This window comes from Pseudoalteromonas sp. UG3-2, assembly GCF_037120705.1.
In the GTDB taxonomy this organism is placed as follows: Bacteria; Pseudomonadota; Gammaproteobacteria; order Enterobacterales; family Alteromonadaceae; genus Pseudoalteromonas.
On record NZ_JAWLJU010000002.1, the window covers coordinates 1,326,444 to 1,384,114 of the forward strand.

General features: G+C 47.1%; 46 protein-coding genes and 1 tRNA gene (2 of these 47 cut by a window edge). 23 read left to right on the plus strand and 24 right to left on the minus strand.

Translation table 11 applies throughout. From position 1 onward, the window contains the following. The 10 genes from R3P39_RS09245 to R3P39_RS09290 all read right to left on the minus strand — a co-directional run. A protein-coding gene (locus R3P39_RS09245; RefSeq protein WP_336567064.1) for a hypothetical protein crosses the window boundary here: on the minus strand, nt 1-55 show its 5' end (the start). It extends 1,070 nt beyond the left edge of the window; 55 of the gene's 1,125 nt are visible here — the first part of the coding sequence; its start codon is at nt 53-55; its stop codon lies off the left edge, out of view. Next, nucleotides 36-926 (minus strand): lipoprotein NlpI, encoded by an 891-nt coding sequence (gene nlpI, locus R3P39_RS09250; RefSeq protein WP_336567065.1) that lies wholly within the window; start codon nt 924-926, stop codon nt 36-38. Before nlpI ends, R3P39_RS09245 begins: the two co-directional genes overlap by 20 nt. 156 nt (nt 927-1,082) lie before the next feature. Then, a complete protein-coding gene (gene pnp / locus R3P39_RS09255; protein ID WP_336567066.1) occupies nt 1,083-3,194 on the minus strand; it encodes a polyribonucleotide nucleotidyltransferase in 2,112 nt (703 codons plus the stop codon). A gap of 223 nt (nt 3,195-3,417) precedes the next feature. Then, nucleotides 3,418-3,687, minus strand: coding sequence for a 30S ribosomal protein S15 (gene rpsO / locus R3P39_RS09260; RefSeq protein WP_010370825.1), 270 nt, complete (start codon nt 3,685-3,687; stop codon nt 3,418-3,420). A gap of 110 nt (nt 3,688-3,797) precedes the next feature. Continuing rightward, complete coding sequence (gene truB / locus R3P39_RS09265) at nt 3,798-4,742, minus strand: tRNA pseudouridine(55) synthase TruB (RefSeq protein WP_336567071.1); 945 nt, start codon at nt 4,740-4,742, stop codon at nt 3,798-3,800. Continuing rightward, nucleotides 4,742-5,146, minus strand: coding sequence for a 30S ribosome-binding factor RbfA (rbfA, locus tag R3P39_RS09270; RefSeq protein WP_336567072.1), 405 nt, complete (start codon nt 5,144-5,146; stop codon nt 4,742-4,744). The genes truB and rbfA overlap by 1 nt, the downstream gene beginning before the upstream one ends. 82 nt (nt 5,147-5,228) lie before the next feature. Next, nucleotides 5,229-7,916: a translation initiation factor IF-2 gene (gene infB / locus R3P39_RS09275; RefSeq protein WP_336567073.1), complete on the minus strand. Its 2,688-nt coding sequence runs from the start codon at nt 7,914-7,916 to the stop codon at nt 5,229-5,231. 25 nt (nt 7,917-7,941) lie between these two features. Beyond that, nucleotides 7,942-9,441: a transcription termination factor NusA gene (gene nusA / locus R3P39_RS09280; RefSeq protein WP_336567075.1), complete on the minus strand. Its 1,500-nt coding sequence runs from the start codon at nt 9,439-9,441 to the stop codon at nt 7,942-7,944. Nucleotides 9,442-9,480: 39 nt separating this feature from the next. Further along, complete coding sequence (gene rimP / locus R3P39_RS09285; protein ID WP_336567077.1) at nt 9,481-9,936, minus strand: ribosome maturation factor RimP; 456 nt, start codon at nt 9,934-9,936, stop codon at nt 9,481-9,483. A 271-nt stretch (nt 9,937-10,207) separates the two neighbouring features. Beyond that, nucleotides 10,208-10,284, minus strand: a tRNA-Met gene (locus R3P39_RS09290). Nucleotides 10,285-10,766: 482 nt separating this feature from the next. On the opposite strand from R3P39_RS09290, the gene R3P39_RS09295 reads away from it, so the two are divergent. The 4 genes from R3P39_RS09295 to R3P39_RS09310 all read left to right on the plus strand — a co-directional run bounded on the left by R3P39_RS09295 (nt 10,767) and on the right by R3P39_RS09310 (nt 14,769). Beyond that, nucleotides 10,767-11,237 carry a hypothetical protein gene (locus R3P39_RS09295; protein ID WP_336567079.1) on the plus strand — a complete coding sequence of 157 codons (471 nt, stop codon included), beginning with the start codon at nt 10,767-10,769 and terminating at the stop codon, nt 11,235-11,237. Between the two features lie 82 nt (nt 11,238-11,319). Continuing rightward, the gene (locus R3P39_RS09300) at nt 11,320-11,832 is read left to right on the plus strand and encodes a hypothetical protein (RefSeq protein ID WP_336567080.1); all 513 of its coding nucleotides are present in this window, start codon (nt 11,320-11,322) and stop codon (nt 11,830-11,832) included. 63 nt (nt 11,833-11,895) lie between these two features. Continuing rightward, nucleotides 11,896-13,206, plus strand: coding sequence for a DASH family cryptochrome (locus R3P39_RS09305; RefSeq protein WP_336567081.1), 1,311 nt, complete (start codon nt 11,896-11,898; stop codon nt 13,204-13,206). A gap of 3 nt (nt 13,207-13,209) precedes the next feature. Continuing rightward, on the plus strand, nt 13,210-14,769 hold the full coding sequence (locus tag R3P39_RS09310) for a cryptochrome/photolyase family protein (protein WP_336567083.1): 1,560 nt from the start codon (nt 13,210-13,212) through the stop codon (nt 14,767-14,769). 18 nt (nt 14,770-14,787) lie between these two features. Here the strand turns inward: R3P39_RS09310 and R3P39_RS09315 are convergent, their stop codons facing one another. Further along, a complete protein-coding gene (locus tag R3P39_RS09315; protein WP_336567085.1) occupies nt 14,788-15,186 on the minus strand; it encodes a DUF3019 domain-containing protein in 399 nt (132 codons plus the stop codon). After that, nucleotides 15,176-15,994: a MipA/OmpV family protein gene (locus tag R3P39_RS09320; protein ID WP_336567088.1), complete on the minus strand. Its 819-nt coding sequence runs from the start codon at nt 15,992-15,994 to the stop codon at nt 15,176-15,178. The genes R3P39_RS09315 and R3P39_RS09320 overlap by 11 nt, the downstream gene beginning before the upstream one ends. 201 nt (nt 15,995-16,195) lie before the next feature. Between R3P39_RS09320 and R3P39_RS09325 the strand changes: the two genes are divergently transcribed. Genes R3P39_RS09325 through R3P39_RS09335 form a run of 3 tightly spaced genes read left to right on the plus strand, consistent with a single transcriptional unit; the run spans nt 16,196 to nt 18,899 of the window. Beyond that, the gene (locus R3P39_RS09325; RefSeq protein WP_336567090.1) at nt 16,196-17,206 is read left to right on the plus strand and encodes a phospholipase; all 1,011 of its coding nucleotides are present in this window, start codon (nt 16,196-16,198) and stop codon (nt 17,204-17,206) included. Next, nucleotides 17,206-18,381 carry a peptidylprolyl isomerase gene (locus R3P39_RS09330; RefSeq protein ID WP_336567091.1) on the plus strand — a complete coding sequence of 392 codons (1,176 nt, stop codon included), beginning with the start codon at nt 17,206-17,208 and terminating at the stop codon, nt 18,379-18,381. Before R3P39_RS09325 ends, R3P39_RS09330 begins: the two co-directional genes overlap by 1 nt. Beyond that, nucleotides 18,381-18,899 (plus strand): hypothetical protein, encoded by a 519-nt coding sequence (locus R3P39_RS09335; RefSeq protein WP_336567092.1) that lies wholly within the window; start codon nt 18,381-18,383, stop codon nt 18,897-18,899. Before R3P39_RS09330 ends, R3P39_RS09335 begins: the two co-directional genes overlap by 1 nt. Here the strand turns inward: R3P39_RS09335 and R3P39_RS09340 are convergent. Further along, nucleotides 18,896-19,564, minus strand: a complete 669-nt coding sequence (locus tag R3P39_RS09340) for a hypothetical protein (protein ID WP_336567093.1) — start codon at nt 19,562-19,564, stop codon at nt 18,896-18,898. The two genes, R3P39_RS09335 and R3P39_RS09340, sit on opposite strands and share 4 nt — an antisense overlap. A 163-nt stretch (nt 19,565-19,727) precedes the next feature. Next, nucleotides 19,728-20,912, minus strand: a complete 1,185-nt coding sequence (gene dapE / locus R3P39_RS09345; RefSeq protein WP_336569281.1) for a succinyl-diaminopimelate desuccinylase — start codon at nt 20,910-20,912, stop codon at nt 19,728-19,730. 251 nt (nt 20,913-21,163) lie between these two features. On the opposite strand from dapE, the gene R3P39_RS09350 reads away from it, so the two are divergent. Next, nucleotides 21,164-21,814: an OmpW/AlkL family protein gene (locus R3P39_RS09350; RefSeq protein ID WP_336567095.1), complete on the plus strand. Its 651-nt coding sequence runs from the start codon at nt 21,164-21,166 to the stop codon at nt 21,812-21,814. 78 nt (nt 21,815-21,892) lie between these two features. On the opposite strand, the gene R3P39_RS09355 is transcribed toward R3P39_RS09350, so the two are convergent. Further along, nucleotides 21,893-22,435, minus strand: coding sequence for an acyl-CoA thioesterase (locus R3P39_RS09355; protein ID WP_336567097.1), 543 nt, complete (start codon nt 22,433-22,435; stop codon nt 21,893-21,895). A gap of 166 nt (nt 22,436-22,601) precedes the next feature. On the opposite strand from R3P39_RS09355, the gene R3P39_RS09360 reads away from it, so the two are divergent. Continuing rightward, a complete protein-coding gene (locus R3P39_RS09360; protein ID WP_336567099.1) occupies nt 22,602-23,093 on the plus strand; it encodes a hypothetical protein in 492 nt (163 codons plus the stop codon). A 46-nt stretch (nt 23,094-23,139) separates the two neighbouring features. Here R3P39_RS09360 and tyrR read toward each other — a convergent pair whose 3' ends face one another. Next, the gene (tyrR, locus tag R3P39_RS09365) at nt 23,140-24,696 is read right to left on the minus strand and encodes a transcriptional regulator TyrR (RefSeq protein WP_336567100.1); all 1,557 of its coding nucleotides are present in this window, start codon (nt 24,694-24,696) and stop codon (nt 23,140-23,142) included. A gap of 357 nt (nt 24,697-25,053) precedes the next feature. Between tyrR and R3P39_RS09370 the strand changes: the two genes are divergently transcribed. From R3P39_RS09370 to R3P39_RS09395, 6 genes are read left to right on the plus strand one after another with little or no spacing between them, the layout of a single operon-like run. Further along, nucleotides 25,054-27,015, plus strand: a complete 1,962-nt coding sequence (locus R3P39_RS09370) for a hypothetical protein (RefSeq protein WP_336567101.1) — start codon at nt 25,054-25,056, stop codon at nt 27,013-27,015. Further along, entirely contained in the window at nt 27,016-30,123 is a 3,108-nt protein-coding gene (locus R3P39_RS09375; RefSeq protein WP_336567102.1) for a poly-gamma-glutamate biosynthesis protein PgsC/CapC, read from the plus strand. Further along, nucleotides 30,110-32,350 (plus strand): hypothetical protein, encoded by a 2,241-nt coding sequence (locus R3P39_RS09380; protein ID WP_336567103.1) that lies wholly within the window; start codon nt 30,110-30,112, stop codon nt 32,348-32,350. Before R3P39_RS09375 ends, R3P39_RS09380 begins: the two co-directional genes overlap by 14 nt. Continuing rightward, nucleotides 32,337-33,077, plus strand: a complete 741-nt coding sequence (locus R3P39_RS09385; protein ID WP_336567104.1) for a hypothetical protein — start codon at nt 32,337-32,339, stop codon at nt 33,075-33,077. The genes R3P39_RS09380 and R3P39_RS09385 overlap by 14 nt, the downstream gene beginning before the upstream one ends. Next, nucleotides 33,059-37,276 (plus strand): hypothetical protein, encoded by a 4,218-nt coding sequence (locus R3P39_RS09390; RefSeq protein WP_336567105.1) that lies wholly within the window; start codon nt 33,059-33,061, stop codon nt 37,274-37,276. The genes R3P39_RS09385 and R3P39_RS09390 overlap by 19 nt, the downstream gene beginning before the upstream one ends. Continuing rightward, nucleotides 37,266-41,333, plus strand: coding sequence for a poly-gamma-glutamate synthase PgsB (locus R3P39_RS09395; protein ID WP_336567107.1), 4,068 nt, complete (start codon nt 37,266-37,268; stop codon nt 41,331-41,333). Before R3P39_RS09390 ends, R3P39_RS09395 begins: the two co-directional genes overlap by 11 nt. A gap of 2 nt (nt 41,334-41,335) precedes the next feature. Here R3P39_RS09395 and R3P39_RS09400 read toward each other — a convergent pair whose 3' ends face one another. Next, the gene (locus tag R3P39_RS09400) at nt 41,336-41,518 is read right to left on the minus strand and encodes a hypothetical protein (protein ID WP_336567109.1); all 183 of its coding nucleotides are present in this window, start codon (nt 41,516-41,518) and stop codon (nt 41,336-41,338) included. A 181-nt stretch (nt 41,519-41,699) separates the two neighbouring features. Here R3P39_RS09400 and R3P39_RS09405 point away from each other — a divergent pair, with 181 nt between their 5' ends. After that, nucleotides 41,700-42,728, plus strand: coding sequence for an NAD(P)H-dependent flavin oxidoreductase (locus R3P39_RS09405; RefSeq protein ID WP_336567110.1), 1,029 nt, complete (start codon nt 41,700-41,702; stop codon nt 42,726-42,728). 186 nt (nt 42,729-42,914) lie between these two features. Beyond that, nucleotides 42,915-43,931 (plus strand): UDP-N-acetylglucosamine 2-epimerase, encoded by a 1,017-nt coding sequence (locus R3P39_RS09410; RefSeq protein ID WP_336567111.1) that lies wholly within the window; start codon nt 42,915-42,917, stop codon nt 43,929-43,931. A 36-nt stretch (nt 43,932-43,967) separates the two neighbouring features. On the opposite strand, the gene R3P39_RS09415 is transcribed toward R3P39_RS09410, so the two are convergent. The 4 genes from R3P39_RS09415 to R3P39_RS09430 form a co-directional block, all read right to left on the minus strand. Further along, a complete protein-coding gene (locus tag R3P39_RS09415; protein ID WP_336567113.1) occupies nt 43,968-44,441 on the minus strand; it encodes a VOC family protein in 474 nt (157 codons plus the stop codon). A 93-nt stretch (nt 44,442-44,534) separates the two neighbouring features. Then, nucleotides 44,535-45,449 (minus strand): endonuclease/exonuclease/phosphatase family protein, encoded by a 915-nt coding sequence (locus R3P39_RS09420; RefSeq protein ID WP_336567114.1) that lies wholly within the window; start codon nt 45,447-45,449, stop codon nt 44,535-44,537. Between the two features lie 88 nt (nt 45,450-45,537). After that, nucleotides 45,538-45,924, minus strand: a complete 387-nt coding sequence (locus tag R3P39_RS09425) for a MerC domain-containing protein (protein WP_336567115.1) — start codon at nt 45,922-45,924, stop codon at nt 45,538-45,540. A gap of 110 nt (nt 45,925-46,034) precedes the next feature. Next, on the minus strand, nt 46,035-47,177 hold the full coding sequence (locus R3P39_RS09430) for an EAL domain-containing protein (RefSeq protein WP_336567116.1): 1,143 nt from the start codon (nt 47,175-47,177) through the stop codon (nt 46,035-46,037). A 130-nt stretch (nt 47,178-47,307) separates the two neighbouring features. Here R3P39_RS09430 and R3P39_RS09435 point away from each other — a divergent pair, with 130 nt between their 5' ends. Both R3P39_RS09435 and R3P39_RS09440 read left to right on the plus strand, forming a co-directional pair. Continuing rightward, on the plus strand, nt 47,308-49,050 hold the full coding sequence (locus R3P39_RS09435) for a PAS domain S-box protein (RefSeq protein ID WP_336567117.1): 1,743 nt from the start codon (nt 47,308-47,310) through the stop codon (nt 49,048-49,050). A 69-nt stretch (nt 49,051-49,119) separates the two neighbouring features. After that, a complete protein-coding gene (locus tag R3P39_RS09440; RefSeq protein ID WP_336567118.1) occupies nt 49,120-50,430 on the plus strand; it encodes an ABC1 kinase family protein in 1,311 nt (436 codons plus the stop codon). On the opposite strand, the gene R3P39_RS09445 is transcribed toward R3P39_RS09440, so the two are convergent. Further along, nucleotides 50,427-50,957 carry a cytochrome b gene (locus R3P39_RS09445; protein ID WP_336567119.1) on the minus strand — a complete coding sequence of 177 codons (531 nt, stop codon included), beginning with the start codon at nt 50,955-50,957 and terminating at the stop codon, nt 50,427-50,429. The two genes, R3P39_RS09440 and R3P39_RS09445, sit on opposite strands and share 4 nt — an antisense overlap. Continuing rightward, nucleotides 50,947-51,906 (minus strand): catalase family peroxidase, encoded by a 960-nt coding sequence (locus R3P39_RS09450; protein WP_442962072.1) that lies wholly within the window; start codon nt 51,904-51,906, stop codon nt 50,947-50,949. Before R3P39_RS09450 ends, R3P39_RS09445 begins: the two co-directional genes overlap by 11 nt. Before the next feature lie 198 nt (nt 51,907-52,104). Between R3P39_RS09450 and R3P39_RS09455 the strand changes: the two genes are divergently transcribed. From R3P39_RS09455 to R3P39_RS09470, 4 genes are all read left to right on the plus strand, one after another. Next, nucleotides 52,105-53,478, plus strand: a complete 1,374-nt coding sequence (locus tag R3P39_RS09455) for a DEAD/DEAH box helicase (RefSeq protein ID WP_336567122.1) — start codon at nt 52,105-52,107, stop codon at nt 53,476-53,478. Nucleotides 53,479-53,503: 25 nt separating this feature from the next. Further along, complete coding sequence (gene dbpA / locus R3P39_RS09460; protein WP_336567123.1) at nt 53,504-54,892, plus strand: ATP-dependent RNA helicase DbpA; 1,389 nt, start codon at nt 53,504-53,506, stop codon at nt 54,890-54,892. Nucleotides 54,893-55,228: 336 nt separating this feature from the next. Next, nucleotides 55,229-55,399 (plus strand): hypothetical protein, encoded by a 171-nt coding sequence (locus R3P39_RS09465; RefSeq protein ID WP_336567125.1) that lies wholly within the window; start codon nt 55,229-55,231, stop codon nt 55,397-55,399. A gap of 157 nt (nt 55,400-55,556) precedes the next feature. Beyond that, entirely contained in the window at nt 55,557-55,736 is a 180-nt protein-coding gene (locus tag R3P39_RS09470) for a DUF6435 family protein (protein ID WP_336567126.1), read from the plus strand. A gap of 256 nt (nt 55,737-55,992) precedes the next feature. Here the strand turns inward: R3P39_RS09470 and R3P39_RS09475 are convergent, their stop codons facing one another. After that, nucleotides 55,993-57,671 carry the 3' portion of a winged helix-turn-helix domain-containing protein gene (locus R3P39_RS09475; protein WP_336567127.1) on the minus strand. It continues 238 nt past the right edge of the window, so only the last 1,679 of its 1,917 coding nucleotides appear in the window; the start codon falls outside the window, past its right edge — the gene reads right to left on this strand; it ends in the stop codon at nt 55,993-55,995.

Below are 57,671 nucleotides of genomic sequence, written 5' to 3' on the forward strand. Positions count from 1 at the left end.
TTAAAGCCAGCAACAACAAGAACACACAGAGTGCTTTAGTCTGCGTCGCGCTCATTATTCTGTTGAGTCAGTAAGTCTAACTCTAGCCGTGCGTACTTGTGCTCCACAAACTCAAACACATTGGTGGCTAAGGCTAATTTAAAATAACTTATTGCAGCATTGTCATCGCCTTGGGCTTGGTAGCGTTTGGCAATGTAGAAGTAAGCTTCGCAGAGTCGCTCTGCATACTCTTGTTGACTGCTAACGCCGCGCCCTATTTGATTTAAAAACTGGGTTTCACTGAGCTTACCTAAATAGTAGTCAATTAGCTGAGATGACCATTCATTAGGGTTTAACGCTAAACTATTTTTTTGTAGTTGTTTCTTTGCGGCTTCAGGGTCTAGCTTAGAATGCGCTAGGTATAACCACATAGCACGGTAGGCATCTTGTGGTGAGCGCGCTAGAAACACTTCAAAGTCCTTTACCGCTAAGCTTGGGCGTTTTCCATAATATAAGGCAATGCCACGATTTAGAAAGGCATATTCATGTTCATCATCAAGTTCCAATACAGCATCAAACATTTCGTAAGCACGGCCATAGTTTTGTTCTAACGTTTGGTGAATGCCAAGAAAGTTATAAACTTCGGCTAAATCGGGTTTGAGCTTTACGGCACGATTAAAATCAATGCGTGCTAGAGTAGAGAGCCCAGTTGAGTCATACAGCATGCCGCGATTATAAAATAGCTGTGCACGTTGGTCGTTATCAATATCGGGCTGCAACAATAGCTCACTGTATCGAGCAATAGCGATTTCATTGCGAAAATTTGCTTGCAGCGGAACCGCCAGCGGCACATTTAACACTTGCTTACTGCTTGTTTTAGGTTCGGTACTGTTACATCCCACCAGGCCTACAAACAACAATAACACCACAATTTTCGCTAACTTCATTTCCTTCCTCATACTACCAAGCTTAAGCATGTCTTAGTTACCATACGCTAGTCTGCGCAAAGTCGCCATCAAATGGGATAACTGAACTCCGGCATTTAAACATAAAAAAAGGGGCTATACAGCCCCTTTCTCGATGTTGTTAGTCTGTGGTGCTAATTATTCAGCACTCTCAGTCTTTTTTTCTTGAGCTTCTTTGATGCTCAAGCGAACACGGCCTTGGCGGTCCACTTCTAGTACTTTAACTTTTACTTCTTGACCTACAGATAGGTGATCCGACACGTTATTTACGCGCTCATCACTGATCTGTGAGATGTGAACTAGACCATCTTTACCAGGTAATACGTTTACAAAGGCACCGAAGTCAACGATACGGATAACCTTACCAGTGTAAAGTGTACCTACTTCCAGCTCAGCAGTAAGTGCTTCAATACGAGAAATCGCGTCTTTAGCGCTGTTACCATTGGTGGCAGCAATCTTAATTGTGCCGTCGTCTTCAATTTCAATGGTAGTGTCTGTTTCTTCAGTTAGCTGACGAATAGTAGCGCCACCTTTACCAATCACTTCCGCGATTTTCTTCGCAGGGATCTTCATGGTGTAAATACGTGGTGCGAACTCAGATAGCTCTTCAGAAGGTGAAGCAATTGCTTGGTCCATCACACCTAGAATGTGTAGACGAGCAGCTTTTGCCTGACGCAATGCGATTTGCATGATCTCTTTGGTGATACCTTCAATCTTGATATCCATCTGTAGTGCTGTTACGCCGTCAGCAGTACCCGCTACTTTAAAGTCCATATCACCAAGGTGGTCTTCGTCACCTAGGATGTCAGAAAGAACAACAAAGTCGTCGCCTTCCTTAACTAGACCCATTGCGATACCAGCCACTGAAGCTTTAACAGGTACACCTGCGTTCATTAGCGCAAGTGATGTACCACATACCGACGCCATTGAAGATGAACCGTTTGATTCTGTGATTTCTGATACCACACGTACAGAGTACGGGAATTCTGCCAGTGTTGGCATTACCGCAGCAATACCACGCTTAGCTAGGTTACCGTGACCAATTTCACGACGCTTAGGTGAGCCAACAAAACCTGTTTCACCGACACAGAACGGAGGGAAGTTGTAGTGCAACATAAAGTGGTGCTTATGAGTACCGGTTAGGTTATCCATCATTTGCGCATCACGTTCTGTACCTAGAGTCGCTGTTACTAGCGCCTGCGTCTCACCACGAGTAAAGATTGCAGAGCCGTGCGTACGCGGAAGTACACCGGTCATCACGTCAAGAGCACGAACCATGTCTGGTTCACGACCGTCAATGCGTTTTTCACCAGCGATGATGCGGCTACGAACAATTTTCTTTTCTAGTGAGCTAAACTCTTTGCCAACCACTTGGTCGTCAAGAGACTCTTCTTCACTAAGCTCAGCAGATAGCTTTTCAATAACCTCTGCTTTTGCTTCAGAAAGCGCTTCTTTACGTGCAACTTTGTCAGTGATTAGGTAAGCATCACCGATTTTTTGCTCAGCAATCGCCGCTACTTTTTCAGCAAGAGTCAGATCTTTTTCTGGTGCAGTCCAATCCCAAGCAGGCTTGCCTGCTTCAGCACTGAACTCTTCGATTGCTTTGATGATCGACTGAGATTGCTCATGACCATATACAACTGCGCCTAGCATTTCTTCTTCAGAAAGCACTTCTGCTTCAGATTCAACCATAAGTACTGCGTTTTCAGTACCCGCAACAACCAAGTCAAGCTTGCTGGTTTCAAGCTCTTTCAAGGTTGGGTTGATGACATACTGGCCATCCACATAACCAACGCGTGCTGCGCCGATTGGGCCATTAAATGGAATACCAGAAATAGCTAGTGCTGCTGAAGTACCAATTAGTGCAACGATGTCTGGTTGTACTTCTGGATCAACTGAAACAACCGTGGCAATCACCTGAACTTCGTTTACAAAGCCTTCAGGGAATAATGGACGGATTGGACGGTCAATCAGACGCGCTGTTAATGTTTCGCCATCTGAAGGACGACCTTCACGCTTTAAGAAGCCACCTGGGATACGACCCGCAGCATACATTTTTTCTATATAGTTAACCGTTAGCGGAAAGAAGTCTTGGCCAGGAGCCGCTTCTCTTTTGCCTACTACGGTTACTAGCACTGATGTATCACCAATGCTCGCTAGTACTGCGCCGTCAGCTTGACGTGCGATAGCACCTGTTTCTAGTGTCACTGTGTGTTGACCTAGTTGAAATTCTTTAATAATTGCTTGCACAATATTTTCCTTACTTAATTGTTTTCAACGCCAACAGGGACCAATTACAGTCTTAAATAAACTCAATCAATTTATTTAAGCACTACAATTGGTAAACCAATTGACGCTGGTTTAAACCTATTTTTAAACCGTTGTCAGTATACTGATAGAATAGCGACAAAAAAAGGGGCTAATTAGCCCCTTTTTTGCTGTTGGATAATTTTCCAACAAGAAATCAAAAATATTAGCGACGTAGGCCAAGCTCTTTGATTAGTGCAGCATAACGGTCAACGCTCTTGCCTTTAAGGTAGTCAAGAAGGTTACGGCGTTGGCTAACTTTACGTAGCAGACCACGACGTGAGTGGAAGTCTTGCTTGTGGTTAGCGAAGTGACCTTGTAGCTTGTTGATGTCAGCAGTTAGAAGTGCAACTTGTACTTCTGGTGAACCAGTATCACCTTCTGCGCGAGCGAACTTTGCTACGATTTCTGCTTTTTCTTGGTTGCTTAGTGACATAATAACTCCAAAATAAATTTAAGTAATGCTTCAGCCGATCACTAATTCAGCCAAAGCGGAAGCTGACGGATTATATCAGTATTCTCCACCACTGCATAGTACAATCGTGATTAGGATCCCGGCTGCGCCGACGATAATGCTCGTTTTGCTTTGAGAAGCCCCTGTGGGTTACGTTCACCAATACCCACAAACTGACCGGCCGCCACTACTTTCACAATGCCCTCAGGCAAGTTTTCCACGGCAACGGTTTGGCCATGCCCAAAAGCAACGCCTTGCTGCTGGTTGATCTCTACCACAGGCAAATCGACCAATGCCGTATCCATCGGTAACAATAAGCTGTCTAAATACGTCGACGGTGCTACTTCTTCGGTTTTGGCTTTATCAAGCAGCTGCTCAAGCTCTGCCAAGGTCACCATTTTATCACTGGGATAATGACCCACTTCGCTACGGTGCAACATAATAACGTGGGCACCACAGCCAAGCTTTTCGCCTAAGTCATCGACAATGGTACGAATGTAAGTGCCCTTTGATACGTGCACTGTCATTTGTATTTGCTGACTGGCCTCGTCGTATTCGTCTAAAGTAATGTTATAAACATTAATCTTGCGACATTTACGCGGTACTTCAATGCCCTCGCGGGCATACTTGTACAAAGGTTGCCCCTGATACTTTAACGCCGAGTACATTGACGGGTATTGATCGGACTCGCCTAAAAAGCTCGCCACTTCGCGCTCTAACTGGGCTTTACTAATATCCACAGGACGAGTCTCGACAATCTCACCATCGGAGTCCGACGTCGTCGTACGCTCCCCCAATTGTGCTCTAACCACATACGTTTTATCGGTATCAAGCAAAAACTGAGTAAACTTGGTCGCTTCACCAAAGCAAATGGGTAACATTCCCGTCGCCAGTGGATCTAAAGCTCCTGTGTGTCCTGCTTTTTGAGCAAAATAAATGCCTTTTGCCTGTTGCAGCGCCTTATTAGAAGAAATACCTTGCGGCTTATGTAACAATAAAATGCCGTCAACAGCACGGCCTTTACTACGCCGAGCCATTAGTCTTCCTCTTGGTCTTTGCCTTCGGACTCCGGGCCACGCTTAGCATTGTCTTCTTTAATCACAGAATCGACTAAGTTAGAAATGCGCATGCCTTCCATCAGTGAATTATCAATCACAAACTTAAGCTCTGGCATGATACGGGCGCGAATACGCTTACCCAGCAGCGAACGGATATATCCCGTTGCTTCATTTAAAATGGCCGCACTTTGTTTGGTTTTGTCTTCATCGCTGGTATTTAATACCGTGATAAACACCTTGGCATAAGACAGGTCACGAGATACCTCAACGGCAGAAACAGTCACCATGCCCAATCTTGGGTCTTTAATTTCGCGCTGTAAAATCACCGCAATTTCTTTTTGAATTTGCTGTGCTACACGATCTGTACGAGAAAATTCTCTCATTTTCACCACTTAAAAGTTAACAATCTATGAGATCACAAATGGGGGCTAGCGCCCCCATCTCAAGTATTTTAGTAACTTACAGTTAAAGCGAGCGCTCTACCTGAACCGTTTCAAATACTTCGATTTGGTCACCGACTTTAACGTCGTTGTAGTTCTTAACGCCAATACCACATTCCATGCCGCTACGAACATCTGCTACGTCGTCTTTAAAGCGACGTAGAGACTCAAGCTCGCCTTCGTAGATAACTACGTTATCACGAAGAACGCGGATAGGTGCGCTACGTTTAACTACGCCTTCAGTAACCATACAGCCGGCAATAGCACCAATTTTCGGTGACTTAAACACGTCACGTACTTCAGCAAGACCAATGATCTCTTGCTTAAATTCTGGAGCTAGCATGCCCGACATTGCCTGCTTCACTTCTTCAATCAAGCTGTAGATAACGCTGTAGTAACGTAGATCTAGGTTTTCAGCTTCGATTACCTTACGTGCAGAGGCGTCGGCACGGACGTTAAAGCCAACAATGATCGCATTTGATGCTGCTGCAAGCGTTGCATCCGTCTCAGTGATACCACCTACACCAGAGCCAACAATCTTCACTTTCACTTCTTCCGTTGACAGTTTAGTCAATGAATCAGCAATTGCTTCAATTGAGCCTTGTACGTCGGCTTTAAGTACAATGTTCACCTCAGAAACATCACCTTCGGTCATGTTAGAGAACATGTTTTCAAGCTTGGCTTTTTGCTGACGCGCTAGCTTCACTTCACGGTACTTACCTTGACGATAAAGTGCCACTTCACGCGCTTTACGCTCATCGCGAACGACAGTAGCTTCGTCACCAGCAGCTGGTACACCAGAAAGACCTAAGATCTCAACTGGAATTGACGGGCCTGCCGACTTCACATCTTTACCGTTCTCGTCTTTCATAGCACGAACACGGCCATACTCTAGGCCACACAGTACAATATCGCCTTGGTTTAGGGTACCTGACTGAACTAAGATTGATGCCACTGGACCACGGCCTTTATCAAGACGCGATTCAATAACCACACCCGATGCCATGCCTTCTTTTGATGCTTGCAATTCAAGTAGCTCAGACTGCATTAGAATGGCTTCTAGTAGCTCATCAATACCAAGACCGGTTTTCGCTGAAATGTGCACAAACTGAGTTTCACCACCCCACTCTTCTGGGATAACGTCTAGTTGTGCTAGCTCGTTTTTAACGCGGTCTGGGTCAATGCCCTCTTTATCCATTTTGTTTACCGCAATGATAAGCGGTACTTCTGCTGCTTTGGCGTGCTGCACAGCTTCTTTGGTCTGTGGCATTACACCATCGTCTGCTGCCACTACAAGTACCACGATATCTGTCGCCTTCGCACCACGTGCACGCATTGAGGTAAACGCTGCGTGTCCCGGAGTATCGAGGAAGGTGATCATGCTGCCACCGGTTTCAACGTGGTAAGCACCGATATGCTGGGTAATACCACCGGCTTCACCATCAGCAACCTTGGCTTTACGGATGTAATCCAGCGTTGATGTTTTACCGTGGTCAACGTGACCCATAACCGTAACAACTGGCGCACGCGGTTCAAGCGAGCCTTCGTCACTGCGGTCTTGAAGTACTTTTTCTTCTAGCTCATTTTCTTTCACTAGAACAACTTTGTGACCCATTTCTTCCGCAACTAGCTGGGCAGTTTCCTGATCGATAACTTGGTTAATGGTCACCATGTCACCCATCTTCATCATGGTTTTCACCACTTCTGCACCTTTAACAGCCATACGTGAAGCAAGCTCAGCTACGGTGATGGTCTCACTGATACGAACTTCTTGTTTCACTTCTGCGGCTGGCTTTTGGAAGCCATGCTGTAATGAGGTCGGGGCTTTAAGCTTGCCTTTTTTGCCTCTTTGTCTTCTGTTCGACTCTGCAGCATCGTCTCTACCAGACTTTTTCTTCTTCTTACGGCGAGCGCTTTTCTCTTCACGAGCATCTGACTCGTCTTCTGCTTCTCGGGCGTAAGTTGAAGTGGTTAAGTGGTGATCTGAGTTTTCCTCACGACGACGACGCTCTTCTTCTTCCGCTTTCCAGCGAGCTTCGTTTTCTTCGGCTAAACGACGAGCTTCAGCAGCTTGACGTTCGGCTTCTTCTTCGGCTTTTTTCAGTGCGGCTGCTTCTGCTTCTTGACGCAGGCGCTCTGCTTCTTTACGTTCTTTCTCTTGTTGCGCGCTATCCACTTCTTTACTCTGCTTATCATTGGCTTGGGCTGGGCGATCGGCATTTGCTTTTCGCTTCGCCTCTTCTTTAGCTTTGCGCTCGGCTTCCTCTTTGGCCTTGCGTTCAGCTTCTTCGCGCGCTTTGCGCTCAGCTTCTTCTTTGGCCTTTTGCTCTGCTTCTTGCTGAGCCTTCAACTCTGCTTCTTTGCGCGCAGCTTCCTCTGCAGCTAAGCGTTCTTGCTCTTTTTGCTGCTCGATTGCGCTCTTTTTAACGTAAGTGCGCTTCTTACGGACTTCTACAGATACCGACTTTGCTTTACCAGACGAGTTAACACTTAACGTGCTTTTACTCTTACGCTGTAGAGTCATGCGCTCAGGACCGGTTGACCCAGTGCCACCGTGTTGCTTGCTTAGGTGGTCAAGCAACTTAGCCTTTTCGGATTCAGTAACTTGGTCGCCCTCGGCTTTTGTGATCCCTGCATCTTTTAACTGCTGTAGTAATTTATCAACAGTTGTACCAATACTCTCGGCTAGTTTATTAATGCTCACTTCTGCCATACGTGATGTTACCTCCGTTAATAAATTACTCTTCGTTGAACCAACAAATGTTACGAGCAGCCATGATTAACTCGCCGGCTTGCTCTTCTGATAACTCTGAAATTTCCACTAAGTCATCAATCCCCTGCTCAGCAAGGTCTTCAAGTGTAACAATACCTTTGCTAGCGAAAACAAAAGCGTCGTGACGCTCAAGTCCTTCTAGTGCTAGTAGGTCTTCTGCAGGCTCTGCATTTTCTAGACTTTCTTCATCGCGAAGCGCTTTAGTAGTTAGTGCATCTTTGGCACGATTACGTAGCTCTTCAACAGTGTCTTCATCTAGACCATCAATTTCTAAAAACTCAGCAACGGGTACGTAGGCTACTTCTTCTAACGTTGAGAAGCCTTCGTTAATTAGTAATGTTGCAAAGTCATCGTCAATATCTAAGTGTTCGGTGAACAGATTGATCAGTTTGTCTGATTCTTCAGCGTTTTTACGCTCCATCTCTTCTACCGTCATCACATTTAGTTCCCAACCTGTAAGTTGGCTGGCTAAACGTACGTTTTGACCGTTACGACCAATGGCTTGCGCAAGGTTATCGGCCTCTACCGCAATTTCCATGGTGCGAGTGTCTTCATCCATTACGATTGAAGCCACTTCTGCCGGTGCCATGGCATTGATCACAAATTGCGCTGGGTTATCATCATACAACACGATATCAACACGCTCACCACCAAGTTCGGTAGAAACGGCTTGCACACGTGCACCACGCATACCCACGCACGCACCCACAGGGTCGATACGCTTATCGTTTGATTTCACCGCAATTTTAGCACGAGAACCTGGATCACGTGCAGCACCTTTAAGCTCAATCATCTCCTCGCCAATTTCAGGTACCTCAATGCGGAATAATTCCATCAACATATCTGGTTTTGAACGAGTTACAAAAAGCTGTGCACCACGTGCTTCAGGCTTCACTTCGTAAAGTAAACCACGTACACGGTCACCTGGACGGAAGCTTTCACGCGGTAGCATGTCTTCACGGTAAATAACCGCTTCAGCGTTGTTGCCTAAATCAATAACGATGGCATCACGCGTGGCCTTTTTAACCACACCCGTTACCAGCTCGCCTTGCTGATCTTTATAAGCATCAACCACTAATGCCCGCTCAGCTTCACGTACTTTTTGTACGATAACCTGTTTTGCCATTTGCGTTGTAATGCGATCAAACTTGATTGACTCAATTTGTTCTTCAACAAAGTCATCAAGTTGAATTTCTGGCTCGTCAACCTGTGCAGCTTCAATGGTGATTTCCGCGTAAGGGTTTTCTAAAGAGCCATCTTCTTGTGGTTCAACCACTCGCCAACGGCGGAAAGTATCGTACTCACCGGTTTTACGGTCGATTGAGACACGAACGTCAATTTCACCGTCATGCTTCTTTTTTGTTGCTGTCGCTAGTGCGAACTCTAATGCTTCAAAAATCTTTTCTCTTGGGACTGCTTTTTCATTGGAAACAGCTTCTGCCACCAACAATATTTCTTTTGCCATAGGTAATGCCTCGCTTGCCCTTGTCCTTCGCACTCAAAGTTAGAATTTTGCGATGATATTGGCACGTTCAATGTTGCTCAACATCAGAATAAATTCCTGACCGTCAACCTTTAACGTGATCATATCGCCATTAACTGCTACTAAATCGCCTTTAAAGTTACGGCGACCTTCTTGCGGAAGCTTTGTACGCAAACGTACTTCTTCTCCCACTGCCTCTTCATAATGAGCTTGTTTGAATAGTGGTCTGTCAACTCCTGGAGAAGATACTTCCAAACTGTATTCATTGGTGATCGGGTCTTCAACATCTAAGATAGCACTGACTTGACGACTAACTTCAGCGCAGTCATCTACAGTAATACCGTTTTCATGGTCAATATACACACGTAGTGTAGAATGACGCCCAGCTTGGACAAACTCAAGACCGAGTAATTCAAAGCCACAGGCAGCAACCGCAGGCTCCAACATTTCAGTCAATTCTTGCTCGAGTTTTGACACAGAACTCCTCCATACACAAACAAAAAAAGGGCTTATAGCCCCCAATCATAGCTGCTTGATCTTGGGCTCAGGGTAACCCTTACGCCAGATACGACAACGCCCCGAACCAAGCGGGGCGTCACACGAATAACAAACTGTGTGGCCAAAGGCCGTGCTTGGTTTGCGAGCTGTCTCAGCCAAATTAAATTACGCTTATGCAAATAAGCAATAATCTAAACGCAAAACGCGCATTACTAAGAATGCGCGAGATCAAAGAATAAATCTTTAAACTTGGTTGCGGGAGCCGGATTTGAACCGACGACCTTCGGGTTATGAGCCCGACGAGCTACCAGGCTGCTCCATCCCGCGCCAACACATAAAATTGTTTTACTTCTACATTTCAAAGAAGTGGCCACCGGATTTGAACCGACGACCTTCGGTCTTAATGTTCACAACGGCGTTAACCCGTTAGAACTGCCTAAATATGTTGCGTATTATAAAGACAGTAGCTCGGGATAGCAACCATCAATTAGCACTATCTGTTACTATTCTGCCCCTCAGAAGCTCGCTATTTCAGACCCTTTTATTGAATTTTCCAGCTCACCAACTCATTCTTTAATGAGTACTATTTTACGCCCTCTTAGCGCTCTTTTTAGGCTCGTGAATAATGCATCATAAGCCGTCAGGCCAAAGCGCCCCACCTAAACCATCTGTCTTTTATATTTGTAAGTTAAGTCGCACACTGGTTAAGAAAAAGTCTACTAACAATGAAACTTTGGCTATACTTACATTTCCAGCGATTGGTTTTGAGCAAAGGATCCGCTCTTCAACTCACATTTGAAGAGGCGCTTATGAGCATTACCCCTTATCAATATCAGCTTTTGACTCAAACGCTTGCCAGCATTAGGCCTAACTTCCATGGCTTTTGCACCTCATGGCAAACCCAACTATTGCGTTACGACCTCAACATGGAAGTGCCAAGCAACACCAAACAATTAATCATCTGGGAGCATCAGATTTTTGACTTTATTCAAAACTGTGTGATGCGTCTGCCACAGCAAAGCAACCTACTCTACTACTTGCAAAAGCAAAAACAGGTGATGGTGTTTCTGGGTACTGCAGAGCAAGACATCAGCGTATTACTAACCACGTTTATTGCCAGCTTAAAACGTCAATTGGGTCGACATTTTACTCATGCGGCTCACAATGCTTGGCAAAAAGCCTTACTTATCATCAAAAACATGCTACTTGAACAATTGTTTGGCAAAAAAAACGTGGTGGCACTGAAAGATTTTAAACAGGCACAAGTTCACGCTACTTAAGCGCTAGTAGAGTAGTGAATTCAGCGTGACTTCTAACCGCCCTAAGCTTACACTCATACAAAAGTTAATTAGGGCCAACAAAATGATTAAACAAACATTTTTTGCACTGCTAGTGACTGCAGCTGCCACCGGGTGTGATGCGTTACAGGATTCGAAAGCGCAACTTGAGCAAGACTACCTGTCACAACACCAACAATTACAACAAGCAATAACGCAAATTCGTGAACAAGGTATAGCCTCGGTAAAAGCCAGTGCCGAAACAGGCAGCGTCGCGGCTTGCGTGGCCAAACAATTAGATGCCGACCCGATGGGAGCACTGGCCACTGTCGAGGGGGCGCTGCAAGATAACGCCAACCTTGGAGACATTTTAGCCGCGGTGGAAAACCTATCGACGCAAGAGATCTCACTGGACCAGCTGCCCGAATTAATTCAACAAGGTGCAGACACCGTACGCTACCTCAAGACTTTACTCAGCGAGTACGATTTGTCAGAGTTAAAACAGCAGGCTGCCGACTTATTGGCAACCGGTGAAGCAAAAAGCGAAGACGTTGGCGCCCATTTACGAACATTAATAGAGTCTTGCCAAACAAAGTGAGCAAAAGCGCTGAACGCTTCGTAGTATGTCACTATGTGTTGCAGCAAAATGTGAACTATAAACGTGAAGATCGGACTTTATTTATTCGATAACGATTGCCGCCTGAGTGACAATATCGCGCTCAGGCAGCTACGAGAAAAAGTAGACCATTTGGTTTGTGTTTATTTTCCCAGTCCTAGCATTTGGACCGCGAGAAAGTCGCAAACGGAAAAATCAACGTGCGTTAAGTCATTTCAGCAAAATACCCTCTACGCGTTACAAACTGAACTCAACCAGTATCAGCAAACCCTTTTTACTTTGCCTGATCCACTTGCCCTTAGCCATCTTATTCGATTAATTAAAGACCTCAACATCAGCCATGTGGCGCGCTCAGTGCACCCTGGGTATGATGAGCAAAAAGTATGGCAAGCACTACAACATGAATTACTCGACGTTGAGTTTATTTCAGCATACAGCGCCACCTTGTTTAACTTAACAGAACTGCCCATATCCTTATCTGAGCTACCGCCAAGCTTTACTCCATTTAGGAAAAAAGTTGATCAGCTTGAGGTCCGTGAAACACAGGCAAAACCCGCGAGTCTGCCTCCCCTGCCTCACTCAGCAAATACCCTAAGTTACTTAACCCCTGTGGCAGTTAAGTCCTTACCAGCCTGCCGCTTTGACGCTGGTTCCCACGCCGCAAAGGCCTATTTAGCCGACTACTTTAGCGACGCAACAGCACAGCATTACAAGCAAACTCGAAATGCCCTAATGGGACAACGCTTTTCTACTCAATTTAGTCCTTACCTAGCCTCTGGTGCTATCAGCCCGGTGGAAGTCGTCGCCGCATTACAGCAATACGAGCAGCAGTTTGGTAGCAATGAGTCGACCTACTGGATTTGGTTTGAATTATTATGGCGTGAGTATTTTCACTGGTATAGCCTAAAACATGGCGAACGACTATTCGCATTTTCTGGCGTTAAAGGTAAAACGCCAAAAACCAGCTTTTACCCCGAGCGCTATCACAAATGGTGTGAAGGTAAAACGCCGTCACCTTTAATCAATGCCATTATGAACGAGCTGAACGCCACAGGTTGGATCTCTAATCGTGCCAGACAAATCACCGCCAGTTATTTTGTCAATGAGTTGCAGCTGGATTGGCGATACGGTGCCGCATACTTTGAGCAGCGGCTTATTGACTATGATGTCGCGGCCAACTGGGGCAACTGGCAGTACATCGCGGGAGTGGGCGCCGATCCGCGTGGTGGCCGTCACTTTAACATTGCCAAGCAACAGCAGCAATTTGACCCTAATGGTGACTACATCAAGGCGTGGCAAGGCAAATCCTATCCAGACTTGGATAGTCGTGACTATGTAGACTGGCCCAAGGAGTGAGATGTGAGCAAACTAAACGAAAAGTATCAAGGTATTAGGCTTATTTTGGGGGATCAACTGAATGCTAATCATTCTTGGTTCAATGATAACAAGCCAGATTACCTTTATGTCATTGCTGAACTACAACAAGAAACCAGCTACACCAAGCACCACGTCCAGAAAGTATGTGCTTTTTTTAAGGCGATGGAAAACTTTGCTACGGCGCTGCGCTCTGCAGGCTTCCATGTGCTGCACTTCACTTTAGATGACACCAAAAAGTACGCCGACCTCGACGCCTTAATTCAACAGCTCTGTCAGCAATATCAGGTACAAAGTTTTCACTATCAACGCCCAGATGAATACCGCCTACTGCGCCAGCTTGAACAACTGAAACTCGATGATTTGAATGTTAAAGTCTATGACAGTGAACATTTCTTAGTGGGTTATGATGAGTTCGATGACTACCTCAGCGCTGGCAAGCATGCCACCATGGAGTTTTTCTACCGTAAACTCAGACGGCGCTTTAATATTTTAATGCAAGACGGCGAGCCTGAAGGCGGCGAGTGGAACTTTGATGCCAACAACCGCAACAAGCTGAAAAAAAGCGACTTAAAAGAGATCCCCGAACCCTTGTGTTTTAGTGATGACGTCAGTGACATTTTAACTCGAATCGAACAACATAGCGTCAACACTATAGGGCAAGCGAGCAAACAGCTATTGTGGCCTACCACCCGCACACAGGCCAAGCAATTACTGCAGTTTTTCTGTGATCATTTGCTTATACGTTTTGGTCAATTTCAAGATGCCATGACCTGCAACAGTGAGCATCAGTGGTCTTTGTATCACTCAAGGCTATCGTTCGCACTCAATAGTAAAATGCTGCACCCCAAGCAGGTTATCGATGCCGCCATCGACGCTTATCGTAACAATAAGGACATTGACATTGCACAAGTGGAAGGGTTCGTTCGCCAAATCCTCGGCTGGCGTGAGTTCATTCGCGCGATTTACTGGTTGAATATGCCTGATTATGGCAACAAAAATTATTTGTTGGCGCAGCGTAATTTACCGCAGTACTTCTGGCATGGTGAGACAAAAATGCGCTGCCTTAACGCCACCATTAAGCAAAGTCTTGACTACGCTTATGCGCACCACATTCAGCGGCTAATGGTTACCGGGAATTTTTGTTTACTTACAGGTATTCACCCAGATCAAGTCGATGACTGGTACTTAGGAATTTATATCGACGCCATCGAATGGGTCGAAATGCCCAATACTAGAGGTATGACCCAATTTGCTGACCACGGCATTGTGGCCACCAAGCCCTACGCTGCCAGCGGCAACTACATCAATAAAATGAGTGATTACTGCCGTGATTGCCATTATGACGTTAAGCAAAAAAGCACTGATAATGCCTGTCCATTAAACAGTTTGTACTGGCACTTTATGGTACGACACCAAGAGAAATTTGCTAAAAATCACCGTATAGGCATGATTTATCGCAATTGGCAAAAACAAGACGAAGCCACACAACAAGCGACACTAGAGCGAGCACAATGGTGCTTAGACAACATAGAATCGCTGTAACTAAGCAGAAGTTCGCGCTTAAAACAGACGCCAACGCCGCTTTTTGGTTTTTACTTCATGCACCCAGTTCACTTCAATGGTGGTCACCGCCAAAGTATCGCGAGTGCGTTTCGAAATAAGCTCATAGCTGACACTTTCAGCTGAACTAAAATCCAGCTCGTATTGAAACTGATTGACCTGTGCCCAGCATTGCAAAATTTTCTTAGATACGCTCTCTCGCAGGCAGTAGTTGCCAGTTTCAGGGGCATTCACCGTGACTTTAACATCGGCATAGCAGGTACGTCCTTGGTTCAACGCCACACATTTGCTCGGCACCGCATGGAGTATTCCAACCGGATCTTTACTATCAGCCAAGGCGCCGAAAGATGCCGAAAAGCCGGTTAACATTAGCGTCCATATTGCCAACTTAGAACACATACTTCACTCCAGAAAAGAACACTCTGGCGTGACGTGAGCGCACCAATGGGCTATCTAAGGTATTTTTAGAGCCCATTAACCAAGAAGCGCCGGCACTAAACACCCAGTCTTTGGCAATGGGGTAGTTCAATTGTAACTGTGCAAACACCGATGACGCGGCGCCTGGTTGATAGGGAAATAAGTAACCATTGCTTTCTGCTTCGCCAACACCGAAGTAATAATTATTAAAGTTGCTGGAGTAATAGTTAGCGCCAAAGTTCAGCCAGAGATCCCAGTTTCTAAGCTCAAAGGTACGGGTTGCTTCAAGGTGAAAAATCCAACCTTCAGTGTCGCCAAAGACATCATAGGCGAGCTCAGCGACAGCCAAAAACTCCCCCACATGGCGATAATAAGAAAACCCTAACGAGTTATCTTGTTTGCGCCGACTGATCCCCTTCAGCTCTGGTACAACGGCATTAGAGTCATCATAGCCACGTTCGCTGAATGGCAGCATATAACTGCCATAAATCGCATCTACGCCCCAATTGCCTTGGTCTACGATTTGATAGCCAATGTCAGAGCCACCAAAAAAGTCACCGGAATGAGAGTTGAGGTAAAAGTTTTTATATTCAAGTTCGGCATCAATTAAGATGGTGCCATGGCGAAAAGTAGGATCGGCTCCCGCCAGCTCTGGCATGCTCATATCGATATAAAACGCACCGAAACTTAACTGCCAAGCAAACTCATCTTCATACAAACTTTCACTGTGCTCTTTCGAAGCCACGCAGAGAGGGAGCAACAAGGCAATGAACAGCATTAAATTTTTCATAATTATTATCGTTAACGCGGGACAGCTGAGGGTGTACCGGAGATCATACCTGAGTCATTTCTGAGCAACAAGTTTCTTTTAACAAACAATAAAAACACCAAAACTTTAACTTTATTTTAATTAAATTTTCACATAAATTCTCTTAAATATCGAACTTTAACTGCGCTCACGCATCACTATGTCAACCAAAAAGAGGCAACTATGCTCAAGTACATCTTACCTGTTGCGGCCTTAATGGCCTGCTCTAAAGCCGACGCATTCAGTCAAGAAACCCATAAACGCATTGTGATTGATGCGGTCAATTACATGGCCCAACACCCCAGCACAACTCAATACGCTAAGCTACAAGCCTATGCACAGGCCAACAATATGTCGGTTGCGCAATTAGCCGATGTACTTGGTCAAGCGGCATTTGACGTGGATGATTTTGAGGACACTTTCTTTTGTGGCGCCATTACCGGAGACTGCGTGCAAGCTCCTTTGTGGGGGGCTGCCGAAAGTATTGTCAAATACACCAGCTATTGGCACTTTCAAAATCATACCCAAGGTCCAGATAGTCATGGTAACGACTTTGGTGGCTATAATTATGAAAAACTCACGGTATGGGGCGACATAGACAATATGGCTGCGACCTGGTTAAAAGGCGATTACCTCGATGATGGTCAAGGAGGTGAAACCGGTTGGTTTAGTGCCGATGACAGCGAGTACAATAGCTATGGCATCACCGAAAAGCACTACCGCATTGATAGCCACTCGAGTTACAGCATGTACGATGACTTCGAAGAAATGCCCTTTCAACCCATCGATAATCTAGGCCAATACTGGTATCAAAGCTATGTCGACAGTGGAAACCCACAAGTATTAGGGTTTGTTTTCCACACCACGGATTTACTTCAGCCTCATCACACTTGGACTACTTCAGCACTGAATCATGCCGGTTGGGAGTCGTGGGTGAAAGACTATTATGACCAAGAGTCTTTAAATGACTTCACCTTAGTAAGCCAAGCCATGACCAGCTTTAGTCCAGTAGACACCAATTCAAGCGATATCCGCCCGTTACTCACCCAAGGCGGGGCATTTTCTTATGCTCAAGGCGGCATCGTTTTAAACTCTAAAGACCATTACGACCGTGTGGATACTGCAAAACAAGTGATCCCGCACGCCATTGCCATGGTTGTGCACCTGCTTAACCACGCCATGGAAGTAAGATAATGGCCTTACGCGTGTTTTTATTGGTAGGCTTTCTTAGCCTACCTGCTTTTGCCACAGAGACCATTTCACCAGGGCTGGTTAAGCTGGTGCATCGGCTCTACTTAGCGCAAGGGCGGGAAGTCAGCACAGCACAAACTAAGCAACAGCTGTTACAAAATCAGTTTTTACTCAGCCAAGCCAAGCAGCTCAATCCCGAGTTATTGCTGCGCCAATCCAGTGTCGGTTTTAGCACCGCTTACCATGTCGATAAATATTTGTATCACGCTTTGCAGCAATGGTTTCCGACACTACAGCAAACCCCTTGGCAGGCTCGCCCCCTGCTTATTGACCAAGCGCAGTTACTTGCGATGCTTGGAGCTTACCCCAGCAGTGGCCAGTACACTGCTGCCCAGCTTAACCGCTGGCAAGCTATTCAGTTAGTTAAACAGTCTGAGCTGACATTAGCGCAAGTACTTGATAGCCAATCAATGCAAAACCGCTATCAATTACATCAAGGAAATGTAAAGCTGCTGCGCTCTATAGTGAACCAACAACTTAAACAGCAGCGGACTTTTGCTGCGGCTAAGCCGCACCTAGCCAAACAGCAACTATCGCTTGAGCAAGTGCGCCAAGTAGTCACTGCAGAGCTGATACGACCGAGTATGTTGGCCTATTTAGGGGTAAAAGAAGAACTCCATGGCGCCACCAGCGAGTATGTTGCGCAATTACAAAGCAGCATCTCTGCAACTGCTATCGGCCATTACTATCAACAGCATCGTGCTCAGTTTCGCTATGTAAAGCAAGTTCATGCCAGTGCAGCACAGTTTAGTCAGCGTCAGGATGCTGTTGAGTTTCGCCAAGTAGTGCAAGCTAGTTCCTGGCAAGACGCGGTAAAACAATTGCAGCCCTCCCTAGTCTGGCAAGCTCAGTTAATGCCAATTAATCGCGACAGCCAACCACGTTGGCAGACACAACTGGCTTTCACTTTAGAGCCGGGCACAATAAGCCCAGTGATCAGAACGCCAGCGGCCAAATGGCTGGTTATGACCACGCAATCGCCTGTAACAGACTACTACCCAGTCGATAGCGAAACCGTGCGCTACCAAGCCATGCAGACACTAACTCGGCAAGTCGCCCAGCAGCGCTTTAATGACAAGTACAACGCTTGGCTCAAGCAACGTAAGGAGCAGTTATAATGAACCTCTGGCGCTGGCTGGTTATTATGGTGTTGCTGAGCTTAGTGGCGCGCTTTGTCTTTACTTATGCACCGGTGAGATGGCAAAACGCAACAACCCAAGCGCTACCGGCGACCACGGTGGCAAAAGCTAAGGTGCCTTTACCCAAGCCCGCTCCTAACAATCCAGGAACTCAAGCAACACAGTCTAATACCGCGGTTTCAGCTAAAGTGAAAGCCATCACGGCACCAAGTTATTTGCCACCCATTGCAACACTGCAGCAATCAGGCTCAGATTATCAGGGCGATTTGGCCGATAAGCGCGCCTATCAAGCTTACTTAGATGACCAAGACGTGGCATTAAAAAGAAGTTATATCGACGCGGTCGATACCAAGGTGGCAACATTAGAACGCCTGTTACAGCGCGGTATTAAAGCTGGGCTGCCGCAACCACAGCTGCAACAAGCCAGAGACAAAATAGCCGGGCTAAAACAGCTGCAGGAGGAGCTTAAACAGGCGTTGGACGGCAAGTCGCGCTAATTGACTTGCAAGGTCACTTCACCGCTAATCACTTTTGGGTTTCGCATTACCGCATTGAGCATCATATCCAACTGTCCGCCTTGATACTGACTCAATACTTCTTCTAACACGCTCTTAGGCGTGCTGGGGTTAGTTAAAAGCGCTAAGTGCATCGCAAAGTCTCGCTTAAAGCTTAGAAAAATAAGCGTATTGCGAGGAGTTGCAGGGTTTTGTGCTACGGCCACATCAATCACATCACCGTGAGCGGGGAAGTACTCAATAAGCCCCTCTAATTTTACTGCCGCCGTCGTTTCATCTTTCGCGGTTGCCAACGTGTCAACATGCCGTTGCATAAATAGCAGTATACAAAGCGCTAACAACACCACCCCTGCCCACAACACTAAATGACCGTATTTGACCGCTAATACCAGACCATCGACATGCATGTCATGCCGTGCGGCGTGCATTTTGAGAAAGAAATAACTAAAAATCGTACTGAGCAGCCAGAGCAAAAAGCTGTATACCAACATCATGTCCACGCCACGGTCTGAGGCAAACGGTGAGAAACTAACCTCATGGTGAAACTGCGCCGACATTTGAAACAACACCGTGAAAAAAATAGCGGTGAGAACTAACGACCCTCCACCAGATTTTAGTAATAACACTAACTTAGCTTTTAATTCCATGGCTTCCTCGGCAAACACATATCAACCAGTGTCACCCTACAGGTAAACAACACGAAAATACACCTCAGCGAGGACACCAAGAAGCGAGTAACAGTGAGCTAAAAGCAGTCAAGCTCACGGTATGGTTTATATACGCAAGAAAAACTACGCAGTGGTAGCCAAGTTACAACACCTTGTTTGATGGACTAAAAAAGCGCTGTAACAAGGTTGTATATATTGCTTCTATTGCCTCTAAGTCAGCGACAGAAACACGCTCATTAACTTGGTGGATGGTGTCGTTCTTAACCCCGCACTCAATCACTTGGGTTTTGTCTGAGGCAAAAAAGCGTCCGTCAGAGGTGCCACCTGCAGTGCTCAGTGCTGGGTATTGTCCTGTACTTTGGTGCACGGCTTGCTCGACTAAAGCTAAGAAACACCCTTGCTCTTGATGGCCGGTGTAAAATGACTCACATGGTCGCTCCCAAGTGATCTCATGGAGGGCATTAAAACGTGCTAGTGTTGCCTCTATATACTCTTTCACCTCGGCGCTTTTGTAAGCATGGCTATAACGAATATTAAAGGTGATCTCGCACTTAGCCGGCACTAAGTTATCAACAATATTGGGGACCGTAACCCCAGTGATTTGCAAGCTGGTTTGTGAGCCTGCTTCATCTTTCCACCATGGTAGCTCAGCAAGCTGGCTCACCATTTTGCCAGCCGTGTGAGCGGCGTTGCTGGTTTGTTCGGGATACGCCACATGCCCAGCTTTTCCTTGCACCGTCACTCTGCCCGAGATAGCCCCGCGACGACCGTTTTTTATGGTATCTCCCACCTGATGATGAGATGTGGGTTCGCCCACTAAACAAGCATCAAGTTCAACACCTCGTTTGGCCAAGCGCTCGGCAATGACTTTTGAACCAAACTCAGCCTCCCCCTCTTCATCTGAGGTGAGTAGCCAATAAAAGTCCCCTTGCAAAGACTGCTTTGCTTCTAGCAAAGCTTTGCTTGCTGAGAGCATGGCAGCCACCGCCCCTTTCATATCGGCAGCTCCTCGGCCGTACACCACTCCATCAATCACTGTGGCACTAAAAGGCGGCACCAGCCAGCCTTCGTCGCTGGCGGGCACTACATCAACATGGCCGGAAAAGGCCAGAGCCGGACCCTTGCCAAAATGATAGTGCGCAATCAAGTTTTTAACCCCTGATACCTCGAACTGTTCAACGGTAAAACCCAGCGCGGATAATTGCTGTGCCATAAAAGTGATGGTACCGGCATCACACGGAGTCACCGAGGGGGCTTGGATCAACCGAGTTAAGGTGTTTAGGGTATCAGAATGTTTTACCAGTTGGGGGTTACGTTGTGTGGCCATGTAAAAATCACGCTTGGGAAACTTTAATGCTATTAAAAAGCGCCACTTTGACCACAGCATTGCACTTTTAATGCAATTCCATGACAGCCAAAACTTAATCTAAATCAAGTTTTCAGAAATTTCTGAAACCTGGCAATTTAAAAATTGATCTAGGACAGTTTTTCACCCCGCCACTGCCCTTATGATGACCTCATTGAAAACGAATACTCACACATAAAGAGTTATACCTCGCATAGGTTCAGGAGAAGAAAATGAAAACTTTAAGCGCTGCACTTTTATCAACCCTACTGGTTGCTGCTCCCTTCGCTCAAGCAAAACTCAGCGTGAATGTTGGTGCTATCAATGTTAACCCTGACAACACCGCATCTGCTATCAATGAAAATAACGCCCTTGGCTTAGTTGCTGACTCAAATACTCAGCTAGGTATTACGTTTGACTACCAATATAGCGATAACGTTGTATTTGAATTAGTAGCGGCAACGCCGTTTTCACACACAGTTGAAGGCGCAGGCGGTTTAGCGGGTGCAGACATTGCCGATGTAAAACATTTACCACCAACGCTACTGGCACAATACCACTTCTTTGATGCCACGGCTAAGTTCCGCCCATTCGTTGGTGCCGGCCTTAACTACACAGTATTCTTTGACGAAGAGCCAAGTGCAGCTCTCAAAGCAACACTAGGTACTAATGACGTGGAGCTGGATTTAGACAGCTCATTTGGTATCGCATTACAGCTTGGCTTTAATTACGACTTAAATGAAAAATGGGGTCTGCATGGCATGATCTCAAAAATCGATATCAACACTGACGCAACCGTGTATGCAAATGGCGCTAAAGCTCTGACTTCAGACGTTGAGCTTGACCCAGTAGTTGCTATGTTCGGTGTTAAATACAAGTTCTAAGCAAATAATTTACTGTTACTTTCTCAATCCCCAAGGCCACAATGATGTGGCCTTTTTTGCTAGCCAAAACAATGCTATCTATTGATGGCGACCATTATTACTTTTTTTCGCCTCGAGCATGGCTTTCCAATGCATAATTTCTGCAGGCAAGATAGGTACTTCACCATCAAAGCCAGCCACCTCTAACATTTCTTCTACGCTCACCACGCCACCTTTGCGCTTAAACACACCGCGCACATAAGCGATGGCATGTAAGCCTCGAGAGGAATGAAACTTTTGTTCAATATAAAAGTATTTATGATCCCAGCCCACCAAACGCGTTGACACCGTAAACTTCTGCATTGGTTTAATATCACGTATATAGGTGATAGCGGTGGCATTGACAATAGGAAACCAGCGGCGCTTCATCACCGCGGCAAATAACCCAACGCGCTCGGTCATCCAAGTGCGCGCTAAATCCATAAACGCCAAGTAGCGGGAGTTGGTGAGGTGCATGTTAATGTCACAGTCGCTTGGCAGCGCTCGATACTCAATATCCACCGGTTCTAAAATTGAGTCAGTGACTGCGCGGTTTTTTCTTATTTTCCAAAATAATAGCAATAAGCGGAAATATAAATTCATAGTAATGGTCTTACCAGTCAATCGTGTTTCGATTCTAGCATAGCGAGCTGGTTTATCATCCCATTATTTATTACTGACGAAATGACGAATTTATCCCCCCATGCACCTAGACACTTGCAGTAACTCTGCCGGTAATCTAAATTAAAGAAAAAACAGAAGTGAACCTATGAACAAATTAACCTCGCTTTTTGCCACCACGTTAGTGCTTTTTTCAAGCGCTTGCTTCGCCGATTTCGACTATCAGGGTAAAGGCACCCTGACCTACCCTACTGGAGTTGAAAAAGACTTTGAGTTTGGTTTTGGCTGGCAAAAATCCGCTGAAAAGTTTCGTATCGGTAGTAATAACTACGACATGTCAGAACTGCCAGAATCTTACTCCGTGGCCATTACTCTCAGTAAGGATGATACTCGAGTCTGGGTGCAAGAGTTTAACCAAGGATTTATTTCCGGCTTTACTTGGCAGATTGCAGACCACACCATTTCACTGCAGAAAAAGCAATTTAAAGACGCCGTTAAAGGCAATTATGTGCTCAGTGTCAATGGCATTGATTACTTTTTTGCTCGCGATAATGTCAGTATCACTTTGTCATTTAAAGACCAAGGCATAGACAACATTAAAGTGGATGGGGTAACTAAGGATATGGGCACAAAATCTTAATCTAGCCACCGAGTCACAGGTGGTGACTCGGGAGCTTTGATTGTCGCTACACTTTCACTGTTTTACGATTAATACCGTACTCGCGCAACTTATTGGCCACTGCAGTGTGGCTTAATCCTAGGCGTTTAGCTAACTGTCTTGAGCTTGGGTAAGCCGGATATAACTTTCTTAACAAGGTCGCCTCAAAACGTTTTACCGCTTGGTCTAACGTGCCTTCAAAATCCGATTCCAAATAACCTAAATCATGGGTAAAGCTTGGCAAGTTAAGGTGTTCAGTACGTAACTCTTTATCATCCAGCAACGACACCGCTCGATAAATCGCGTTTTCTAGCTGCCTAACATTGCCTGGCCAAGGATACTGCTCTAACAATTCAATGCACTCAGGGGCAATGGTGGGAGCCGCGTGACCATTTTGCTGGGCATATTTCTGAATAAAATGCTCAGCGAGTGGGCCAATGTCCGCCTTTCTGTCTCGTAAGGGCGCAATTTCTAGGGTTAAGACATTGATGCGATAATAAAGATCTTCTCTGAAGCCGCCCTCTTGCACCATGGCCGGTAAATCTTTTTGAGTCGCGGCAATGATCCTTACATTGACCTTAACCTCGTTCTCATCGCCTACTTTTCTAAACGTACCATCTTGTAAAAAGCGCAGTAGTTTGGTCTGTAGCTGCGTGGACATTTCACCCACTTCATCTAAAAACACCGTGCCACCATCCGCTTGCTCTAACACACCTCGCTTCGGCGCGGCATTTTCCTCGTACCCGGCATAACCAAACAGTTCAGATTCGGCAACGTCGTCGGGTAAAGACGCACAAGACAAAGCAATAAAAGGCTTTAAAGAACGATTCGAAGCATAATGACAGGCCCGAGCTAACAGTTCTTTTCCGGTACCCGTTTCGCCAGTAATGAGTATTGGCGCCTCAAGCTGCGCCATCTTACGCGCCTCTCTGACCACTCTGCGCATGGCGGTGCTGTGATTATGAATGGTGGCAAAGCTTTCTTGACCATAACGACGAAAGGCGCTCACTTGCTGGCCTAGACGTGATTGTGACTTAATATTAATTACCGCGCCCGCCAACACGTCTCCTTCTCCCCCTTGGGGCACCGAGATCGGCAATATGTCGGCAATGTAATCTTCGCCGCCCACTTCGACTCGGGTCGTTTGGCCTAAGACTTCTTTGCCCTCTAACCAACGAGTAAAATTAAATCCCTTAAGCAAGTTATTAATGTTCGCGTCTATTACTTCTTGCTGCGGTAGGTTTAAATCACGACACGCCGCATCGTTACAATGGCGCACCCATCCTTTGGCATCAATTGAAATCACACCATCAGGCAAAGCACTTAACAACGTGTTGAGCTCGTTGTGCTCACGTTCAGAGGGTAAATAAGCAGTAGTACGCACATCTTCCACGCCATCAATTAAGCGTATTTCTGGCATGATCTTTTGAAACTGCTCGAATTCAATGGGCGGAAAACTAACGTACATACGACAGTTAACAGAGTCGACTTCAATGCCTTTTAAGTCAACTTGATAACTTACCAAAATATTTAGTATTTCTTGGGCAATACCAATACGGTCAGCACAATGTATCTCTAGACGCATCTATTCCTCGAAGCGGATTTCAACAAGTGACGGGATCATACTCTAAGAATAGCTGGCCGACTAGCAAAACGTAAACAATATTGAACAGCTTTTGCAAAACAACCTCAACACAGCACGAAATACCACCTAAGTTAATGCCAGTGTTCAATGACGCAGCAAGGCTCACAGCCCATTCGCAACACATTCGCCCAATCAAGCATGGCCTTTAGCAAGTTTAGGCCAAGCCACACTCAGACTTAAGAGCCTACAGTAACAACCACAAAAAAATGCGTGGTTGAGAGTTTATTCGTGTCCGCGGCCGTGACATCATTGAATTAACATTATATTTTAGTCAGCAAAAATAAGAGTCCAACTTTTATGGCGATATTTGCTCAGAGTCACTTTTTCAAACCGCAAAAACAGTGGTGGCTTTTTATTAGCCTCTACTTACTACTGTCTTTACTGGCTCTGACCAATTTCTACAAACAAGTTAATTTTTATAGCTTGCAATGGTTTAACCATTTTAATCCCAGTACGCAATCCGAAGTGGTATTAATTGAAGCGCAAAACTTGCCGCAGCAACATACCGCGCTGATGCAATCTCTTAAAACCATCGAGCCTAAGGCCGTAGTGGTGCTCTCAGACACGCAATTAGAGCAACACCATAAGCCACTGAGCTACTACCCATTGCAAGACCCAGAGTATTGCTTAACTCGAAGTCAGCACTGGTTTGCCACCAGTATTCAACTGCAACGCCCGAATAGGCCTTGCACGGTGGTGTGGTCTCGCATTTTTGATAACAGCACCGAATACCACAATAAAATTGTCGACGCGGTGCTGCCCTTCCACGCACTGCCCAAATACAGCGCCGAGCGAGTCATATCAGGAGACGTCTTTGCCGCCCAATTGCAAAACAAAACCCTGTTAGTGGCTCAGCGAAGCCAGCTGTATAACAACCTAGTGTCAACCACTGGCAAAGACATCTGGCCACCACTTTATCTGCAAGCACTGATAGCCAATAGCTTTGCCAACGACCGTTTTGTGGCGCAATTATCTGACAGCATCACATTTCCTCTCGTTTTTTTATTGTCTATTGCCTTGTTAATTTGCTATCAGAAACTCACTACAAAACAAAATCTTACGCTGGCAGTTGCCGCTAACCTATTGGTTATTCTTAGCAGCTATCTATGCTATCGCTTATATGCCCTGTTGTTGCCTGTTGGCGAATTATCAACGGCTATTTGGTTAACCCTGTTGTGGACTTTTATGGTGCTGCGTTTTTCAGAAGAAGCCAAACTCAGCGCACTATTGCTGAGAGCCCAGCAGCGTATGACGGGGCGCTACCTTCCGCGCCAGTTTACTGAGCTTGAGGAGCCATGGGATGCCATTATTCGCTTAGTAAACCAGCAGTTGAATCTCAATCAGAGTATTTTCTTAACACGCTTGGAAGGTGACCATCGGGTATCAGAGATCAGAGCGGTCAACTGCCAACTGGATGATATTTTGGAGCAGCGCCGCGATTACCAAAGAGCTCCATATAGCGATGCCATTAAAGCCTCAGGTGTCGTTAGAGTAACGCGCCCTTTCTTTAAGCACCGGGCAGAGCAAGAGCAGCAATACATAGCACCGTTAATGTACGCTGGCGATATTCGTGGCTTTTGGGCGCTAACGGTATCGCCGCAGCCTGATTTCGATGAACAGGCGTTTTGTCACAATGTTAACGCCTTTGCGAAACAAGTGGGTGAGCTGTTATTCCACCATAAAATATACTCTGCGGAACAATCCAAACGTAATAGCCTGCTGACGAAGGTCATGACCTTCTCGGTCAAGGCGTCAATCGCTTCACAGGTAAGAACCGCCGTTCTCAACATGGAGCAAAAACTGACGGCCATTGAGAGTGTCTTTAATCAGTTACACAGTGCCAGTGTGTTGTTTAACTTATTTGGTCAAATTGTTCAGGTGAATGAGTCTCTTGAGCAGTTCGCCAAACGCCATCAGATCACCATCTTTGATATGTCTGCGTTAGATTTGCTGTGCTTTTGCAGCGAATTAACTCCAGCGCAAGCACGCGGAAAATTGCGTTACCTGACACTCAAACAAGGTAAGGTCACTATACCTGTGTACCTCGATGAACACTTTTATTTATTGAGTATTCGCTCTTTAGTAAAACAACCGAACAACGCCGACACCACCTCGCCGTTCGAAAGCAGCGGTCTGTTGTTTGAATTTTTTGACTTAAGCGCGCAACTGCAGCATACCGATAACGCGACACAATTGCTGCAACGCTTGTCAGAGCAACTGCAAAATTCAACATCTAATGACGATGGAGTGGATAACTAAATGGAGTGGCTAATACCGCTATTTCCGGCGTCAGGAGGGCTGGGTCAGTCTGTTATTACCTGTGTTTGGATTGGTATTGCGGTTGTCGCTTTTTTCAACCTGCGTTTTGGCTTCCCGTTAACTGGGCTGGTAGTGCCCGGTTACTTAGTGCCCTTGTTTATCATCAGCCCGACCTCGGCATGGGTCATCATTATTGAAGCCGTGATGGTATACGCACTGATGCGTTGGCTGGCGAAATCGCTGCTAGAGCGTCTGGGTTTTGCTGAGATGTTTGGTCGTGACCGCTTTTTTGCCATTGTGTTACTCAGTATTTTGGTGCGTGTGGTCATGGATGTGGTGGTATGGCCTTGGCTTGGAGGCTATCTAAGCCTTTGGGATATTACTTTTGATTATGCCAACCAGCTCTACAGTTTAGGGCTTATCATTATTGCCCTGACTGCCAATGTCATGTGGAACAGTGGTTTTTGGTATGGTGCCAAAGTCACCACTATTCAGTTGTTAGTGACCTACCTTATCATTCGCTTTGGTCTGATTGCTTTCACTAACTTTAATATTGCCAACTTAGCAATCATGTATGAAGCCGTGGCCGCTTCCATTATTGCCGCGCCAAAAGCTTACATTATTCTCATTATTACCGCTTTTATCGCTTCTCGAGCCAACCTTAAGTATGGCTGGGAATTTAATGGCATCATGCTGCCGGCGTTATTGGCGCTACAGTTAATGCAACCAACCAAACTGCTTACCTCTTTAATTGAAACCGCGATTATTCTTTGCCTTGGCTACCTGTTGCTAACGTTTACCCGGTTAAAGCACGCCCATATTGAGGGTGCGCGGCTGATTTTACTGTTTTTTAATATTGGTTTTGTCTACAAGCTACTACTGAACTATGCCGTCATTGCCTATTTCCCCAGCTTGAAAGTGACTGACACCTTCGCGTTTGGCTATATGCTATCGACCTTATTGGCGCTCAAAATCTATCAGAAAAACACCCTAGGGTTAGTGCTAAGAGCCACCTTCCAAACTTCCATTGTCGGTGGTTTTATTGCTATTTGTATTGGCTTTATCATCATGACCATCCCCACTTTGTTTACCACTAATCACGCACAACTAGTAACACCAAAGGGACAACAAACCTCACTCAGCCAAACCATTAACGACTATCAAAGCCGGCTTTACACCCAAAGCCAAGTTGTCACGCAGACCAGCCAACATGTTTATCAACAGCAGCGTCATTATTTTCGCCAAGCCATTATGATGCTTAACCAGTCGGGTATAGAGCGCTATGTCGAAGCCGCTGACTTACTAGCTCGAGCCAATTTTAGCCTCCGTCGACAAGGCGCGTTTATTGTTATTGAAGACAATCAACAGCAGCTCAGTCGTGGTTTGTTTGTTATTAACCTATCGCCACAACGGCAACATAGCATCAGTGTGCCTTTCCCAACGTCAGAGCGCATGGCAGCGGAGGCCAGCGAAATCTTACTGCAAGTTTGGCAAAGTAAAGCGTTAGCCCTAGGTAGCGCGAAACTGATGCCAGATGGCCAAAGTAACACCAAGCAGAGTGCTTTTTATCAAGACTTTTTCGCGGCCATGGCAAACACCGATGTGGTGCAGTTACGCGAGCTAACCCGCCATGTCCGAGAGACAATGCAGCAACAGGGGCACAGTAGCGAGGCTCAAATGTGGATTTACAACCGCATTCCTGAGTCGGTGCAACAAACCCAAATCAGGCAGCTATTTACTATCAATACCGGCCAGTTTGGCATTGCTGGCCGTGAAAGTTTGCCCTTTAGCGGCTACCCCGGCAATCTGGTTGAGGTATACCTCGACTCCAATAGCTACTCGAGTTTGCTGGCCGCTGTGGAAAAGCAATCCCAAACTCATGCAAAGCGACCATTAAACACCATAAACATGGAATTGACTGAACGCGTTGCAGCATTTAGTGAACACATTAGCGCTAAAGGCAGCGATCAGTTTCAACTGCTAAGTCAGCAACAGGCGGCGCTATGGGAGTTTGAAGTGATAAAACCACTGCTATCGTTATCGCAGGACCCTGCCATTTATACCTCGCCAAAAGTACTCAAAGACCGACTGCAACAAATTAATGAAACGGCAGGACAACTGGCTTATCAAGTGGAGTTACTGAGTAGCAACAGCGGCCAGTATGTGGTGTTGGCGCCGCAACCAACGCCCATAGCATATGCCCTTGGCCAAGGCATGTATGTCATCGCTTTAGGCGCAAAAGACGACTTGACCATTGCCGTTCCACGACCTTTATTTGAAAGCAATACCTTACAGTTTGCCAGCCAACTGTTATACACAACCCAAGCTAAACTGTTACTGATAGCGGGGGCTCACCCCGAGACAAACGCCCATGCCAATGTGTTATCGGCCAGTAATGTCACCACCTTGTTTAATGTGGTACACCAAAGCACGCAACGATTTTACCAGCACTCTGCGCTATTGAACTTGCAGATCCGCAGCCACAGTGCCCCCTCTGCAGTGCGGCCATCGGCACTGGCATTGCAAAACACCTTTATCGATGAGCGGTATCAACCGACGGTTCGCCGTTTACAAGATGCGCTGTCGAGCTTAGGTGTCACCACCCAACTCGTGCAAGGGCAACAGGCAACCCGAGGGCTTGAGCTGGGTACCACGCCACAATCGGGTTATCAGCTCTTTACCACCCACAGTGAACAAGCAGCGCTGTGGTTAGCCGCAGACTATAAGTCGCACTTTGCGCAGTCACAAGAAGTATTAAAGGAGCGCTTGTTAGCAATTTCTGAGACCTTGCAGCTTGCCTCGCTCAACCTTGCAGCACTGGCACCGAGCGACTGGGCACCAGCACCAACGGCGCTGCTATCTACCTTACAAAGCGCAACGGCAAAGTACGCTCAAGAGCATAACCTGCCAGCACTTTATAACGTTTGCGTCAAGGCAGCACCTGACTGTCGTATTCAAGCATTCGAAACCATGCAATTTGCTGAGCTGGGGGTGGCTTTTTATATTTCTGATAAGCTCGCTGCACTCTATTTTCCGAAACGAGATCGGGTGATCGATTTCCAATATTATCAACATGCTGTGTCGCAGGGTCGCTATGTATTGGATTAAAAAGAGCATTATCATTCTCGCTTATTTGCTGTTGGCGGCAACGGCAGTGATGCTTGGCAATACCTTGCTCACTTGGCTCAGCTCTGCCGAGCCCACCATCAACAGCACTGAGTTCAATAACCGCTCACAAGTACATTGGCTAAGTGACAGCAAAGTATTGCACTACTTTTATCCTGCTAAACGCGCCGTGTCATTGCGGGTGTTATCTAATGGTATTTTTGCCAGCCAACCGCTAGACAGCGAGCCTGTCCACTATGCCATTGAATACAAACTGCTTGATGCCAGTGAGCAGGTTGTTTATCAGGGCGTCTATCATCACGCTGCCAAAGCCGTATCAATCGGACAACAACAGCAAGTAAAACAAATCATCGAAGACCGCGAAGTGTTGCATGTCGCTTCCGGGCAATCGTTTTATCTACCCAGAGAGCACGTTGCCAATGCCACAGCCTTAAGCCTTAGACTGATACCTGAAAGCGCTCAATTACAAGGGGTGGTTGTGCGAGTCCATGCAAAGACCAGCAACAGCAATACCAACCCGACTAAAGCCTGGTTGCAGCGTCCAACCGAATGGCGTCAACGGGTAATGAATTACCATAGCATTGGCGCCATTGCCCTCACCGATGAAGAAAAGTTCAACACGGTGCGCTATGACTGGCAAAAATTAGCCCCTCAAGGACTGCCCAATGTGGATTTTAAAGCCGACCGTCTGTACGAGTCGCTGCCGTTTAATGTCGCCAACCCCGAGTTTATGTCACAGGTCAACCTAGATAAGCTCATAGTGGGTGGTCACCGTCAAGTGAGCTTCCGGGCAATGCCTGGGTCGTATTCAGTGGTCGCTAACGACCCCTCTGCCTTACGGTTTATATGGCATGATTTAACTCAGCAGCAAGCACCGCGGATGTTACCCAGCGCGCCAGTAACCCCAGAAGTCGCCAAAGTATCTATTACTGAGCCTGGCCTTATTACAATCGCTGCTACAGACCCCCAGGCAATCGAGGTTATTAGCGCCGATGAGCAAAAAATAAGGCCACTGCACAGTTATTATTACGCCATATCACAACAGCAAAGTGTCAGCTTTAACGTTGAATCAGATAGCAATTTGGCACTTGAATGGCGAGCTCCTATAGGCACTGAACTGACCATCAAGCTATTTGCCAATGGACAATTACAGGAGCAGTACCAGGTTAACGCCACCGCTGAATTATCCCCCTTTGATCGCTTAATTAGCGAGGACACCCAGCGTCTCGATATTAACAAGCCAGAGCGGCGCTATCTCGCGCCTGCGAGCAGCATTGATAGAATCGAAATCCACAGTGAGCAAGCGCTGGTTCGCTTGCAATCACGCAATGACAACTTTCATTATCGTCGTATCCGCTGTCTCGAGTTTTGCCAACAGCCGCAAGCCAATCAAGGTGATGTCAATGCTTGGTTTAATCAAGACGCCATTGATCATCACCTGTTTGTGCAACAACAGCGCTTAGCTAGGGTGCGGCTGTTCGAATCGCCACCTGAGATACCAGAGCCACTTCCCCATTATGCCAGCCGGGATTTAAGTGCGGATATGACCACATCGGCGGTGGCTTTGCTGCCCATTAGCAACAATTATTATCAACCCAAAACGCAACCTCAAGAGTATGAGTATCAACAAGTGAATCTTGCTGAGATAACGCAGCTGCCAACAGCATCGCGCTACCCCATTGATGTCATCGTGCAGCAGACAACGCCGCCTTTTTTGTATGAAACGGAGCTGTCTCGCCTTGAACCTGACACCACCATGCGCCGTGCTTTTATCAACTATGGCGAGGCTCGCAGTCATCGTAAAGTGAGGTTGTATAAGCTTGACCAGCAGCAACCCCTGACCCTTAATTTGAATAACACTCCAAAGCCTACGGCTTTGATTATCAAAGTGTTTAACAGTAAACCTGTGGCTGAAATACGGGCGGATGTTAGTCTTAGAGGTGGGCCACGGGCACACTTTAGTGAGCACTACACCATTAGCAAAAGAACGGAAGTATTAACGGCTCAGCAGCCAAAAGAGCAGTTATTCTTGCACCCTAACATCACTAAATTATATGAATATCCTGCTATTAGCGTTATCTTAAATGAAGATTTAAAACACATGAATAACATCAGCGTGCGGTTTTCGACTCCTGTTTGGCTCAGTATCATGGAACAACACACTCAACCAACTCCAACAATGAATTGGTGGCGCAATGAACATCCGTAACCTTCTGTTTCTGTTATTACTGCTCAGCCATGACGCCATGGCGGTGCCAACACCAGCCACCATGAGCGAGTGGTTCACTCAGCCAAAGCCACTGCCTGGTTGGACGCTTGAAACCCGCGACAGCAGCTTTGTTTTACAGCCCCATAAACAAGGCAACCAACACGGTGAGGTGCACTTCAACCAAGAGCGTCAACATTGCATTATTTCAGTGCCGCATCGTTTTTATGATAAGCACACCTTAACCATTGGCACAGCGCTGTTCCAACAAGCCTGCCAGCTACTGGTTGCGAACACGCAACACCGCCACAGTGCTGAGCCAGGCGCTGCAAGCATGGACTACTCAAAACAATTAGTGAACATTCATAATGCCACAATACAGGGTTATATATCGCTTTACCCTAATACCAAGGTGTTTCAAATTCATGGCTTTAGTCGCAACAAAAGGAGCACTACGGCGGGCAAAAACAGCGACATCATTTTGAGTCAAGGCCACAGCAACGACGACCAACTTTGGCAACTGCAAGCCTGTTTTGCTGCCATTGGCTATCGAACAAAGGTTTACCCACAACAAGTCACCGAGTTAGGTGGTACGCGTAATGTCTTACATGGACTGGGTATAAGACCTCACCATTTCATCCACATTGAGTTGAGTTACCAAGTAAGAAAACAACTTGTCTCTAACCAACAGCAATTACAGCAGTTTAGCGAATGCGTGCAGTTATATTAACCTTACTGTTATTATTTAGCCCTCTAGCCTTAACTCAGCCCGCAGCGCTGGAAAATGCAGTGCAGTGGCTAGACATGAGCACCCAAGAGGTTGAGCAGAGTCGTGCCCAGCAGCCGTTCGCTAAAGGGCAAACTCGTTGGCTATTCCTGCCACAATCGCACTGGCTCACCACCACCCCAGAAGCACTGCAACACTTTCGCTTTAGCAGCGGAGAAACTCACGCACTGCAGCGCCAACTTGCACTATCTGACTGGGTTTGTCGCAAGCAACGTTGCCAACTTGCAGCAACAGCGCACCACCGTTTGATCCAAGTTTCATTACCTGACACGCAGCCGTCCCGCAGTCTGCCTTTATGGCAAGGTGCCCTGCAACAATACCGCTCAGCTTATCGCCGCGCCTTAACCTTACCGGGCTTAGAGGCCGTGACCTTACGCAGTCAGCAGCAACGGCAGCGCTGGTTTTATTTAGAGCAGTCGCAGACCACTAAGATATACTTTCCAGCGGCAAAAAAATTGCGCCTCAGCGTCCGTAAAGATCTCCGCCACCAAACACGCAACGGCGAGGTGGTAATCAAAATTAATGAAGATGTGGCGAGTATTATTCCGGCGTCTGATATCCGTGCCGCGGAGTACAAGGAGCGCGCCGTCAGTGTGCTGGCGGATGACTATATTGCGGTTCCCCAAGGAGCTTACCTCAGTATCACCAGTTCAGTGCCGGTGTATGTTGAACTGCGCCAAGCGCACCGAGGAATTTTTGATGATACTGTTGCCGCAAAAGAGCAAGAGCAGCTACTCAATCCTTATTGGTCACAAGCCTTAGCCAAGACGCTAGAAGACATCTATTTGCAAGGTGATTTTAGCGCCTTACAACCGCGCCCCAGCGCTCCCTTACTGGTGCAGAAGCGTCGTGAGTCGCTATTGCAGTTGGTCTCCAATGCGCAATTTATCACGCCAACGCTTAGCGATAGCACCCAGCAACATAACTTAGTGGCATCGGTGTCATTGGGCGTGCGACTGGCTCGCAGCAACTTATATACGAATCAGCAGCCACAGCAACTTAGCTATTATCCGTTGTCACAGAAGCTCAACTACTCGCTGGCCCATTTGCCTCGTGTTGACCAGCAAGTCACCTTGTATATCCGGGCTTTCGCCAACACCCAGTTATTACTGCAAAGTGATGATAAAGACCACAAGCTGACGCTAACTGCCAGTCAGAGCTTTCAACGTATAACCTTACCCCTCAGCCGTACCGCAACCAAGCTCAGCATTCAAAAGCTAAACTCAAACCCCGTTAACATTGCCGTGCGGGTTAACACCCTTGCAGCACTGCCAAAACACACCCTTTTAACTCAACACACGCTGGCTCAAAGCTCACTTATTGACACGCTAATTGCCAAGCAACAACAACATAGAGCCGCCTCATACCAGCTGGGGTTGAGTAACTTAATACCGCCTACGGTTAAGCCGTATGGTTCTGAGCAGCGCTTCGATGCCATGCGCCATCTGGCTGAGTTACAGTTGAATATGGCTTCAGAGCCCCTTGCAACCTTAAAGGGGCTCGAGCCATATCTTGATCAGCATAGTCCGGAAGTACTGCAAGTGGCTTGGCAGCTTCGGCACAAACTGTTAAAACAGCTAAATAACCATGGCAGCGCAGAGTTACTGTTAAAGTCTCTGCTGGTTACAGACTCGCCGGAACTGCAGAACATTGCTGCGCGCACGCTGCTGGCCGCCTATCAAGAAGCTGGAGACAATATTCAGGCAGTGGGCTTATGCGCCGCGTATTTATCGGCTGAGCCGGCCTGTCAGCGTTTTACCCTGAGCTACTTGCTCGATGCACATTATAATAACGAAGCAGCTTGGTATAGTGAGTTGCTCCCTTCCACGGCAAAACAAACCAGTGCTTTACTTACGCGCAGCAACAGCACCAAACCAGCGCCTCAATACCACATTAGACACAGTGGCAAAACCATTATCTCAGGCCTAAGTGGTGCCTCTGAGCGCCACCGCTTAGGTGACTCCGCGGCCATTCGAGTCACAGCGAAAACCCCCTTAACGGTCAATATTAGCGCTCGAGGCAAATTCACAGGCGATGACAGCAACACCGTTCAGTGGTTGTTTTACCAGCTGCAAGAAGCCACTCACATTGTGCCTATTTTTGCTGATGTTGCCAGCAACTACCAAGAGCAGGCCTCTAAGCAGCGGCTCTCCATCGCCTCATCAGCAAGGCTTGAGCTGCAGCCTGGAGAGACACTCACTTTATTTTCCTCTTATGACCTGCTGCTTGATATCGCTGCGCAGCCGTTAGCTGCGCCATTGCTAACCAGTCACAGCTTAGCGGCACCTCTGTTGCCAGACCTTACTCGGGATCACTCAACAAGACTCGATGTGTCACATTGGCGCCTCGCCATCAACGCCCTGTACCACCTCAGTCAACAGACTTTAAGCAACCACCAGTACAACAATATATTGCATCGCTTACAGCCGTATAGGGCTAATTCACCAAGCTTTAATGCACTCTACTCTCGGCTTCTGGGGTTTGGTCGCTGGCAACAACTCGAGCAATATATCAGCTATGCTGGCACGCAAAAGGTCAACACTGAGGGTAACGCGAGCCAAAGTTATGCCCAACAACTGAGTAATCATTTAACTGGGACCATGGTATCAGCCTTACAGCTTAGACCCCATGAAACGCTTGCCATGGATGTGTCTCAGTTTGCTGAGCAGCGGCTCAGAATACGGCTGCAGTTTTATGGCAATCGTTATATCAAAACCGCCGCAGCCCAAGTGAGCATCAATACCGCCTACACAACCGAGGTGGTGACACTTAAGTCCGGGGATACCGGCTACTTTGGCATTAAGCCACACGAGCTCGGCGCTATCGAGTTTACTTGGCGCAATGGCGCTTGGGGTCAGAGTGTCAACATACAGCCGCAATACTTTGATGGTCAGTCGTGGCAAAACATTACCGTGGACAAGCGGCCAATTTTCTACCGCGCCACAGAGCAGCAGCCTGCGGTGGCATTACTTAAGCAAGACAGCCGCATCAAACTAGAGCGTATCCAAAACGGCATTCGCCAAGAGTCCGTCTACTTTCACCCTGCCGGTAAAGTGGCTCTTTCAGGTGCTTCAGAGCAAACCTTAGTGCGCCTTTCTCGCTGGCAGCTGCGCCCTACTCTTAGCCAAATAGTACTACAACCGTTGCGGCCATTGGTGGTTAAGCCCGAGCCCTCACAGGCTCTTGGCAAACGGCCACAAGACTTCCATCACTCCAGCATAATTGCAGATCAAAGCAAGCTTGGAGTAAGCGCCTTTGCCTCGTTCGATTATGACGACATTACCTTAACCACCGCACCAACGTCTGCTCGCGTAAGCCAAGACTTCGGCGCGGCTCTTCGCTGGCAGCGCAACAATCACTGGTACCATGTTGAAGGGGTATACAGCAAAAAAGCCGATTACTACGATAGCTACGCTTTAAACGGCACTTACCACTGGCTCGCTGATGATCATAATTGGTTTGGCGAGCTCAATATCCGTAACCGCTGGCAAAACACAGCAATCGACGGTGACTTAGCGAGAACCTCACAACTGGCCGTTAAACTGGGTCAAATCACGCGCTATAACTCAGGCTGGCGTCAAACTTGGTGGTGGCAACCTTATTACTATGATACCAGTATTGGCAAAGACCAATTTATTGCTGATGACCAAATATCGCCTGATATGTATTCCTTTTTCCGTCAAAACCACCACAGTGGCTGGCGTGCGCGTTATGGTTGGCGTTACCAGCCGTGGCTAGACAGTTACTTTGATGCTAACGCCACCTTAGTGTCTAACTCCGATTGGCACAGCCTCGACAGTGCGACTTTCACACTGGATTGGCAACAGTTTTATCAAGGCCATATGATTAACGTTGGGCTCAGCTCCAGTTACGTGTTTGCCGACGCCAATCGGCCTAATGCTACTTGGCAGTACCTCAGTCACTTGGGTTGGCAAACCGATATCCAGTTTTCAGACACCTTATCGGGGTGGATAGGCATTAATTGGACTCAAGACTGGTTCTACAATCACCATCAGCTGGGGTTGCAGCTTCACTTTGGCAATATGCCACAAACCCTGTATGCCCCTTTTGCCCCCGATGAGCTGTTATTTCGCTCCTTGCGAGTCCAGCACCTAATAGAGCAAAGTTCGTATGATTTCTGACTCTCTGAAAACGCGCCTAGAAGCATTCTTTTTTGCCGATACCGAGAAATTTTGGTTTCGGCTGCAACGTCATCAATTCCATCGTTTGCTTGATGAGCTCGGTAACTGGGAGTTATTGCAAAACCGGCCCGAAACCGAGTCTGAAGACGACTGGCTGCTACTGCAAAGCATTGCCTTTTTGCGCCATAAAATCACCACCGTTAACGACCAACTGGCACGGCTTGAGGTCAATCATAACCACTTTTTACAACGTGTGCAAAGCACCGATTTTAGCAAAGAAAAGCAACTGCATATTCTCGATTACGCCAAACAATTGGGTGCTTCGAGCCGTGAGTTAGAACAAGACAGTAAAGCCTTCGCGCGCTGGTTCGATGAAGCCGCCATGAGCGCACGTTATCAAGATAAAGTGTCGCGGCAAATGCAATTGCTTAAATTTTTAATTACTAAACTGGGAACCCTCAGCAATCGCTACCTAAAAAGCAATCAACACAGCCTGGCAGCGGCCTTTACGCGCTTAGATATCGAACCCTTTTTTGTCACTTTACTGGGCCACAGTCAAAACCAATTTATTCAACACAGCCTGGTTCGAGCATTGGTCAACATGATAGCAACCGTGCACGACCTCGGTGCTGAGCATGAACTCAGTGCCGACCTCATTGCCCAGTTAATTGAGCTGCTGGAGTCAGAGCAACTGCATTATTTGGCCATTGCCGATGTCCTTGAAATCCTAATCCATCAGCGGCCAACGTATATTCGTGCCCACATGTGGGCTATGGCACAGAGCGATGATGCCGCCGCGGACTATCAAGCCGTTAATGCCGATACACTGTACCTTTTAAGTGTTATGCCGAAAATTTTGGTGAATCAAGTCAAGCTCAATGACAAAGACTTTTCGTTGTTGCAAGTACTTGCGGAGCATAATTTGCCCCGGGTAAGACAAGCCACCTTAGAGGTTATGGCCTTTTATCCCACGGACTTTGCCACTGCACTTTTGCAGCAGCGCTTTGCAGCGGAACTCGATAACGCAGTGCGCTTTACCTTATTAAAGCAAATCACCGCACCTAGGTTTTGCCAACATGATGTGGCTTTTAGTCTGTGGAGTAACACCCTACAAGGCAACTACCACCCCCAAATTAAACGTTTAGCATTAGAGCTCAGTGCCAAACTCATGCTGAATATGCAAACAGATGCCTGCGCGCCAGAAGAGTGCTTCCAGCGCTTTATTGCGCTACTGAATGCTTGCCTAGAAACAGAGCAAGTAACCAGTGTTTGTCGTCATATCACTCGGGCGCGAGAGCAGTTAGCGAGCTTCTATCAGCAACACATTGTTTCTGAGCTTTATGCCGGACTTGAAAGCCGCAGTGAATTCACTCTCACCTCTGACGTTAGTCGCGATAACCTTGGCCGCGCCTTATCTTATTTAGCCCAGCACAATCAAAGCATGAACGCGGAACGTCACCGCGGCGGCTGGCGGGTGATACAACACTACAAGCTGGCGCGGCGTTTTTGGCGACTTTGCCATGAGTTAAGAACTCCCGCTACCGATAAACGCCAAGGCTTCTCCCACTCAAAAGCCAAAAAACCCAGCGTTGAGGCTCATGTACCCAGTTGCACCACCGCGGAGATCAGTGCCACTCGATTACCTGGCGAGTTACAATATCTGCCCAGCGAGCAAAGCAGTCGCGGTCATTTACCCTTACTGGACTTTTTGCTCAGCGTACTGACCCACGACCACCGCACAGAAGTGGCGAAAACCTACACTCCAGATGGCATCTTAGCGGTGGCACCACCGCCCTCTTTACTGCGACGACTGAAAGCATACTGGTTAATTTCGTGGCAATACGCCGAGCTGGATGAGTTGCGCAAAGGCAATCAAACCGAACAACAAAAATACCTGCACACCCTTAGAGACATGGGCTTCGATATTCAACTGGTCGCGTATGGCGATGTTGAAAAGGCTCAGTTTCCACTTGCACCTGATCTAAAGACGTTGTTCAACGGCGCTGCGATTATGCCTTTTTTATCCACGCTCTGGGGCAACTTTAAAGAGTACTTCAGCGCGGTATACCAAAACACCCTTTCTCAGCTGGTGTTTTTCGTGGTGACTTTTATTAGCTATTTTTGGGCTCGGCATGTCTATGTTAGCCATAAGATAAGACGTGATCGCGAGCAAATACCGGTCTCTATTGGCGGCTGGGGCACGCGCGGAAAGTCAGGCACAGAGCGACTAAAATCGGCGTTATTTAGTAGCTTAGCGCTGCGTGTTATTAGTAAAACAACCGGCTGCGAGGCGATGCTCATTTACTCTAAAGTATCCGGTGAGCAATATGGGGTTCCCCTTTTTCGTCCCTTCGATAAAGCCAGTATTTGGGAGCAAGCCGACGTGTTAGCCTTTGCAAAGTCAGTAAAGGCCGATGTGTTTTTGTGGGAGTGCATGGGGTTGACCCCGCGCTACGTAAAAATCTTGGTTCGCTGGATGAAAGACAACTTTGCTACCATTACCAATGCTTACCCAGATCATGAAGACATTCTTGGTCCTTCCGGATATGACGTGGCCCAGGAAATGACCGCATTTATTGGCCAAAACACTCAGGTATTCACGGCCGAACAAAATATGGTACCGGTGCTCAACCTCGCGGCGAGACAAAAAAACACCTCCTTAATCCAAACTCACTGGGGGGAAGGGTTTCAAATCACGCCCGACGTTCTCGCCAAATACAGCTACTTTGAGCATCCCGATAACATTGCCTTGGTGGCAAAAATGGCGCAATACATTGGCATCAGTAAAGATTATGTTTATAAGGAAACGGCAGCCAGAGTGCTTCCGGATGTTGGCGTACTGCAACAATTTCCCACGGCCCAGGTGGCGGGAGTACAACAAACCTTTATCAACAGTATGTCTGCCAACGAGCGCTTAGCAACACAGGAAAACTGGCGCCGCCTTAACATCGTTGAGCAAGGCCAAAATGGCCGCATCATCGCGTTAATAAACAATCGCAATGACCGCATCGCCCGTTCACAAGTGTTTGCCAATATTTTGGTGCATGATCTGAGTTTTGATGACATTGTGGTGATTGGCAGTAATGTTGATGGCTTTGAGCAATATTTCCAGTCTGCGTTACAACAGCAATTACACCGGATCATGCAAAATAGCGACAAACAGGCCCTAACCTCACTATTGCAACGCTTTCGTATGGACAGCAGTGCCACAACCATGGCAGCCCTGGTTACTGAGACCTTGCCAGATATCCCTGCAGACTGTCACCTCGATGCCGTGAAATTAGAGCAGCACCTCGACTTGAGCCATGCCACTCACCGCTCCCTGTTGCAGCGCGTTAAACTGTGGCAGTTAGGGCAAACACTGGCACAACTAGCACCGACACCTCAGCATAGCGACCAAGTGGAAACCTTTGCCAGTGCCATCACAAAACTAAAATGCCATGTCATTCATCATTTTGACATCTCACCTGACGAGCTCACCAACGATATTGCCAACTTAGCCCTCCAGCAAGAGCGGCAAATTATTGTGGGGATGCAAAATATTAAGGGCCCGGGCTTAGGTTACGTTTATATGTGGCAAAAGTGGCACCTGCTAAACAAGCATTGTGAGCGCTTGTTTAGTCGCGCCATTAGTCAAACTGAATTTCGCGCTAGCATTCACTTTATTTTACAACAGCCCCACTTGAGCTTATTAGAGTGCCAGTTTTTATATGAGCAAATCGCCGCGTTAAAAGCTCTGCCTATCGCGCAAAATGAGTTTTGCCAAGCAGAACTTGAGCAAATTCAACAGCGGGTAGAACAAGGACTGGTAGCAGTAGAACGCCATGAGCAGACCACCACAGCAAGACCGCTGATGACGTTTTTACTAAAAGTTGCCGAATCCTTTTTAGAGGCGGGTGAAGCGGTTAAAAGGAAAAAGCTGGCGACGCAAATTTACCAAGACATTGCCAGCTTTCGTATTTCCATTGAAAGGGCCACCACCTTGCTACATGCACTGAATAAATCGCAAAAAGCCGGTTGGCTAAGCACCAAAGAGAAGCCTGGTAAGTCTAACTAATCTCACTGTTGCACCACTAGCATATAAATGAGCTTGATGATGAGGGTGATCATCAACAGTGGCAGCACATATTTGGCATACTTTTGCATTTTATCCAGCCCTAGGCGCTGTTGGTAGCGTTCCAGCAAAGGGATCAACACCAGCAGTGCTAGCACCAAACTGACGAGTAAAATAATAACATTCATATCCTGTCCTAATGGGTTGATAGTGGCAATAATGCCGTGCTGGGAGTTTACTAGCTCCTACCCCCATTAGCTTGCCATCATGAGCGTCACAAACGCAACCGAGCAATGTTACTTTTACTATTTCCAATTTCAATAATTGCCGTTATGCTAACAACACATCAGACCAGTTTAAGATTTTCTCATGAAAACAGCGATTACCGAATTACTTAACATTGAAAAACCCTTAATTTTGCCCGGAATGAGTTGGATTTCCACGCCTGAGCTGGTCGCCGCAGTCAGTAATGCCGGTGGCTTGGGTATTTTAGCAACGGGGCCATTAAGCCAAGCAGAAACGCAAGCCGCCATTGCGAAAATACGCCAGCTCACCGACAAACCTTTTGGTGTCGGTGTAACCTTGATGATGCCCGGCGCCAAAGCAAATGCCAAGGTGGCCTTAGACGCCCAAGTCCCGGTCATTAACTTCTCTTTAGGTAAGGGTGACTGGCTAGTGCAAGAAGCAAAAAAATACGGCGGTAAGGTGATTGCCACTGTGGTCACGCAAAAGCACGCTTTGGCAGCCCAGCGCTCAGGCGTTGATGCCTTATTAGTGACTGGCCATGAGGCAGCGGCACACGGCGGTGCAGTCACCTCTTTGTGCTTAGTCCCCAGTATCGCCGATATTGTCGATATTCCCATTATTGCAGCTGGAGGCTTTGCAGATGGTCGCGGTTTAGCAGCGGCACTGACATTAGGGGCTGATGCGGTTGCCATGGGCTCGCGCTTTGCCACCTCGGCGGAAAGCCCGCTACACCAAAATGTCAAAACCACGGTGGTAGCAAAAGGCGTTGAACAAACCATCTACTCCAAAAACTTTGATGGCTTGTATGCCCGAGTAATGAAAACCCCAGCAGCAGAGCAAGCAACCAAGAAGCCAATGAACTTCTTTATGGCGGTGGTAAAGTCCTTTAAAGCCGCGAAAATGGTTGATATGCCGCTGTGGAAATTACTCGCTGGACTGCTGTCGCAATTCGATAAGATCCGCATGCTGTCTTTGTTTGGCGCCGCCACCGAAAAACTCGAAGCCGCCACCATCAAAGGCGATCTTGACAATGGCGTGCAGTTTATTGGCCAATCACAAGGAGTGATTAACGACATAGAATCGGTGGAAATAATAGCAAGTCGAGTAATGACCGAGGCCGACACAGCGTTAAACAAATATAATCGTACCTAATGGCAGCGCTCTGCTGGCAGATAATTTGTTAAAGCGGTAAAATCCCTTGAGTTCTGACGAGTCTTGCGCCCGTACTGTTTACTCAGTATGGGGTTTTGCCTATGACTCGCTCAAGGTGCAGGCATTAAGGGAGCTTACCTAAACCCTATTTAGCCCGTTTTTTCTTATGCAATAAAGTGAAGTCCGATGCAGAAACACTATCTTTTTTACGTTGAACAACCCTATAGCTTTGCCATATTACGACCATTACAACAGGCCATAAGAGACAGTGGCGATGTTGTTAAATGGTTTCTTAAGGGTGATAATGTTTCTGCCACAAGCCTTGCAGCGGATGAGCAACAGCTTTGCAGCGTGGCAGCCGTCAAAGCCTTTAACCCCAGAGCCGTGTTCGTCCCGGGCAACGTGGTTCCAGACTTTTTCCCTGGCGCAAAAGTACAAGTGTTTCACGGTTTAGAATATAAAAAGAAAGGCCACTTTGGGATCCGAGGCTTTTTTGATTTATATTGTACCCATGGCCCCCTCACCACCGACCCTTTTAATCGCTTGGCTAAAAAGCATGGCTACTTTTATGTTATCGAAACCGGATGGCCCAAGTTAGACCCTTATTTTGACTACCATAAGTGCAACAACGAAAAACCCGTGTTGCTTTATGCACCGACCTTTTCGCCTAACCTAACTTCGTTAGACGCCCTGTATGAGCCGCTGAAAGCCTTAGCTGAATCCGGCCAGTATAAAGTTCAGCTCAAGTTTCACCCAAAAACCAAGCCCCATTGGCAGAGCATGTATGCTGAATTGGAAGCCATTAAAGATTTTGAAATTGCCGGCTCCGATAATCTAATGCCGCTGATCCAACAAGCCGATGTTGTCATATCAGACACATCAAGCGCCGTCGATGAGTCGCTACTGCTTGGCAAGCCAGTGATCACCTTCAACAACCAGCAACCACAAAAGGCCCTGCTAGACATTACCGATCCCGCGCAACTACCCACGACGGTAGCCCAGGCATTAAACCTTTCCACGCAGCAAGCACAAGAAATAGAACACTATATTGAACAAGTGCACCCCTATCGAGACGGCAAGAGTGCACAAAGGGTATTAGCGGCCACGGAAACGGTGATTGCAGCGGGCTTAAAGCGCAAACCTCTTAACCTATTGCGCCGCTACAAGATCCGAAAAGCACTGAACTATATGAAATTGAAGTAGCCTCTATGGCCCAGCAAAACGGGCCATAATTTTATCTCAAGCGTCTTGATCACGATCCATCAGGTCGGCCATCCGCGCGATTAGCTCCGCTTCAGTGTAGTCATGCTGATGGGTAGCTATGGTCCAAATATGGCCGAATGGGTCTTGCAGCGTCCCCGCTCTGTCACCATAAAACTGCTCGCATACCGCAGACACCTCAGTTGCACCAGCGGCAAGGGCACACTGAAAAGTGCTATCAACATCATCAACGTAAAGCAGCAAAGATACACTGGTGCCGCCCAGTATTGCCGGAGCTTGTTGTGGCAGTGCTTGGCAACCATCACAAAGCATAAAGTGGGAGTCCCCCACCTTGATCTCAGCATGAACAATACCGCCATCGGGCATGGGCAGTTGTCGCTTAAGCTCGGCTGCAAATGCTTGGCGATAAAACTCGATGGCTTTTGCAGCGCCTTTTACGGTTAAGTATGGGGTAATGGCATGATACCCTTTAGGATGAGCGGCTGTGGCCATGAGCAACTCCTATCACTAAAACTCAGGTATCATAACCATAGTCGATATTCGCTTATTTGTAGAGTGCGACCCGCGGCTCACGGGTAAGACTTATTACTTCGCTTTCACCGTCACAGAAATGGCGCAGTGATCGCTGAGCATTTGTTCTTCTTGCATCTGTTTAAAAAAGTGCACCTTAGGCTCATACTGCACCGCAGCATATAAAGGCTCACTAAAGAGAATATGGTCAATCGGTGCTGGGTATCGTGGGTGACACCCCTTCATGCTTGCCGTGACATTGTAACTTTGAATACCTTCACTCAACTCTGACCTAAAGCGATTATCGCTTGCTGCCAAACGATGATTAAAGTCTCCAAGCACAATCGCAGGCTGATTTTGCCGTTGTTGTAACCACGTTTTTAGCTTAGGCAACTGGGCGCCAATTAACTCACACGCAAGCTTGTCTGATTGCGCATAGTCAGCCACAAAACAGCCACTTTTTAGATGGACATTTAACAGGCTAATATCACCTAATGGTGTGGCGACGTTGACCACTAAACCATGGCGCAGCCCTACACGCTGCAACCCTAAGGTAGCCAAATCTTGATGCGCCTTTATCTCTAGGCCCTTACGAATAGCAAAGGCGGTTTTTTGTTGTGTCGAGGTGTGGTTGCTACCACGACATTCATAGGCAGGACTGTCTTGACGGTCAGAGAGAATAAACTGCCATTTAGTGGTATCAAACACCTGCTCTAATGCCGCCACTGAATGGACTTCTTGTAAGGCCACGATATCGGCCTCTAAGCCCTCGGCATAACGACGCAGTGCCTTAATTTCTCGCGCATTTCTGGGTTTACAGCCGGTGTTTGCGGGATAGGCAAGGTGCTCAATGTTCCAACTTGCTACGCGCAGCCGCGACTCAGACTCACTCTGTGGGGTCGGCTGTAAAGAGGAGGTGGCGTTGCTGCAGCCATTGGTAAAAAATATCGCGGCGGCAACAAGCGCTGTTGCCAATACGTTGCTTTTCATAGTGCTCTCTATTGTAAAAAGGATTTTATTATTGACGTGTTTTATTTCAGCTTGATGATGCTACTTTATCGCAAAGCTGACGGCACCGCTATGTGCACTCGGGTGCGCTACATTTTAGCTTTAAGTTACGATAATGCCCTGTGGCAATGAGCACAGAGCCTAATACGGTGAGTGGTACTTCGACCAAGGCGCTCACTGGGCTAACTAGCAGAGGTAAAATTAGACAGCTGCAGCCTACACTAACTAACAACAACACGCTCTTGGAGCCATGTTGTTTAAACCCCGACAGCACCGCCAGCAGGCTAATAGGTAACACGGCAGCTAACAGCCAAGTGTGTACCGCTTCGTTGCTTAGCAGCGCCAACCCAGCCACATAAGGCAGGACGGCACCCAGTAGTGGCAGCACCAAGCAATGCACAATACACAAGGAGGATAGGCCTATCGCCACATTGTCTGCGAAAATCTGAGTTTTCATCTAAGGTCCTCACCAATAAAAGTGATAATATAACATAATTAAACGATTTATTAATGAGAACTCAATCAATTAATGAAAAAAATTTTTCAGTATTTTCACAGCATCGTGAATTAAACCATTGAATCGAAATGCCTCGCAGCTTTTGACAAGGGCTCGACGCTCTCGGCAATGCTGTCTTGGTGACCGTTACTTAATCGCTCTGTGAGCGCCGCCGGCTTACCAAATAAGTAGCCTTGCATGTAATTTACGCGCATTTCTCTAAGCACTTCGGCTTCGGCTTCGCTTTCAATTCCTTCGGCAATCACCTCAACGCCGTTATCGTGAGCCAACTGAATTAAATGAGAAACAATATTCTGTTTATGACGATTAATGTGGATGTTGCGCACCAGATCCATGTCGATCTTAATGTAGTCGGGGCGCAGTTGTGCCATCATATTTAAACTCGACCAGCCAGAGCCAATGTCGTCCAACGCAACCCCAAAACCACAACTGCGATAAAACGCCAATATCCCCTTCAAATGATTAATATCACGGGCTTGGTGGGTTTCGGTCACCTCAAACACAATGTCTTCAGGGCGAAAGCCCAACTCATTAATGGCAGTCGCGGTAGAGCGCAGACAATAAGATGGATCGTAAATACTCGATGGATTAAAATTGATAAATACCTTACCTGAAAGCTGTGCACGTGCTGCGTGCTCCACCGCCGAACGACGCGCGATAAGGTCAACTGAATACAGCAAACCACTTTGATCAGCTAAATTAAACACAAAGGCAGGTGGCACCACGTTGTTGTCCTCGTCAAACAGACGAAACAATGACTCGTGGCCAAATATTTTCGGCTGTTGTGCTGTGGAATCCGCGTGCACAATGGGCTGATACCAACTTTGGTAGCTTTCTTTTTCAACCGCGGTTTTAATCCAACGGGCTTGAAAACGCCTCACCATGGTTTCTACACTAGCCAATCTTGCAATGGCAACTAAGTCAGGGGCTTCTGGTGTGCTGGTTGTGGTGACCTTAGACTGGCCAAACTCAGGGCCAGAAAGACAACCGCCAAGACTGGTTAAAAACGCCGTGATTTCTTCGCGCTGCAATTTTGCTTGAATACATTTATCGTTGGCATGCATTGACTCCCAATTATTCTCACCACACATCATGGCAACATTGTTAAAGGCATTGCCACTGGGTAAGAAAAGCCAAAAGTAAGTTGTATCAAAAAAATAGTCGTCAATTGTTTCACAGTCTGGACACCACATAGCCGCTCCTCCATTAATTATTACCCACAGGCATACGAAACGAATAACTTATTTGTTCACATTGACTTGAATTGAACTAAATCAACACGTCATTCGTACACCTACGTCTGTTGTGTTACTAGGGGTATTCATGTCTTTATTCTCAAGCTTTAAAAATCAATTTCACCAGCAAATTTTAGATCAAGCCGTCGATGCCGTGATTGCTATAGACGAGCATAACTGTGTTCAATACTACAATCGCGCAGCCGAACAGCTCTGGGGTTTCAGCGCCCAAGAAGTCATTGGTGAAAATGTAAAAATGCTGGTACCAAGCGAGTTTAGAGGCAATCACGATAACTATGTAAATCACCATCGCAATACCGGACAAGACAAGCTGGTTGGTAGCAGTGTTGAGCTGTATATTGAGACTAAAAACAAGCAAAAAGTGTGGTGCTCCTTGTCACTGTCGAAGCTGGAAGTCAAAGGCAAACGCTGGTACTCCGCCATTGTTAAAGACATTACAGAGGAGCGCGAGACCAAGCAGCTGTTTAACCAAACCCTTGAGCAATGTGTTGATGGCGTAGTTACTATTGATGAACACAACAATGTGATCTTTTTTAACCGTGCCGCCCAACAGATTTGGCAGTGCGACCGCGAGCAAGTCATCGGTAAAAACGTCAAAGCCTTGGTACCTGCCCCTTTTAAAGCCAATCATGATGACAAAGTAAATCACAACCGCCGCACTGGTGAAGACAAGCTAGTGGGTATGTCCGTTGACCTTAATATTGAAACCTTTAACGGCGAATCAAAATGGGTGTCTTTAGCACTGTCGAAAATTAAACTCGACGAGCGCATTTTATACACCGCGTTTGTGCGCGATATCACAGAGGAATATTTAGCACGTAGCGAATTCAAACGGCTGTCGTTGGTGGCCAATAACACCAGCAATGCCGTAGTGATAACCGACTCTCAAGGGTTGGTGGAGTATGTAAACAGTGGCTTTACTGCCATGACCGGCTATACCCTAGAGGAAGTGCGCGGACAAAAACCGGGTCACTTATTGCAAGGTGAACACACCGACGCCAATACGGTGCAAACTATTCGTGACAACCTCAAAGCACAGCAAACTTTTTACCAAGAAATTCTGAACTACCATAAGGATGGCACACCTTACTGGATCTCTTTGGCGATTGACCCTGTGTTTGATAGCAACGGCCAACTTGTTCATTATGTGGCGATTCAGGCCGACATTAACGACACTAAAAAACGCTCGCTAGAAAACGACGTGCGCTTACACGCCATTAATGCCACCAGCTTAATGTTTGAGCTCAGCCCAGACGGCAAACTACTCGATGCCAACAATCTTTTACTCGAAAGCTTAGGCTGTAATAACCAAGCAGAGCTGCAATCCCATGTCGGTGATTTTGCCAAGTTGTTTAAGCAAAGCGATTGGCAAGCCGCAGTCAACGGTGAAAGCATTAAAGCCGACATTAAAACATCAAGTAAGCAAGGCAAAAACCTAACCCTGAGCCTGGACACCACTGCCATCACCGACCTCAATGGCAATGTTACCAGCGTATTGGTTTATGCCGATGATGTCTCGGAGAAAAATGCGGTAGTAGAAGAAACTTACGTGGCGATGTCAGAAGTGCTGGATAAAATCAGTGGTATTGTTCAGTCGATTAATAAAATTTCCAATCAAACCAATTTATTGGCGCTTAATGCCGCCATTGAAGCGGCTCGTGCTGGTGAGAGTGGCCGTGGCTTTGCCGTAGTAGCAGACGAAGTGCGCGACTTGGCCGGCAGCTCCACTCAGTCCGCCGAACAAATCGAAGCCTTGATCGCTCAAACTCGTGAACACGTTGAGCACTTGTCAGCCTATTTAGGCAATTAACCTTGTTATACTAATCGCGGCGCAATCTTACGCCGTATTATTGCTATCGAAAGCAAAGAGAAAATTACATTGAGTAACCGAAATCGCAGTGTGCCATCATCACGGTTCAGCCGCCTAGCCCATTTTGGCGGCCTAGCGGGTAAAGTGGCCTCCAATGTGATGGTCGCAGGAGCCAAGCAAGTGTTACGTGGAGAGCGCCCTGAACGCCATAAATTATTACTGCAAAGCAATAATATTCAGGCTCTCGCCGACAAGCTGTCGCACCTTAGAGGCGCTGCCATGAAGCTAGGTCAGCTGTTATCCATGGATGCCGGTGACCTGCTCCCTGCGGAGCTCAGTGTATTACTCGAACGCCTCCGCGCCGAAGCAACGCCAATGCCGCATAAACAACTGGTGCAGGTGTTAAAAACTGAGCTGGGCAGCGACTGGCTCGATAAATTTAGTCACATTGAACTGCAAAGTTTCGCCCAAGCGTCTATTGGTCAAGTCCACCGCGGCAACGCTGAAAATGGCCAAGCCCTCGCAATTAAAATTCAATACCCAGGCGTAGCGCAAAGCATTCATAGCGACGTGGATAACGTCATGAGCTTAATTAAGTTAAGCGGCTTATTACCTAAAGAGCTTAACCTTGAGCCACTGGTTGCAGAGGCCAAAACACAACTGCTAAACGAAACCGACTACCACCAAGAAGCGCAGTACTTAAGCCAATTTGCCAACGCGCTTAGCCAAGACGCACGCTTTAAGGTGCCCAAGGTCTTCCCCAAGCTCAGTAGCGGCCACATTTTAACCATGGAATTTGTTGCGGGCGAGCCACTGGAAGCCATGACCACCTTGGAGCAAACTAAGCGCAATGAAATGGTGTTTGCACTGATAGAGCTGTTCTTTCAAGAGTTGTTTGAAATTGGCTTAATGCAAACCGACCCGAACTTTGCCAATTACCTGTATAATCCCTCAAAGCAGCAACTGGTGTTACTGGATTTTGGTGCTACTCGGGTTATCACCAGCGACATTGCCGATGGCTACCGAGCCCTACTCGCAGCCGCTTTGAATGAGGATCGCGATGCCCTTGATAAAGCCGCAGTAGACATTGGTTACTTTGATGCCGACATTGAGCAGGATTATCGCGATGCTGTACTGGATCTATTTATGCTGGCAACCACGCCACTTCGCAGCCAAAGCGCGTTTGACTTTGGTAACAGCAACCTAGCTAAAACCATCAGTGAGCAAGGCATGCAACTGAGCACGCAAGCACAACAGTGGCACTCGCCGCCGGTGGATGCCTTATTTATTCACCGTAAGCTTGCAGGGCTTTATTTAATCGCCGCAAAGCTCGGCGCTAAGGTAGACTTAACGCCTTTGCATCAGTATTTACGGGCTTAAAGCATGCTTTTTAATACACCGTCTTTGCGGATAAAATGATGATGTAGTGCACCACCAATGTGCAGCAGTAACAGTGCAATCAGCAGCAGCACCGCATAACCATGAAATTCGCGAAATAAACCATACAGGCGAATATCAGCAATAAACGCGGCCGGTATGGTAAAAAGCTCAAAAACGGATATTGGCCGCGCGCCAAAGTACTGCATTGCCAAGCCACTTAACGGAATGGCCAGCATCAAGACATAAAGTAGCCCGTGACTGGCCCGCGCTGCAAAAGCTTGCCAACGGGAAATATCACTTGGCAAGGGCACAGACGCTGAACGCCACTTTATCACTAAACGCACCATAACCAGCAGCGCAGCAAGGACGCCAAAGGATTTATGCCAAAACAATAAGGTAAACTGCCACGGCTCAAGACTTTTTACCATGGTGGCTCCTGCCATGATTAAAGAAAGTAGTAGCAGCGCCATAGCCCAATGTAAAATGCGCATGCTCAAGGGAAATTTAACTAGGCTGTTACTCATCATCACTTTCCTTCACTGCATTCACTAATTGCTCTTTAGCGCGGCGGCGATACGACTCAGCATAAGCGGCTGAACGGGCGTGTAAAATAGGATCGGCGGTGGCAGTAACCCCGGTAGGCAATACCAAGGGGTCGAAGTTCATGCCATGGCACGGTCCTTCAAGTTGCCCTTGCCAGCGCTCAATGGTGAGGGTGCCAGCATTGATTTTTGTGCGGTCCGAGGGCCAGCGTTTCGCGGGGTCATTTTCATCATCACTGGGCTCTGCCAACGTGAACTGCCAGGCAAACTCAACCGGCGCTTGCAGTAATCGCTCAGCCAGCTCATTTTGCAGTGCATCGGCTCCATCATGATGGTTGGCCTGAGGCTTGGCCAGTGGTGCCATTTGCCAACGTACGGCTTGACGTTGGCCTTGCTCATCAACAAGATAAAAGGCATTAATACTGTGGTAGGTTTCTGTGGCCAAACTCGGTGTTGGTTGATAGTCACGCTTCCACGCTAAAAAGTCCGCGCTCTCAGGGTGTTCGGCAAAAAAGGTCTGGACTGCCTCTGTGCCTTGCTTAATTGCCACCAGCTGTTGGTAGAAACTATGAGGGTTAGACACGGCCATCACTGGCGGGGTATTCATGGCAATATTAAAGCGCTCAGCGCCACTAACAAACGTCAGCGCCAAGCTGCGCACTGGGGCTTTTAAGTCCGGTGCATAAGGGTTGTTGCCGGCAATCGAAAAGCGGCCAATAAACTTGCTCACTCCTTTAGCGAATAGGTCGCTTTGGGAAAACTTGCTGAGGTTACCATTGGCGTTAAACTCGCCGGCAATACATATGCCCTTGGCATGGGCACGGCGAAAACCGCTAAACTCACTATCCCCTTGCTGTAAATCAACAAACTGCTGCGCTGTGACGGTTGGCGCCGCGGCTAAACTCACTGCACTGTAACAGGCAAGAGCCAACATCCCCACTCGAAAACCTATAACGGTTGCTATGCGTGTTACTTTTAATGCGGCCAAATTGCCTCCTTAGGTTTTTGATTACTTGCCAACTCCCCCACTAGACCCAAGTAACGAAGAAAAAATTTCATCGCCAAGGAGTGCATTGCTTAATACGCTTAATTCCTGTACTCTTGCCCGCCGCCTATACAAGAGTAACGAATCATGAGCTTTAGCCATTTAGGTTTAGCGCCCGAAATCAATCAAGCCGTTGTAGATCAAGGTTACGACAAACCCACCGCCATCCAAGAGCAAGCCATTCCTGCTATTTTAGCGGGCAAAGACGTAATGGCCGCAGCCCAAACTGGAACCGGGAAAACGGCAGGCTTTACCCTACCGCTACTGCAAAACCTCAGTGGCGGAGCAAGGCCAAAGGCAAACCGCGTTAGAGCTTTAGTGCTAACCCCTACCCGAGAGCTGGCCGATCAGGTGTGGCAAAGCGTTACTTTATACGCAAAGCACCTGCCACTCAGTTGTGAAGTGGTTTATGGCGGGGTGAAAATCAACCCACAAATGATGAAGCTGCGTAAAGGGGTGGACGTATTAGTCGCCACTCCAGGACGCTTGCTCGATTTGCATCAGCAAAATGCGGTTAACTTTGCCGATTTGGAAGTGCTCATTTTAGATGAAGCCGACCGCATGCTGGACATGGGTTTTATTCATGACATTAAAAAGATCATCAAGGTGCTGCCAGCACGCAGACAAAACCTCATGTTCTCGGCCACCTTTTCTGAAGAGATTCGCACCCTTGCAAAAGGCTTGATCCACGACCCAGTTGAAGTCTCGGTTGCACCGGCCAATAGCACCGCCAAAAGCGTGACGCAATGGGCCTACCCGGTTGATAAAAGCAAACGTACTGGGCTATTAAAGCATTTAATCTCCAGTAATAACTGGCAACAAGTGCTGGTTTTTACGCGCACCAAACACGGTGCTAACCGCTTGGTTAAAGACCTCGAAAAAGACAAAATCAATGCCGCGGCTATTCATGGCAATAAGAGCCAAAGTGCTCGTATGAAAGCCCTCGCAGGCTTTAAAAGTGGTGACGTAAGAGTGCTTGTGGCCACCGATATTGTTGCTCGAGGCTTAGATATTCAAGAGCTTCCCCACGTTATCAACTACGATTTACCGAATGTCTATGAAGACTATGTTCATCGTATTGGTCGGACTGGCCGCGCTGGAGCATCTGGTGAAGCCATTTCATTCGTGACCCAAGAAACCGCCACTGAGTTATTTGGTATTGAACGACTTATTCAACAATTGGTTCCGCGTATTATTGAGCCGGGGTTTGAGCCGAAGTTAGCCGTACCTGAGTCTAAGTTGGATACGCGCCCAATCAAGCCGAAAAAGCCCAAAAAACCAAAGAAAGCCAAAGCTTCTGACGATAACAGTGGTCAGGCTAAACCGAAAGCTAAGCCAAAACCACGCTCTCAGCACGGAGAAAAACCGAGCGCGAATAGCAACAAGCCACGTAGAAGACCAAGACGCGGTGGCACCGGCAGTAGCCAAGCTAAGGCCGCTAGGCCAAACCCCAACGCATAATACGTTAAATTAAGAGATAGCCATTTTGACTCAGCAACTATTTTCCAGCACCTCGCTCTCCAGCGCGCTACTCGATAACCTCAGCGCACTGGGGTATGAAACCATGACCGAGATCCAGGCCAAGGCCTTGCCCTTAATCCTTGAGGGAAAAGACGTGATTGGCCAGGGAAAAACCGGCTCTGGCAAAACCGCCGCCTTTGCTTTGGGGCTGTTGCACAACCTCAATGTTAAACGTTTTAGAGTGCAAGCCTTGGTGGTGTGTCCAACCCGAGAGCTGGCCGATCAAGTTGCTATTGAAATTCGCAAATTGGCTCGCGCCATCCACAATATTAAGGTGCTCACTTTGTGCGGTGGTGCCCCCATGGGACCACAAATTGGCTCTTTAGAGCATGGTGCGCACATTATTGTTGGTACGCCAGGCCGCATTGAAGAACACCTCAGAAAAGGCCGTTTATGCTTGGGTGAGGTGAATACCTTTATTCTCGATGAAGCCGACCGCATGCTGGAAATGGGCTTTGAGGTGCCACTACAATGTATTATTGACCACTGCCCGAAAGCACGCCAAAACTTGCTCTTTAGCGCCACCTACCCGCCACAAATTAAGCAGCTGGCTCAACATGTTATGCAGCAGCCAGAAAAAGTAACGGTCACAGCAACCCATGATGACAGCAGCATAGAGCAGCACTTTTATGAAGTACAAAATAACAATGAGCGGCTAGTGGCAGCACAAAAGTTGTTGCTGCAGTTTCAGCCAAGCTCGGCAGTGGTGTTTTGTAATACCAAAGCTGAGTGCCAAACCGTATGCGATAGCCTGCAACAATTAGGCTTTGATGCTGCAGCGCTTCATGGTGATTTGGAGCAGAAGGACCGCGATCGTACCTTAGTACGCTTTGCTAATCGCAGTGTAACCATCCTAATTGCCACCGATGTCGCCGCTCGCGGCCTAGATGTGGATCACGTTGAATTAGTGCTTAATTACCATATTGCCCACGACCCTGAAGTTCACGTACACCGTGTGGGTCGCACCGGCCGTGCGGGCAAAAAAGGCATCGCCTGCTCCATTATGAGTTATAAAGAGTCTCATAAGGTCAATGCCTTGGAAGACTATCTTGATATCACCGTTTCGCCATCGCCATTACCCAGTGACGCGGTATTAAAAAACCAGATAAACCGCGCTGCCATGATCACCTTACAAATTGACGGTGGTAAAAAAGCCAAGTTACGACCTGGCGATATTCTTGGCGCGCTTACCGCCAATAATGCCATTCAAGGCAGCCAAATTGGTAAAATTAAAGTCACCGCAATGACCTCTTATGTTGCCGTTGAGCGCAAGATTGCCCCGTTAGCATTAAAAACCCTGAGCGAAGGGAAAATGAAAGGCCGCAACTTCAGAGCGCGAAAACTAACGCGTTAGCGCAACCTGAGACACTTCGAGGTGGCGCCCAGCTAAGCGCGCCGCCTCGGATTATCTTTTTTTTAGAAAAACCTTGCCTTTATTACTCGCCTTAGGTATTATAACAAACTTGCTTGTTATTTCCTCTCATACAACAAGCACTGCAGTAATGCCTCCTTGCCCTGATCCAGTAAGTCCGCATCAACGTAATAACAAGAGCTTAATATAGTCAGGCGAAATACAGCTGTGTCACATTTATCAGCGCACAGCGTTGGGGATTCGCTAAAACTGTAATGAAGCTCGTTTATAGTAAAAACAACTAGCTAAAAAGCTAAACGTTAAAAAGTGAGTTTTATTATGTCTTATACACATAACGGTACAGAGATCCGTATTGAGCAGCCAATTCGCTCAATCTCGGTGAACAAATCTAGGGTCGTATTTGCTGATGGCGCTGGCCGCAAGGTCACCCAGTTTGCCAATGGCAACGAAGCCCGCCAATTTCTTAATTGGCTAACCTCAGCGGTTTAATACTACGCTGACGCGCCAAGCCGCGGCAAAGCTAAGCACTTTTTGCTCTTGCCCACTTGGCGCACACCTCCACATAAACCATTAATACTGATCCCTCACCTCCTCCAGCACGTTTAATTTTGTTCAAAACAAATTGAAACTAACTAAGGCGAAGCGAATGTTCTCTCTATTTAAACGCGACCCAAAAAAGAAAATGCGCAAAGAGTATGACGCGCTATTAGAAAAAGCCATGCACGCACAACGTAACGGCGACATCAGAACCTACTCGATGTTAACCGCAGACGCCGAAGCACTTTGGTTAAGAATTGAAGCCCACGATAAAGAGGCTGCATCCTAGCCATACACCAAAGTGTTGGTCGGTCACCCTAACGGTAACGTTTATACCATTTTGCTTAATTAAGTGGTCTATTTTGAGGCGAGAAAATCTTGTCGATAGCACCGCTCCCGCGTCCTGCTACCGCCAAGGTACCTGCATCCATGCAGGCAAGGCGAAAACTTTGCTATTTAGTTGTTCTAAATAAGAAGTTTTTTAACGCAGCTAGCATCAGATTTAATCCCTCAAATTGATCAAGTATTAAGTCAGAATGGTATTATTAGGGCAACTGGCCAAGATAGATGTCACTGTCTTTTTGTGTTTGGCTGGTACATAGCCACCAATAGCTACCTTCTTGGTCTTTTTTACCAGCGTTAACATGTAAACAACCCTCTGGTACTGCAATACTTATCTGCTTATTAAGGTTACTGTCGTAGAGCTCGATACGTCGCCCTTGAGGGCCTTTTTGTAACACCGCCAACTGGCCTGCCAGCAAAAAGGCATTGATATTCGCAGCCAGTGTTGCCTTGGTATTATTTCCCCAATGCAGCGATTGCTCCTTTACTACGACTGCTAGACCATCTCGGTCCTGCCCGGCAAATTTCACATTTTCTGGTCGCCACTGCTGACTGTTTTCAGAAGTTGGGTTATGGCTATAGACCTTACCGGAGTGGCTTTGAAACACGATGCCGTCATCAACTTGCCAAGTAAACACTCGAACGCATGGCTCAGGGGTTGATAATGTCGTGATTTTGCCCAACTCTTTGCTGATAGTAGTCAGCTTACCAGCAACACATAATGCTAAGCTGTCACCGCGCTCAGACCAAACCATAGGCGCAATAAACTCTATCTCATTGGGGTTATCAAATAATAACCGTTGCTGCCCAGCTGCATCTAAGTACACTTTGGGTGTACCAGAGCGCTTAGATATATAGGCTATTTCACCAAGGTGATTGACGCTCCCTTGATAGTCGAGGTACTTGCTATCCACCGCGCTATGCTGGACGTTAAAGTCGCTCCAATATAAGTCACTGTCATTGTGTTCATACACCGCTACAAAACTATCATCAGCGTACTGCCGAGCGATGAGGTTCGTATTATCTGCCACAAGCTCTAAGATATTTTGCTGCTCGAGCACATAAAGCTTACCACTGAGGGTATCGATAAGCTGTAATTGGTCTTGTTGAGGCTGCCACGCCAAAGTTGCAAAGGCGGGTACCTCAGTACTCAGGGTTACCAAGCTGTTATTAGGCAGCAGTTGCAATAACCTGCCAGCATCACCTGCAGAATACTGGATCATTACGCCATTGGCAGTGGTCGCAAAAGTGACATTTTTTAACTTGGCTGGTAATGGTTTTACGGTCTTGACTTGCATTGTTTCTAAATCGAGTTTCACTAACGCGTAGCTTTGCGCTTTGACCGCTAGCAGTAGCTTAGTCGCAGATAACGGCGCGGCAGCTAATACTTTTTGCCATAAAGGAAACTCCCCGAGTAAGGCACTGACCCCGGCCCCCTGCTCTAATTGATCAATTCGAATAAGTGAGATGGGTTGGGTTTTATCCTGTTTAAACACCAATAAACTGTCATTATCATGCCAAACATACGTCAGCACTCCTTGTGCTGCCTTTATCACTTTCGTCTCATTCACTCCTGACGATACTTGCTGTTGAAACAGCAATTGTCGAGTTCCTCCCGCTCGAATATAAGCTAAGTGTTCACCTGACGGGCTAAAGCGCGGGTTGTATTCCCTGTCTTGACTGAAAGTTATCTGCTCAGTCGCAGGACTCTCGCTTGGGGCCATGAAAAAGAGCAAGACCAATAACGTCGCCACAAGACTTAAAAACACGCTGATGTTTTTAATGCTAAACCAAGCGCTTGGGGTACTGCTCACCTCAGTGTCTGCAATTAAGCGATAACCTAACTTAGGGTGTGTAAACAGCACTTGTGGATGTTGGCTTG

Coding starts and splice junctions, on each gene's coding strand:
- nlpI (WP_336567065.1), bottom strand. CDS start 926: ATGAAGTTAGCGAAAATTGTGGTGTTATTGTTGTTTGTAGGCCTGGTG.
- rpsO (WP_010370825.1), bottom strand. CDS start 3,687: ATGTCACTAAGCAACCAAGAAAAAGCAGAAATCGTAGCAAAGTTCGCT.
- truB (WP_336567071.1), bottom strand. CDS start 4,742: ATGGCTCGGCGTAGTAAAGGCCGTGCTGTTGACGGCATTTTATTGTTA.
- rbfA (WP_336567072.1), bottom strand. CDS start 5,146: ATGAGAGAATTTTCTCGTACAGATCGTGTAGCACAGCAAATTCAAAAA.
- infB (WP_336567073.1), bottom strand. CDS start 7,916: ATGGCAGAAGTGAGCATTAATAAACTAGCCGAGAGTATTGGTACAACT.
- nusA (WP_336567075.1), bottom strand. CDS start 9,441: ATGGCAAAAGAAATATTGTTGGTGGCAGAAGCTGTTTCCAATGAAAAA.
- R3P39_RS09295 (WP_336567079.1), top strand. CDS start 10,767: ATGAGCATTACCCCTTATCAATATCAGCTTTTGACTCAAACGCTTGCC.
- R3P39_RS09300 (WP_336567080.1), top strand. CDS start 11,320: ATGATTAAACAAACATTTTTTGCACTGCTAGTGACTGCAGCTGCCACC.
- R3P39_RS09315 (WP_336567085.1), bottom strand. CDS start 15,186: ATGTGTTCTAAGTTGGCAATATGGACGCTAATGTTAACCGGCTTTTCG.
- R3P39_RS09320 (WP_336567088.1), bottom strand. CDS start 15,994: ATGAAAAATTTAATGCTGTTCATTGCCTTGTTGCTCCCTCTCTGCGTG.
- R3P39_RS09325 (WP_336567090.1), top strand. CDS start 16,196: ATGCTCAAGTACATCTTACCTGTTGCGGCCTTAATGGCCTGCTCTAAA.
- R3P39_RS09330 (WP_336567091.1), top strand. CDS start 17,206: ATGGCCTTACGCGTGTTTTTATTGGTAGGCTTTCTTAGCCTACCTGCT.
- R3P39_RS09335 (WP_336567092.1), top strand. CDS start 18,381: ATGAACCTCTGGCGCTGGCTGGTTATTATGGTGTTGCTGAGCTTAGTG.
- R3P39_RS09340 (WP_336567093.1), bottom strand. CDS start 19,564: ATGGAATTAAAAGCTAAGTTAGTGTTATTACTAAAATCTGGTGGAGGG.
- dapE (WP_336569281.1), bottom strand. CDS start 20,912: ATGGCCACACAACGTAACCCCCAACTGGTAAAACATTCTGATACCCTA.
- R3P39_RS09350 (WP_336567095.1), top strand. CDS start 21,164: ATGAAAACTTTAAGCGCTGCACTTTTATCAACCCTACTGGTTGCTGCT.
- R3P39_RS09355 (WP_336567097.1), bottom strand. CDS start 22,435: ATGAATTTATATTTCCGCTTATTGCTATTATTTTGGAAAATAAGAAAA.
- R3P39_RS09360 (WP_336567099.1), top strand. CDS start 22,602: ATGAACAAATTAACCTCGCTTTTTGCCACCACGTTAGTGCTTTTTTCA.
- tyrR (WP_336567100.1), bottom strand. CDS start 24,696: ATGCGTCTAGAGATACATTGTGCTGACCGTATTGGTATTGCCCAAGAA.
- R3P39_RS09370 (WP_336567101.1), top strand. CDS start 25,054: ATGGCGATATTTGCTCAGAGTCACTTTTTCAAACCGCAAAAACAGTGG.
- R3P39_RS09375 (WP_336567102.1), top strand. CDS start 27,016: ATGGAGTGGCTAATACCGCTATTTCCGGCGTCAGGAGGGCTGGGTCAG.
- R3P39_RS09380 (WP_336567103.1), top strand. CDS start 30,110: ATGTATTGGATTAAAAAGAGCATTATCATTCTCGCTTATTTGCTGTTG.
- R3P39_RS09385 (WP_336567104.1), top strand. CDS start 32,337: ATGAACATCCGTAACCTTCTGTTTCTGTTATTACTGCTCAGCCATGAC.
- R3P39_RS09390 (WP_336567105.1), top strand. CDS start 33,059: ATGCGTGCAGTTATATTAACCTTACTGTTATTATTTAGCCCTCTAGCC.
- R3P39_RS09395 (WP_336567107.1), top strand. CDS start 37,266: ATGATTTCTGACTCTCTGAAAACGCGCCTAGAAGCATTCTTTTTTGCC.
- R3P39_RS09400 (WP_336567109.1), bottom strand. CDS start 41,518: ATGAATGTTATTATTTTACTCGTCAGTTTGGTGCTAGCACTGCTGGTG.
- R3P39_RS09405 (WP_336567110.1), top strand. CDS start 41,700: ATGAAAACAGCGATTACCGAATTACTTAACATTGAAAAACCCTTAATT.
- R3P39_RS09410 (WP_336567111.1), top strand. CDS start 42,915: ATGCAGAAACACTATCTTTTTTACGTTGAACAACCCTATAGCTTTGCC.
- R3P39_RS09415 (WP_336567113.1), bottom strand. CDS start 44,441: ATGGCCACAGCCGCTCATCCTAAAGGGTATCATGCCATTACCCCATAC.
- R3P39_RS09420 (WP_336567114.1), bottom strand. CDS start 45,449: ATGAAAAGCAACGTATTGGCAACAGCGCTTGTTGCCGCCGCGATATTT.
- R3P39_RS09425 (WP_336567115.1), bottom strand. CDS start 45,924: ATGAAAACTCAGATTTTCGCAGACAATGTGGCGATAGGCCTATCCTCC.
- R3P39_RS09430 (WP_336567116.1), bottom strand. CDS start 47,177: ATGTGGTGTCCAGACTGTGAAACAATTGACGACTATTTTTTTGATACA.
- R3P39_RS09435 (WP_336567117.1), top strand. CDS start 47,308: ATGTCTTTATTCTCAAGCTTTAAAAATCAATTTCACCAGCAAATTTTA.
- R3P39_RS09445 (WP_336567119.1), bottom strand. CDS start 50,957: ATGATGAGTAACAGCCTAGTTAAATTTCCCTTGAGCATGCGCATTTTA.
- R3P39_RS09450 (WP_442962072.1), bottom strand. CDS start 51,906: ATGTTGGCTCTTGCCTGTTACAGTGCAGTGAGTTTAGCCGCGGCGCCA.
- R3P39_RS09455 (WP_336567122.1), top strand. CDS start 52,105: ATGAGCTTTAGCCATTTAGGTTTAGCGCCCGAAATCAATCAAGCCGTT.
- R3P39_RS09465 (WP_336567125.1), top strand. CDS start 55,229: ATGTCTTATACACATAACGGTACAGAGATCCGTATTGAGCAGCCAATT.
- R3P39_RS09470 (WP_336567126.1), top strand. CDS start 55,557: ATGTTCTCTCTATTTAAACGCGACCCAAAAAAGAAAATGCGCAAAGAG.